Below are 56,642 nucleotides of genomic sequence, written 5' to 3' on the forward strand. Positions count from 1 at the left end.
TGCTATATGGTGTGGAACCCGATCTATAACTTCCTCACCCGCCCGATCTGCGCCGCGCTGGAAACGCGCGGTCAGGGATGCGGGCTGATCCTGCTGAAATTGCAGGAAGGCTTTATCGTCGCCATCCAGATCAGCTTTCTGGGCGGCTTCATCCTGGCCTTTCCGGTCATCGCCTATCAGCTCTGGCGCTTTGTCGCGCCGGGCCTGTATCGCAGCGAAAAACAGGCGTTTCTGCCGTTCCTGATCGCCTCGCCCGCGATGTTCTTTCTGGGCGCGGCCTTCGCCTATTACATCATCCTGCCCATGGCCTACAGCTTCTTTCTGGGCTTCCAGCAAGGCCCGATAGCCCTGCCGGACGAGGTGACAGGCACCCCCAACCCGATGGCGGGCATCGTGTTTCAAGGCTCGGTCAGCGAATATCTGGCCCTGACGACGAAGTTCATTCTGGCCTTCGGCCTGTCATTCCAACTGCCCGTGGCCCTGACCCTGATGGGCAAGGCCGGACTGGTTGAATCCGCCGGTCTGGCCAGCGTGCGCCGCTATGCCATCCTTGGCATCATGATGCTGTCAGCCATCGTCACCCCCCCCGATGTGGTGTCGCAGATCGTGCTGTTTACCGTGGTTTACGGGCTTTACGAAATCTCGATCCAGCTGGTCAAACGCATCGAAAAACGGCGCGAAAATGACCTGCGCGCACAGGGCCTGTGGGTAGAGGACGACGAAAAGGCATGACCACCGGTCCCGACCCGCTGACCCGTATTGCCGATGCGCTGGACCGTCTGGCCCCCGCGCCCGTTCCCGCGCCGGATTTCACCGGCGCACCCGCCTATGTCTGGCACCCCGACCCCGACCGGCTGGACCCGGTGGAAACCATCGCCCGCGTCGATCTGGTGCAACTGATCGGCATCGACCGCGCCCGCGACACGCTGCTGGCCAATACGCTGCAATTCGCGCGCGGCCACGGCGCCAACAATGCCCTGCTGTGGGGCGCGCGGGGCATGGGCAAATCCTCGCTGGTCAAGGCGGTCCACGCAGCGGCGCGCGAACAGGGCCTGCCGCTGGTGCTGGTGGAAATCAGCCGCGAGGATCTGGCCTCGGTCAGCCGCCTGCTGGCCATGCTGGGCCGGGCACAGGACCACCGCTTTCTGCTGTTCGCCGATGACCTGTCCTTCAGCCATGACGACGCGACCTATAAATCGCTCAAGGCGGTGCTGGACGGCGGCATCGCCGGACGCCCGGAAAACGTCGTGCTTTACGCAACCTCGAACCGCCGCCACCTGATGCCGCGCGACATGATCGACAACGAACGCGCCACCGCCATCCACCCCGGCGAAGCGGTCGAGGAAAAAGTCTCGCTCTCTGACCGCTTTGGCCTGTGGCTGGGCTTCCACCCCTGTTCGCAGGATGAATACCTGACCATGATCGAGGGCTACTGCCGCGCCGCCGGCCTGACCATCGCCCCCGAAACCCTGCGCGCCGAGGCGATCGAATGGCAAGCCACCCGAGGCGCCCGCTCGGGCCGCGTCGCATGGCAATTCTTCACCGATCTCGCCGGCCGCCACGGAATCGCGACCTAGCCCCCGCACCACAGCGACGCAGCCCAATCGACCCGCACAAACCGCTTGCGCATGGGGCCGCCCGACCCTGCTCATCTTTGGTCCAGAAATATCCCGGGGGTCCGGGGGCTGGCCCCCGGCCATCGCGGGACGCAAACTATCCAAACCGCCGGTCCCCCTCAGGGCAAACCACGCAGAAAACCGACCATCCCGGCCATGACCTGCGCGGTATTCTCGCGGTGCGGCAGATGGCCTGCGCCGGGGATCAGCATCAGTTGCGCGCCGGTTGCCGCTGCGATGCGGCGGGGATGTTCGGCTGTGCCATATTCATCGGCCTCGCCATGGATGACCAGCGCCGGGCAGCGCACCTGTGGCAAGGCGGCGTTCAGCGACCAATCGGCAAAGCCGGGGTGCAGCCAGGTTTCTGTCCATGCGTCCACCACCCAACGCGCCTGATCGCCGTGATAGCGGGCGATGCGGGCAAGGTTTTCGGGCGCGGCGAACATGGCCTTGGCGGCGCGGATACCCGCTGCCGTCAGATCCTCAAGAAAAGCCTGCGCCGAAATCGTTATCAGCCCCGCCACGCGGTCGGGATATTGCGCCGCCGTTTCCACCGCCATGCCGCCGCCGACGCTGTGGCCTGCAATGATAAAGCGGTCCAGCCCCAGCGCATCGGCCAGTTGCACGATCCGCGCGGCCTCGGCCGCGATGAAATCCAGCGGCGGCAGGGCCTGCTGCGGCGATGACTGCCCGTATCCGGCGCGGTCATAGGCGGCGACCATGCGCCCCGATTGCTGCGCCAGCACCTCGGGCAGATCGCGCCACAGCGCCACCGACCCCAGCGAATCGTGCAGCATCAGCACCGGCAGGCCCGCCGCCGCATCCGGGTGCCAGACCCGCGCCGCAATCGTGGCATCGCCCATATCCAGCCGATGATCCGTGATCTGCATCAATCCCCCTTGCCGTGCCGCCTGTCGGGCCTAAGCTGACCTGTCAGCTAAAGGAGAACCAGATGCGACTGCAAGGCAAGACCGTGATCGTCACCGGGGGCGCTTCGGGCTTTGGGGCCGGGATCGTGCGCAAATTCGTGGCCGAGGGCGCGCGGGTGATGATCGCCGATCTGAACGCCGAGGCCGCCGCCCGCATCGCCGCCGAAACCGGCGGTATCGCGCAGCAGGTGGACGTGGCCGATGGCGCTTCGGTTGCGGCCATGGCGCAGGCGGCGGTCAAGGCGATGTCGCGCATCGACATTCTGGTGAACAACGCCGGGATCACGCATCTGCCCACCCCGCTGGAGGATGTGGCGGAGGACGAATTCGACCGGGTGTTCGCCGTGAACTGCAAATCCGTTTACCTGACGGCCCGCGCGCTGGTGCCGCAGATGAAGGCTGCCGGGGCGGGGGCGATCATCAACGTGGCCTCGACCGCGGGCCTGTCGCCGCGCCCGCGCCTGAACTGGTATAATGCGTCCAAGGGGTGGATGATTACCGCCACCCGCACCATGGCGGTGGAGCTGGCCCCGGCAGGCATCCGGGTGAACGCGCTGTGCCCGGTGGCGGGCGAAACGCCGCTGCTGGCCAGCTTTATGGGCGAGGACACGCCGGAAATGCGGGCGAAATTCCTGTCCACCATCCCGATTGGCCGCTTTTCCACGCCCGAGGATCTGGGCAACGCCGCCTGCTTCCTTGCCTCGGACGAGGCGGGGATGATTACCGGCGCGGCCCTGACCGTCGATGGCGGGCGCTGCATCTGACCTGGCGTAGCCCGCCGGGGGAACGGCGGGCTAACCGTTCCGCCACAGCGGCGCGTGGCGGTTGACGTCCTTATACAGCAGGTAACGGAACCGCCCCGGCCCGCCAGCATAGCAGGCTTGCGGGCAAAAGGCGCGCAGCCACATGAAATCGCCCGGCCCGACCTCGATCCAGTCGCGGTTCAGGCGATAGACGGCCTTGCCCTCTAACACGAACAGCCCGTGTTCCATGACATGGGTTTCGGCAAAGGGGATGGTGCCGCCGGGCAGAAAGGTGACGATGGTGATGTGCATGTCGTGGCGCAGATCGGCCGGGTCCATAAAGCGGGTGGTGGCCCAGGCACCATCGGTATCGGGCATGGGCGAGGGCGCAACGTCCTGTTCCTGCACCACGATCACGTCGGGCTTGCCGATGCCCGCCGCCGGTTGCCAGCGTTTGCGCCACCAGTGAAAGCCGCAGTTGCCGGGCGTGGCGTTGCGCACCGACCATGCCGCGCCGGGCGGGATATAGGCAAAGCCGCCGGGGTGCAGGTTATGGGTCTGGCCGTCGATGGTGACATCCAGATCGCCGCCGGTGACGAACAGGGCCGATTGCACCTCGGGGTCGTCCTCGGGCGTGTCGCAGCCGCCGCCCTCGGCCAGCTCGACGATATATTGGCTGAAGGTTTCCGCAAAGCCCGACAACGGGCGCGCGATCATCCACATGCGCATCCCGGTCCAGCCGGGCAGATAGCTGGTTACGATGTCGCGCATGACGGTGCGCGGGATCACGGCATAGGCGTTGGTAAAGACGGCGGTATCGGTGGTCAGCCCGCTTTGCGGCGGCAGTCCGGCCACCGGCCCGGCATAGGGACCGGGCGCGACAGGCTGGGTGATGCGGACCGGATCGCCGGTCGGCGCGCCCGCGGGCGGCTGATCGGCGGGGCCACCCGTGCCGGGGGCCGGGGCGCTGCCTGCGCCAATCCCGGTGTCGCGGCGGGCGTCGGTGTCGGGGGGGGTCATGTCAGCACCTCGCTCAGGCGCAGCGCGGCGATGCGCATGACCTGACGTTCGGCCTCGGCGCGTTCGGCTGCGGTGTCGTGATCGACGCGGCGCTGCATGGCGGCAAGGATGCCCGCCTTGTCATGGTCGCGCACGGCGATGATGAAGGGAAAGCCGTGTTTGGCGGTATAGGCGGCGTTCAGCCGGGTAAAGGCCGCGCGCTCATCGTCGGTCAGCGCGTCCAGCCCCGCGCTGGCCTGCTCGGCGGTGGATTCGGCGGTCAGCCGTTTCGCCTGCGCCAGCTTGCCCGCAAGATCGGGATGCGCGCGCAGCACGGCCAGCCTTTCGTCATCAGAGGCCTGCCGGAAGATCTGCGCCATCCGCGCGGCCAGACCGGCGGCGCTGTCGTGAACCGCGCCCATTTCGGCCTCGAACACCCGCTGCGCGATAAAGGGGGAATGTTCATAGATGCCGCCGAACATATCGACAAATGCGGCGCGATCCATCTGCGAGGGGCGCAGGCGCGGCTGATAGGGATGCGTCGCGGCCCAATGCCGGGCGATGTCCAGCCGGGTGGCGAACCACACGCCGTCATGGGCGCGGGCGTGATCCAGAAACCGCTGCACCGCCATTGCCCGCCCCGGACGCCCGGCCAGCCGGCAATGCAGGCCGATGCTGAACATCTTTGGCGCGCCCGCCCGGCCTTCGGCATACAGCATGTCAAAGCTGTCGCGCAGATAGTCAAGGAAATCGGTGCCGGTGCCGAACCCCTGACCCGAGGAAAACCGCATGTCATTGGCGTCCATCGTATAGGGCACCATCAGTTGCGGCCTGCCGTTGTGGACATGCCAATAGGGCAGGTCGTCGGCGATGCTGTCGGCCAGATATTCGAACCCGCCTTCCTCGCAGCCAAGCGCCACCGTGTTCATGCTGGTGCGCCCCTGATAGAACCCCAGCGGGCGGCTGCCGGTGACGGCGCGGTGCAGGGCGATCGCCTGTGCGATGTGATCGGCCTCGACCTCGCGCGGGGTATCGCGATAGTCGATCCACTTCAGCCCGTGCGTGGCGATTTCCCAGCCCGCCGCCTGCATCGCGGCCACCTGTTCGGGCGCGCGTTCCAGCGCGGTGGCGACGCCATAGACGGTGACGGGCACATCCGCCAGCAGCCGATACAGCCGCCAGAACCCCGCCCGCGCGCCGTAGTCATAGATGGATTCCATGTTCCAGTGCCGCTGCCCCGGCCAGGGCTGCGCGCCGATGATTTCCGACAGGAAGGCCTCGGATGCGGTATCGCCATGCTCGATGCTGTTTTCGCTGCCTTCTTCGTAATTCACGACGATCTGCACGGCGATTCTGGCCCCGCCCGGCCATTGCGGATCGGGTGGCCGGGGGCCATGGCCTCGCATGTCGCGGCTGTAGCGCATCGGGGTTCCTTTCGCATTGTTGCTGTCAGCAAAGCCGGTTGCGCGGCCAAGGGCAAGGGGGCGGCGCGGGCTGGCCAGACCGGGGGGCGGCGGGCGGTCAATTCTTGGGCATAGCCTGAACAAGGATGCTGCGATGCGCCTGCCTGCCGACATCTTTGCCGAATCCGATGCCGATCCCGATACCCTGCCAACCTTGGCCCGCTGCGCCCGCTGGCCGGAACATGGCGGGCGGACGCAGGGCAGGATTCCAGCCCCAAGGCCGACGGGCCACAGCGCAAGCCCTTTACCGAAACCATCACGATGGCGCCGATCGACCCGCAGACAAATGGGCCGCAGGTGTTCTATGGGCTGCGCTATCACATCCATATCACCACCCCGAACGAGGCCGCGATCTTTCACGATCAGGTTGGTTACTGGTTATGGGAACCGGCCACGGGGCTGAGCTTGCAGACGCTGGCGATTCTGCGCGGGCAATCGCTGCTGGCGGCGGGCAGGGCATCGGCGGATGCGCGCAGCTTTTCCGTCGAGGCGCGGCGGGGTGCGGCGACCTACGGCATCACCACGAATGAGTTTCTGGATCAGGCCTTCCGCACCGAACGCTATCGCATCGCCATCACCTGCCACGACGATGCAAGCTGGTCCTATCAGGCCGAAACCGACCTGATCGTGCGGGGGCCACCACGTCGCAACCGCTCGACCGCCCTGCAACCGCGTGATGAATGGGTTCAGCCCCAGCCGAGGCCGCTTAATCCGGCATCGCGGCACCCATGGCCTGTGACAACTGCCGCGCGGCCTCGGTCACGGCGGCGCCAAGGGTTTTCAGATGCTCGGGGCCGACGCGGTGGGTCGGCCCGCTGATCGAGATCGCCGCGATGGGGCTGCCCTGTGCATCGGTGACGACGGCGGCGACGCAGCGCATTCCCGGCTCGACCTCTTCGCGGTCGAGGGCAAAGCCGCGGGCGCGGGTCGCCACCAGTTCCATATCGTCCGCGTCCGTGTCCAGCGCCATGATCGCCCGCCCCAGCCCCGAGGTCGCCAGCGGCAGCCGGGTGCCGGGCGGGAACAGCGCGCGGATCGGGCGCGGCGTTTCGGTCTGCGCCACGATCAGCACGGCATCGCCATCGCGGATGCCCAGATTGGCCGTTTCCGAGGTCGCCTGCATCAGCCGCCGCAGGATCGGCGCAGCCCGTTCGGCCAGCCCGCCCCGGCGCAGAAAGGCCGCGCCCATCCGATAGGTTTCCGGCCCGATATACCAGACCTGTGTGGCCGGGTCGGTATCGACCATGCCCCGCGCCCCCAGCGAGGCCAGCAGCCGATGCACGGTCGAGGCGGCTTGCCCGGTCTGGGCCGCGATTTCAGTCAGGGTCAGCCCGGCGGCCCCGGATCGGGCGATGCGGTCCAGCAGGTCCAGCGCCCGGTCCAGCACCTGAACGGTGGCGGGGGCGGCGGGCTTGGCTTTGGGCGGGCGACCCCGGCGGCGCGGTTGTTCGGGCATCTTTCTGCTCCTGTCGTCAGGGCGGGCAGGATAGGGGAATGTCCGGGGATGCCAAGGGGTTGAACCGACGCAGGGCGGCGTTCTGCCCGCAGGCCGGGCGCAGCGCCGCCGGATCTGCCCGATTTCTGCACAGCGGCGGAATGCGGCGGCCGGCCGGGCGGAATTTCATTTATCAGCCCCCGCACAGGGCGTTTTCTGATACGGTTCACGGCATATCCGCGTGGGCGACCTCTGCCACGGGGTGGCCCGCACCCACATGCCGACCCGGAAAAAGGAGCCGAAATGGCCGACACGATTCGCCATCCCGTCGATCATGTTCTTGCCGCGCCGCGTCTGTTCACGCTGGGGATGCAGCATGTGCTGGTGATGTATGCGGGGGCCATCGCCGTGCCGCTGATCGTGGGCCGGGCGCTGAACCTGCCCCCGCATGAGGTGGCCTTTCTGATCTCGGCCGATCTGTTCGTGTGCGGCATCGCCTCGATCATCCAGAGCTTTGGCGCGACGCAATATTTCGGCATCCGCCTGCCGGTGATGATGGGTGTCACCTTTGCCGCCGTGGGGCCGATGGTGGCGATTGCCGGGCAGACCGGCGGCACCGAGGGTGCGCGGGCGCTGTTCGGGGCGGTGATCGCGGCGGGGCTGATCGCGATTCTGCTGGCGCCGGTGGTCAGCCGGATGCTGCGCTTTTTTCCGCCGGTCGTCACCGGAACGGTGATCCTGTCCATCGGCATCAGCCTGATGCCCATCGGGATCAACTGGATCTTTGGTTTGCAGGCCGGGCCGACCGCGCCGATGCTGGTCGATCCGGCGCAGCAGGCGATGCTGGATCAGGCGATTGCCGCCGGGGCCATGCCACAAGGCGCGCGGCTGGCCGCGACAGTGCCGAACCCGGCCTATGCGACGCCCGGAAACCTGCTGATCGCCGCGCTGGTGTTGGGCACGATCCTGATCGTATCGCGCTTTGCCAAGGGGTTTTGGGCCAATATCGCCGTGCTGATCGGTATCGTGGTGGGCGGCGGCGTCGCCGCCATGCTGGGCATGATGGATTTCGCCAAGGTGGGTCAGGCGGCATGGTTCGGCCCGATTATCCCGTTCCATTTCGGCATGCCGACCTTTGACCCGGTGATGATCCTGACCATGGTTCTGGTGATGATCGTGGTCATGATCGAATCGACCGGCATGTTTCTGGCTTTGTCCGAGATGTGCGACCGCCCCATTGGTCGGCGCGAACTGGCTGCCGGGTTGCGCGTCGATGGGCTGGGCACGCTGCTGGGCGGGATTTTCAACACCTTTCCCTATACCTCGTTCAGCCAGAACGTGGGGCTGGTGGGCGTGACGGGCATCCGGTCGCGGTTCGTCTGCGTGGCGGGTGGGGCGATCATGATCGTGCTGGGGCTGATTCCAAAGATGGGCGCGCTGGTCGAATCGCTGCCGACCACGGTTCTGGGCGGGGCCGGGCTGGTGATGTTCGGCATGGTGGCCGCGACCGGCGTGCGCATCCTTGGCAAGGTCGATTTTCAGGGCAACCGGCACAATGCGCTGATCGTGGCCGTGTCGGTCGGGGTGGCGATGATTCCGCTGGTCGCGCCGCAGTTCAGGCAATGGCTGCCCGATGCCATCCATCCGCTGATCCATTCGGGCATCCTGCTGGCGGCGGTCAGCGCGGTGGTGCTGAACTGGCTCTTTAACGGCACCCCCGAACCGGACCGTGCCGCCGCCGGTGCTGCCGCCCGGATGGCAAGCCACTAGCCCCCGGCGCGCAGGCGCGGCACTATCCCCCAAAGGGAAGGAGGCAATATGCCCGGCTATCTGACGACTCATGTTCTGGACACCGCGCGCGGGCAGCCCGCCGCAGGGATGGAGGTGGTGCTGTTCCGTCTGACCGGCACCACCCGCACCGAACTGGCGCGGCTGCGCACCAATGCCGATGGCCGCACCGACCGGCCCATCCTGCCGCAGGATGACTTTGCCCCCGGTGTCTATGAGTTACAGTTCCACGCAGGCGCATGGATGGACGCGACCGGGATTGCGCCCGAAAGCCCGCGCTTTCTGGATGTGATCCCGATCCGTTTTGGCATGTCGCAGGACGACCACTATCATGTGCCGCTGCTGGTGTCGCCCTTTGGCTATTCGACCTATCGGGGCAGCTAGGATGATACCGGACAGCATCATCATCTGGGAATGGGCGCAGTTCGCGATCCGCTGGGTGCATGTCATCACCGCGATTGCATGGATCGGATCGTCCTTCTATTTCATCGCGCTGGATCTGGGGCTGCAAAAGGCCCCGCATCTGCCCAAGGGGGCGCATGGCGAGGAATGGCAGGTTCACGGCGGCGGGTTTTACCATATCCAGAAATATCTGGTCGCGCCGGACCGGATGCCGGAACATCTGACATGGTTCAAATGGGAAAGCTATTCGACCTGGCTGTCGGGCTTTGCGCTGCTGGCGGTGGTCTATTGGGCGGGGGCGCATCTGTATCTGATCGACCCGGCCAAGGCCGATCTGGCGATCTGGCAGGCGGTGCTGATTTCGGCCGGGTCGCTGGCGGTCGGCTGGCTGATCTATGACGCGCTGTGCAAATCGCCCCTGGGCGAGCGCCCGACGGTGTTGATGCTGCTGCTGTTCGCGGCGCTGGTGGTGATGGGCTGGGCCTACGATCAGGTCTTTACCGGCCGCGCCGCCCTGCTGCATCTGGGGGCGTTCACGGCGACGATCATGACTGCCAACGTGTTCCTGATTATCATGCCGAACCAGCGCATCGTGGTGGCCGATCTTCAGGCCGGGCGCGTGCCTGACCCCAAATACGGCAAGATCGCCAAGCTGCGGTCCACGCATAACAACTATCTGACGCTGCCGGTCATCTTTCTGATGCTGTCGAACCATTACCCGCTGGCCTTTGCCAGCCGGTATAACTGGCTGATCGCGGCGCTGGTGTTTCTGATGGGGGTGACGATCCGGCATTTCTTCAACACCATGCACGCCCGCAAGGGGATGCGGTGGTGGACATGGGCCGTTACCGCCATGCTGTTCGTGGCGATCATGGCGCTGTCCTCGGCCGGGTTGCGGCAGGAAAGCCATGACGCCTCGGCCAACCGCGCGCTGACGGCGACCGAGGCGCGCTTTGCCGCGGCAGAGGGGTTTGATGATGCAGCCGCGGCGGTGATGGGGCGTTGTTCGATGTGCCATGCGCGCGAAACCGGCTGGCCGGGCCTTTACCATGCGCCCAAGGGGGTGTTTCTGGAAACCCCCGCCGATGTGGCCCGCCATGCCCGCGCGATCTATCTGCAATCGGGCGTGACCGGAGCCATGCCGCCGGCCAATGTCTCGTTCATGGAACCGGATGAGCGGGATGCGATCATCCGCTGGTATCGTGCCGCCATGCGGGGATGAGCCGCCCAAAGCCGGGGGTTTCGCACCCCCGGACCCCTGCGGGATATTTCTGGACCAAAGATATGTCAGGTTGTGTTCGGGGGGCGATGCGGCAAAGCTGGGCAAGTGATGGAAAGTAGCAAGCCATGAGCGCGCTGAGATTTGTTCTGAATGATGATGACGTGGTGCTGGATCGGATTGGCGCGCGGGATACTCTGCTGGATTTTCTGCGGCTGGACCGGGGGTTGACCGGCACCAAGGAAGGTTGCGCCGAGGGTGATTGCGGTGCCTGCACGGTGCTGGTGGGCCGGATGACGGATGCGGGGCTGGTTTACGAGCCGGTGAACGCCTGTATCCGGCTGCTGGCCTCGTGCCATGGCTGTCATGTCGTCACGGTCGAGCATCTGCGCGCTGCGGATGGCGGGCTGCATCCGGTGCAGCAGGCGATGGTCGATCATCACGGCAGCCAGTGCGGATTTTGCACGCCGGGCTTTGTCATGGCGCTTTGTGCCTGGTGGCATAGCGGGGCCGGGGGTGGTGAAGCGGGCGTCGAGACCGCCTTGCAGGGCAATCTGTGCCGTTGCACCGGCTATGCCCCGATCATCCGTGCGGCGCTGGCTGCGGCGGCGGTGCGCGGGCAGGAGGCGGATGCGCTGGCCCTGGGTCGTGCGGCGATGGCGGCGCGGCTGGCGGCGATCCCGCGCGGGCGGGTGGATGTGGCGCGGGGTGCGGACCGGGCGATCATTCCGGCGGATACCGATGATCTGGCCGCGTTGCTGCTGGAACATCCGCAGGCGACCATCGTGGCCGGGGCCACGGATGTCGGGCTGTGGGTGACGAAGCATTTGCGCGACATTTCCCCCGCGATCCTGACCGGCCATCTGATGAAGGGGGTCGAGGCCAGCCCCGGCAGCCCTGACATCCGGCTGGGCGCGGGCGTGACCTATGCCGAGGCGTTGCCGCTGATTGCGCGCGACTTTCCGGCGCTGCGCGATTACTGGCTGCGGATCGGCGGGGGGCAGGTGCGCGCCATGGGCACCATCGGCGGCAATATCGCCAATGGCTCGCCCATTGGGGATACGCCGCCGGTGCTGATCGCGCTGGGGGCGCAGATCGTGCTGCGGCGGGGCGATGTGCGGCGGCGGCTGGCGGTGGCGGATTTCTTTATCGACTATGGCCGGCAGGACCGCGCGCCGGGCGAGTTCGTGGAGCAGATCATCATTCCGCGCCCCGGCCCTGACGCTCGGCTGGCGGCCTATAAGGTCAGCAAGCGGGCGCATTCGGACATTACCGCAGTTGCGGCGGGGATGCGGGTCGAGGTGCGGGGCGGCACCATCACCGATGCCGTGCTGGCCTTTGGCGGCATGGCGGGTGTGCCGAAACGCGCCGCCGGGGCCGAGGCGGCCTTGCGCGGCCAGCCCTTTGCCGAGGCGGCGTTTCAGGCTGCTGCCGATGCGGTGGCGGGCGATTTCACCCCGATGAGCGATATGCGCGCCAGTGCCGCCTATCGCGCGCAGGTCGCGGCCAATCTGATCCGGCGGTTCTGGCTGGAACAGTCGGGGCAGGGCGCGCCCGTGCGGCTGGAGGAGGTGCAGCCATGACCGGACGCAGCATTCCGCATGAATCTGCCGCGCTGCATGTGACCGGGCAGGCGGGATATGCCGACGATCTGCCTTTGCCCGCCGATGCGCTGCACGCCTGTCTGGGGCTGTCGGAATGCGCGCATGGGCGGATCGCGCGGCTGGATCTGGATGCGGTGCGGGCCGCGCCGGGCGTGGTTGATGTGCTGACGGCGGCGGATCTGCCGGGGGTGAATGACGTGTCGCCGAACGGGCTTGGCGACGACCCGATCCTTGCCGATGGCGTGGTGCGGTTCTGGGGCCAGCCGCTGTTTGCCGTCATCGCCCGGACCCGCGATCAGGCCCGCCGGGCGGCGCGTCTGGCCGGGGTCGATTACGATCCGCTGCCCCATGTGCTGACCCCGCAGGACGCGCAGGCGGCGGGCACCGGCTATGTCACTGATCCGCTGACCCTGCGGCGTGGTGATGCCGAGGCCGACATGGCCCGCGCCCCGCATCGCATTTCCGGGCGCATCGCCATCGGCGGGCAGGACCACTTTTACCTTGAGGGCCAGATCGCCCTTGCCCTGCCCGGCGAGGGGGACGAGGTGTCGCTGTTCGTTTCCACCCAGCACCCCAGCGAGGTCCAGCATATGGTGGCCCATGCGCTGAACGTGGCCAGCCATGCGGTGACGGTTTCGGTGCGGCGCATGGGCGGCGGCTTTGGCGGCAAGGAAACGCAGATGAACCTGTTCGCCTGCGTGGCCGCCATCGCCGCGAAACGGCTGGGCCGGGCGGTGAAAATCCGCCCCGACCGCGACGATGACATGATCGCCACCGGCAAGCGGCATGATTTCGTGGTGGATTATCAGGTAGGTTTCGACGATCAGGGCCGCATTGCTGCCGTTCAGGCCGATCTGGCGGCGCGCTGCGGCTTTTCGGCGGATTTGTCGGGTCCGGTGACGGATCGGGCGCTGTTTCATGCCGACAATGCCTATTTCTACCCCTCGGTCCGGCTGTCCAGCCATCCGATGCGGACGAATACGGTCAGCAACACCGCCTTTCGCGGCTTTGGCGGCCCGCAAGGCGTGCTGACCGCCGAACGCATGATCGAGGAAATCGCCTATGCCACGGGCCGTGACACGCTGGCGGTGCGGCGCGCCAACCTGTATCGCCCCGGCGACCTGACCCCCTATCACCAGCAGATCGAGGATGACCTGCTGCCCGGCCTGTTCGATCAGCTGGAACAGGGCTGCGATTACGCCGCCCGGCGGCAGGCGGTGCTGGACTGGAATTCACGGGGCGGAGTGATCCGGCGCGGTATCGCGCTGACTCCGGTCAAGTTCGGGATCAGCTTTACCGCGACGCATTTCAATCAGGCCGGGGCCTTGGTGCATGTCTATGCCGACGGGTCCATCGCGCTGAACCACGGTGGCACGGAAATGGGGCAGGGGCTGCACACCAAGGTGGCGCAGGTGGTGGCCGATGCGTTCCAATGCCCGCTGGACCGGGTGCGGATCACCGCCACATCCACCGGCAAGGTGCCCAATACCTCGGCCACGGCGGCGTCCAGTGGCACCGACCTGAACGGCATGGCGGCGTTGGATGCCGCTGACCAGATCAAGGCGCGGCTGGTGGCCTTTGTCGCCGAGCGCTGGCAGTGCCCGCCGGATCAGGTGCGCTTTGCGCCGGGGCAGATCATGGCGGGCGATACGGCGATTCCGTGGGAACAGGCGATCCGCGCCGCCTATATGGCGCGGGTGCATCTGTCGGCGGCGGGGTTTTACAAGACGCCGAAAATCCACTGGGACCGCGCCACCGGCAAGGGGCGGCCGTTCTATTACTTTGCCTGCGGGGCTGCCTGTTCCGAAGTGGCGGTGGATACGCTGACCGGCGAATATCGCATCCTGCGCAGCGACATCCTGCATGACGTGGGCCGCAGCCTGAACCCGGCGCTGGACATCGGCCAGATCGAGGGCGCTTTCGTGCAGGGCGCGGGCTGGCTGACCAGCGAAGAACTGTGGTGGTCCGATGACGGGCGGCTGCGCACGCATGCGCCCTCGACCTACAAGATCCCGCTGGCATCTGACCGTCCGCGCATCTTCAACGTGGCGCTGGCCGATAGTGTGAATGCCGAACCGACGGTGGGCCGGTCCAAGGCGGTGGGCGAGCCGCCCTTCATGCTGGGCATCTCCGTGTTCGAGGCGATCGGCCATGCCGTGGCCTCGGTCGCGGATTACGCTCGTGCGCCGCGTCTGGATGCGCCCGCCACGCCGGAACGGGTGCTGACCGCCATCGAACGGCTGCGCCCATGATCCGGGTGCGGATCGAGGCGGCGCAAGGCTCGACCCCGCGCGAGGCTGGCGCGGCGATGACCGTCACCGCGGATGCCACGCAGGGCAGTATCGGCGGCGGTGCGCTGGAATATATGGCCATCGACCGCGCCCGGCAGATGCTGGTGCATGGCGAAGCCCGCGCCCGCATGGATGTGCCGCTGGGGCCAGAGATCGGCCAGTGCTGCGGGGGCCGCGTTACCCTGTCGCTGGCCGCAGTTCAGGCGATGCCCCCCGAACCGCCACGCCCTGATGTGCTGATCTTTGGTGCCGGGCATGTGGGCCGCGCTTTGGCCCGCGCGCTGGCCTTGCTGCCGCTGGCCCCGCTGCTGATCGACAGCCGCGCCGGCGAACTGGCGCGCGCGCCCGGCCTGTCCGCCCGGCTGACCCCCTTGCCCGAGGCCGAAATCCGCGCCGCCCGCCCCGGCAGCGCCGTGGTGATCGTCACCCACGATCACGCGCTGGATTTCCTGCTGGCGGCCGAGGCGCTGGCCCGCGACGACCTGCCCTATATCGGCATGATCGGCAGCGCCACGAAACGGGCGCAGTTCACCCGCTTTGCCCGCGCGCGGGGCCTTGATCCGGCCCGGCTGATCTGCCCCATCGGCGCAGGCGGGCCGCCCGACAAACGGCCCGAGGTCATCGCCGCGATGACCGCCGCCGAAATCATCGCCACCCTTACCATCTCTTGCCCGAAGGCATATCCATGCGACATCTGATCCGGGGCCGCGTCCTTGGCTTTCACGCCGACCCTGCCGAGACGGCGGACAACCACCGCTATCACCCCGACGGGGCGATCATCATTGCCGAGGGCCGGATTCAGGCGGTGGGCGATTATGCCGATCTGCGCGCCGATGGCCTGCCCGAAACCGATCACAGGCCGCATCTGATCCTGCCGGGCTTTATCGACCCGCATATCCATTTCCCGCAGATTCAGGTGATCGCCAGTTGGGCGCGGCAATTGCTGGACTGGCTGAACGATTACACCTTTCCGGCGGAATCGGATTATGCCGACCCGGCCCATGCGGCGCGGATGGCGGGGCTGTTTCTGGATCAGCTGATCGCCCATGGCACCACCAGCGCCGCCGCTTTTTGTTCCGTCCACAAGACCAGCGCCGAGGCGCTGTTCACCGCCGCCCAAGCGCGCAATATGGCGATTGTCGCGGGCAAGGTGATGATGGACCGCAACGCCATCCCCGCCGTGCAGGATACTGCGCAGGCCAGCTATGACGACAGCGCCGCGCTGATCCGCGACTGGCACGGGCGCGGGCGGCTGCGCTATGCGATCACGCCGCGCTTTGCGATTACCTCGACCCCGGAACAGCTTGCGGCGGCGGGGGCCTTGGCGCGGGAAAACCCCGATTGCCACATCCAGACGCATCTGTCGGAAAACCACGACGAGATCGCCTATACCCTGTCGCTGTATCCGCAGGCGCGCGACTATCTGGACATCTACGACCAGCACGGCCTGCTGGGGCCGCGCAGCCTGATGGGGCATTGCCTGCATCTGACCCCGCGCGAAATCGCGCGCATGGCCGAAACCGGCTGCCGGGCGATTTTCTGCCCGACCTCGAACCTGTTTCTGGGCTCGGGCCTGTTCGATCAGGCGGGGCTGCGCGCGGCGGGGATCGTGACCGGCATCGCCACCGATGTCGGCGGCGGCACCAGCTTTTCCATGCTGCAAACCATGGCCGAGGGCTACAAGGTGCAGCAGATGCACCGGCACCGGATGCACCCCTTTGCCAGCTTTCACTGGGCCACGCGCGGCAATGCCATCGCCCTGGGGATGCAGGACCGCATCGGCACCCTTGCCCCCGGCAGCGATGCCGATCTGGTGGTGCTGAACGCCCGCGCCACCCCCGCCATGGCGCTGCGCATGGAACGCGCCGAAACGCTGGCCGAGGAATTGTTCATTCTGCAAACCATGGGCGATGATCGCGCGGTGGCGGAAACTTATATTTCCGGGCAGGCGATAAAATAATAGCCGAATCGCCTGAATTGATATATTCATATTGAATGTATCATGGAGGGTGGTTCAATGAGGATGGCTGTTGTTGCAGTTTGCTTTTCTTGTGCATTGCCGGGGGTGTCTTTGGCGTGCAGTCTGAATGACATGCAGGTCGTCGTGGATGTTTGCGCCGGGGCTGCGAAAAATACCGGCGTTGGCAGAACGGCACGGGCCAATTGTGATGGTGGAAACATTTCTCATGGGGTCGAGGTGGTGGCGCCGGATGGATATGTTTTCTTTACCGATTTCGATGGCTGGTCGTATAAAAAGATCAAGGGGCGCGACAATTCGGGCGATGTTGCCCTGTTGCGCCCCACGCGCGAGGCGGAAAACAACCCCGTCATCCGCCAGTTCCCGGTGAAAATGTCGCGAACCGGCCATTGCCGGACACGCAGCGGCCTTGGCGAAAACTGCGAGATACAGATGGCTCTGGTCGGGCTGGCCGTCAGTAAATCATGCGTCGCGCAATCCGTGTCGCGCTGATTGCCATTATCGCGGGCGGGGCCTTTGTTCTTTGGGGCAAGGTTTCGCCCGTTCGCGATCAAGGGGAATTTCTGCTGAAAGATATTTCGGTTGTCAGTGGCATGTGCCATGAAACATCTGAATATTTTACCGGCGGATATGCGGAATGCCGGGTGGTGCTGATGCAATCGCCCGATCATGTTTTTGTTTTGAATGGCCTTGTCACCAGGCCGGACGCCCTTTTGCGGCGCAAGGTATCGCTGCAAAAGGGCGGTAAAACCCTTGGGCCATGGGCGCGCCTTCGCGGAATGGATTTTGACCGGATCGAGGTGACATTCCGCTGCATCAGTTTTCTGCAACCCTGTGATGCGGCGGGGATTGCGGCGGTTCCTTTGGTCAGGAAACACCCTGCGCCCCGCTGACCGCCGCAGCCCCTTGGCCTGAGCGGCGTTTTCCGTTATCGCCAACGGCGGACAATCAAGGGCTGAATTTGTTCTATCCGCTGGCCACCACCACCTGGGACGAGGCCGAGACGGGCGCGTTGCAAGACGTGATCCGCTCGGGCCGGTTCACCATGGGCGAACGGGTCGCCGCGTTCGAGACGGCGTTTGCCGCGCATTTCGGGGCGCGCTTTGCCGTCATGGCCTCCAGCGGGTCGGCGGCCAATCTGCTGGGGCTGGCGGCGGCGTTTCATCACCCCGACCTTGGCTGGCAGCCGGGGGACGAGGTGATCGTGCCCGCCGTCAGCTGGTCCACCACCTATTTTCCGGTCAGCCAGATGGGGCTGCGGCTGCGCTTTGTCGATGTGCGGCCCGACACGCTGAACATCGACCCCGATCAGGTCGCCGCTGCCATCACCCCGCGCACCCGCGCCGTGCTGGCGGTGAACCTGCTGGGCAACCCTGCCGAACTGACCCGGCTGCGCGACATCTGCGACGCTGCGGGCATCCTGCTGATCGAGGATAACTGCGAATCCATGGGCGCGCGGATGGACGGGCGCGCGGCGGGGGCCTTTGGCCTGTTCGGCACGTTCTCGACCTTTTTCTCGCACCATATGTGCACGATGGAGGGCGGCGTCGTCATCACCGACGACCGCCGCCTTTATGACAACATGCTGTCCCTGCGTGCGCATGGCTGGACGCGCGGCCTGCCCGATGACACGCATCTGCCCCTCGATCCCGACCCGTTTGCGCGGCAGTTCCGCTTTGTGCTGCCGGGCTGGAACCTGCGCCCGCTGGAAATGTCGGGCGCGGTCGGGCTGACGCAACTGGCGAAGCTGGATGGCTTTGTCGCCGCGCGCCGCGCCAATGCCGCGCAGTTTCAGCGCCTGTTCGCGGGGCATCCGCATGTGGATATTCAGGCGGAGACCGGCGAATCGTCGTGGTTCGGCTTTGCGCTGCTGCTGAAAGGCGCGCTGGCCGGGCGGCGGGCGGACGTGGTGGCGGCGCTGACGGCGGCGGGGATCGAATCGCGGCCCGTCGTGGCGGGGAATTTCCTGCGCAACCCGGTGATCGCGCGGCTGGATCACAGCGTCGCCGGGCCGACGCCCGTGGCCGACCGGATCGACAGCGAGGGGCTGTTCACCGGCAACCACCATTACCCGATCGCCGCCCAGCTTGACCGGCTGGCGCAGGTGATGGATGCCGTGGCAAAGGGCAGGGCATGACGAAACGCGCGCTGATAACCGGCATCACCGGGCAGGACGGCAGCTATCTGGCCGAACTGCTGCTGGCCAAGGGATACGAGGTTCACGGGATCAAGCGCCGGTCCTCCAGCTTTAACACCGGGCGGATCGACCATCTGTCGATTGATCCGCATTCCGGCAGCCGCCTGCATCTGCATTACGGCGATATGGTTGACGCCACGACGCTGACCCGCATCATCGCCGACACCCGCCCGGACGAGATCTATAACCTTGCCGCGCAAAGCCATGTCCGCGTCAGCTTTGACCAGCCCGAATACACCGCCGAGGTGGACGCCATCGGCCCCCTGCGTATGCTTGAGGCAGTGCGCCTGCTGGGCCTGACCGACAGGCTGCGGTTCTATCAGGCATCCACGTCTGAACTGTATGGCGGGCAATATGACACCGCGCTGGACGAGGACACGCCGTTCAACCCGCGCTCGCCCTATGCGGCGGCCAAGCTGTATGCCTTCTGGACGGTGCGCAACTATCGCGAGGCCTATGGGATGCACGCCAGCAACGGCATCCTGTTCAACCATGAAAGCCCGCGCCGCGGCGAAACCTTTGTCACCCGCAAGATCAGCCGCGCCGTGGCCGCGATCTCGCTGGGGCTGCAAGAGACGCTGTATCTGGGCAATCTGGATGCGCTGCGCGACTGGGGCCATGCGCGCGATTACGCGATGGGCATGTGGCTGATGCTGCAACAGGATGCGCCGGGCGATTACGTTCTGGCCACCGGCACCTGCCATTCGGTGCGCGATTTCTGCCGCCTCGCCTTTGCGCAGGTCGGCATCACGCTGGACTGGCGCGGGCAGGGGCTGGACGAAACCGGCCATGACGCGGCCAGCGGGCGCGCCCTGATCCGTATCGACCCGGTGTATTTCCGCCCGACCGAGGTGCCACGCCTTTTAGGCGATCCCTCGCGCGCGCGCGAACGTCTGGGGTGGACGCACCGCACCGATTTTGCGAATTTGGTCGCCGAAATGGTGGCCGAGGACCGGCGCCTGCTGGAAACAGAGCGGCTTGCACGCCGCGCATTCGGAGTTCTGGAATGAGTAACGATATTATCCCCGTATTGCTGGCGGGCGGATCGGGCACCCGGTTGTGGCCCGTGTCGCGCAAAAGCTTTCCCAAACAATTCGCGCATCTGACCGGCGATTTCTCGCTGTTTCAGGATTCGGCCCGGCGGCTGTCGGGTGCGGGCTATGCCGCGCCGGTGGTGATGACCGGGGCGGATTTCCGCTTTATCGTGGCGGAACAACTGGATCAGATCAGCATGGTGCCTGACGCCATCGTGATCGAACCCTCGCCCCGCAATACCGCGCCTGCGGTGCTGGCGGCGGCGCTGATGGCGGCACGGCGCGACCCCAAGGCGCTGCTGCTGGTCGCGCCCTCGGATCATGTGATCCCCGATGCGGATGCGTTCCGTGCGGCGGTGGAAACCGGCGCGGTTGCGGCGCGCGACGGCAAGATCGTCACCTTTGGCATCACGCCGACGCGGCCTGAAACGGGTTATGGCTATCTTGAGGTCGCAGGCACCGGCGAGGGCGCGCTGCCGCTGCGCCGCTTTGTCGAAAAGCCTGACGCCGCCCGCGCCGCTGAAATGCTGGCCGAGGGCAATTACCTGTGGAACGCGGGGATTTTCCTGTTCGCCGCCGATACGATGATTCAGGCCTTCCGCGACCACGCGCCCGCCTATCTTGACCCGGTGCAGGCCGCTGTCGATCAGGCGCAGACCGATCTGGGCTTTTTGCGGCTGGCGGCGGACCCGTGGAACGGGCTGGGCGACGAATCCATCGACTATGCGGTGATGGAAAAGGCCGGCAATCTGGCCGTGGTCGCCTATTCCGCGCATTGGTCCGATCTGGGCGGCTGGGATGCCGTCTGGCGCGAGGCGCAGGGCGATACCCCCGCCGAACGGGGCGTGGTGACGGATGCGCAATCCACTGCGATTGACTGCGATAACGTGCTGCTGCGCTGTGAACATGACGATTTCGAAATCGTCGGCATCGGGCTGAAGGATGTGATGGTCGTCGCCACCAGCGATGCGGTTCTGGTCGGCGATATGAACCGCGCGCAGGACGTGCGGCAGGCGGTTTCCGCGCTGAAGGCCAAGGGTGCCAAACAGGCCGAGGCATTCCGCCGCGATCATCGCCCGTGGGGCTGGTTCGAAACGCTGGCCTTGGCCGACCGCTTTCAGGTAAAGCGGATCGTGGTGAAACCGGGCGCGGCGCTGTCGCTGCAAAGCCATGTCCACCGCGCCGAACATTGGGTTGTGGTCAGCGGCACCGCGCGGGTGACGGTCGATGACAAGGTGACGCTGGTGACGGAAAACCAGTCGATTTATGTGCCGCTTGGCTCGGTCCACCGGATGGAAAACCCCGGCAAGGTGCCGATGGTGCTGATCGAGGTGCAGACCGGCGCCTATCTGGGCGAGGATGACATCATCCGCTATGAAGACGTTTACGCGCGGAACTGATGCGCGTCTGGCTGACCGGCGGGAACGGGCTGCTGGGTCGGGCGATCCGGCGGCAGGCGGGCGGCGGCATCACGCTGATCGCCCCCGCCCGTGCCGAACTGGACCTGACCGACCGGGCGGCGGTGGCCGCCTGGCTGGTCGCGAACCCGGTCGATGCCGTGATCCACGCCGCCGCCCGCGTGGGCGGGATCGCCGCGAATATCGCCGATCCGGCGGGGTTTCTGACCGATAACCTGCGCATGAACGATGCCGTCATCACCGGCGCTGCTGCGGCGGGGGTGGGGCGGCTGCTGTTCATCGGCTCAAGCTGCGTCTATCCGCGCGACTATCGCCAGCCGCTGGTCGAAGCCGATCTGATGGCCGCGCCGCTGGAACCCACGAACGAAGGCTATGCGCTGGCCAAGCTGGCCGGGATACGGCTGTGCGATTACCTGTCGGGATCGGGGAGGGCCTATCGCACGCTTATCCCCTGCAACCTGTTCGGCGTTGACGATCACTTTGGCCAGCCCGGCGCGCATCTGCTGGCGGCGGCAATCCACAAGGTGCTGACCGCGCAGGCCAGCGGGGCCGACACGGTTCAGATCTGGGGCAGCGGGCAGGCCCGGCGCGAGTTTCTGGACGCCGATCATCTGGCCCGCTTTGTGCTGGATGCCTTGCCCCGTCTGGCCGACCTGCCGCCGGTGCTGAACACCGGCGCGGGCGGGGATCGCAGCGTGAGCGAATGGTATGCGCTGGTTGCCGAACTGGCCGGCTGGGGCGGGCGCTTTACCCATGATCTGACCCGGCCCGAGGGGATGCGGGCCAAGCTGATCTCCAGCGCGCTGGCCGCCGGGCACGGCTATGCCCCGCCCGCCGACATCCGCCCGGCGCTGTCGCGCGCCATCTCTGCCTGCCGTGAAAGGATGACATGAGCAGCGTTCTGATACTTGGCGCCGGGATGGTCGGCGTGTCCTCTGCCTTGGCCTTGCAGGAACGCGGCCATGATGTGGTGCTGATCGACCGGCGCGGGCCGGGGCAGGAAACCAGCCACGGCAATGCCGGGTTCATCCAGACCGAGGCGGTCGAACCCTATGCCATGCCGCTGGCCCCGCGCGATCTGGCCCGCATCGCCATGGGCCGCAGCGGCGAGGTGCGCTGGACGCCCGCTGGCGTGCTGGGGCAGGCGCGGGCGCTGTTGTCTTATGCGGGGCATTCGCGGGCGGGGCGCTTTGCCCGCGCGGTGGCGACCTATCGCCGCCTGATCCCCGGATCGGCGGCGGCTCATGCGGCATGGGTTGCGGCGGCGGGGGCCGATGCGCTGATCCGGCGCAACGGCTATCTGGAAATTCACCGCACCGCTGCCGGGATGGCGCAGGCGGCGGCGCTGGCCGAACGCTTTCTGCGCGATTACGACGTGCCGGCGCAGGTGCTGGACGCCGATGCGCTGGCCATGGCCGAGCCGGGGCTGCGCCAGCGGCTGGCCGGGGCGGTGCTGTGGGGCGGCACATGGACCTGCGCCGATCCGGCTGGGCTGGTTGCGGCCTATGCGGCGCTGTTTGCGGCGCGCGGCGGGCAGATCGTGCAGGGCGATGCGGCCGATCTGGCGCGTGACGGTGCGGGATGGCGCGCGGCGGGGCAGGGCGCGGAACATGCGGTGATCGCGCTTGGCCCATGGTCGCCGGGCCTTTGCGCACGGTTCGGGTTGCGGGTGCCGATGATCCTGAAACGCGGCTATCACCAGCATTTCAGCGATGCCGCACCGCTCAGCCGCCCGCTGATGGATGCCGATCATGGTGTGGTGATGACGCCGATGCGCGCCGGGCTGCGTATCTGCACCGCCGCCGATCTGCGCCGCAGCCCGCACCCCGCGCCGCCGCAACTGGCGCGTGGCCGGGCGGCGGCGCGCGGGCTGTTGGGGGCGGGCGATCCCGCCGGGCCGGTCTGGTCGGGGCAGCGCCCCTGTATGCCAGACATGCTGCCGGTGGTCGGCGCGGTGCCCGGCCAGCCGGGGCTGTGGGCGCATTTCGGGCACGGGCATCAGGGCTTTACCCTTGGTCCGGTGACAGCCGCGATTCTGGCCGAGGCAATGGACGGCGGCGGCTGGCCCGAACTTGCGCCCGCGCGGCTGGGCTGATAACCGGCGCGCATCTTGTGACGCGGGCGCGGCCCGCGACAGCCAATCGAGGACATCATGGCCACCGAACGCACCCTTTCGATCATCAAACCCGACGCCACCAAGCGCAACCTGACCGGCAAGATCGTTGCCAAGTTCGAGGATGCCGGCCTGCGCGTCGTCGCCTCCAAGCGCATCCACCTGTCGCCGGCGCAGGCTGGCCAGTTCTATGCCGAACACAAAGAGCGCCCCTTCTATGGCGAGCTGTGCGAATTCATGGCCTCGGAACCCGTGGTCGTGCAGGTGCTGGAAGGCGAAGGCGCCATTGCCAAAAACCGTGAAGTGATGGGCGCGACCGACCCGTCCGAGGCCGCCGAAGGCACCATCCGCAAGGATTTCGCGCTGTCCAAGGGCGAAAACTCGGTCCACGGTTCCGACAGCCCGGAATCGGCCGCGCGCGAGATCGCGTTCTTTTTCTCGGGGCTGGAACTGGTCGGCTGATCCGGCCTTGATTCTGGACTGCAAAGGGCGGGGCGATTGCCTCGCCCTTCTTGTTTCGGGGCGGTGGTCAGGCTAGACCGGGCTGGTAATAATCAGGGGAAAATCATGCGGGCATTCGTTTTTCCGGGCCAAGGCGCGCAGACCATCGGCATGGGGCGCGATCTGGCCGCCGCATATCCGGCGGCAAAGGCCGTATTCGACGAAGTGGACGAAGCTTTGGGCGAAAGCCTGTCGGCGCTGATCTGGGAAGGTGATGCCGAAACGCTGACCCTGACCCGCAACGCGCAGCCCGCGCTGATGGCCACATCCATTGCCGCGATGCGCGCGCTGGAGGCCGAGGGCTTTGCCGTCACCGATGCCGCCTTTGTGGCCGGGCATTCGCTGGGCGAATATTCGGCGCTGTGCGCGGCGGGCGCGCTGACGCTGGCGGATACGGCACGGCTGCTGCGCCTGCGCGGTCAGGCCATGCAAGAGGCGGTGCCGGTCGGGCAGGGCGCGATGGCCGCCATTCTGGGGCTGGATTTCGAGGCTGTCGATCAACTGGCCCGCGATGCGGCGGGTGACGAGGTCTGTCAGGCCGCCAATGACAATGACCCGGCGCAGGTAGTGATTTCCGGCCATAAGGATGCGGTGGAACGCGCCGCCGCACTGGCCAGGGAACGCGGCGCCAAGCGGGCGCTGATGCTGCCGGTGTCGGCACCGTTTCATTGTTCGCTGATGCAGCCTGCCGCCGCCGTGATGGCCGATGCGCTGGCCGCGGTCGAGATTGCCGCGCCTGCGGTGCCTTTGGTCGCCAATGTGCGGGCGGAAGGTGTGGTGGAACCCGGCGCGATCCGCCGCCTGCTGGTCGAGCAGGTGACGGGCGTGGTCCGCTGGCGCGAGTCGGTGGCCAATATGGCCGAGGGCGGCGTGACCGAGTTTTGGGAAATCGGCGCGGGCAAGGCTCTGTCCGGGATGATCCGGCGGATTGCCCCGGATGTGGCCGTGCGGAACTTTGGTGTGCCGGGTGATCTGGCGGCGCTGAAGGGCTAAGGTGGGACCGGGGGCCAGCCCCCGGACCCCCGGGATATTTAGAGACCAAAGATGAGGCAGGGATGTTCGATCTGACGGGTAAGGCGGCGCTGGTGACGGGCGCTTCGGGTGGGATCGGTGGTGCGATTGCCGAGGCGCTGCATGGGGCCGGGGCGACGGTGGGTCTGTCGGGCACGCGAGAGGCGCCGTTGCGGGAATTGGCGGACCGGCTGGGTGAGCGGGCCTTTGTGCTGCCGTGCGATCTGTCCGATGCGGCGGCGGTGGATGCGCTGCCCAAGGCGGCGGCGGATGTGATGGGGGCTGTCGATATTCTGGTGAACAACGCCGGAATCACCCGTGACAATCTGTTCATGCGCATGTCGGATGAGGAATGGCAGCAGGTTCTGGATGTGAACCTGACCAGCTCGTTCCGGCTGTGCCGCGCCGTTCTGAAGGGGATGATGCGTGCCCGTTGGGGGCGGATCGTGAATATCACCTCGATCGTGGGGGCGCGTGGCAATCCGGGGCAGGCGAACTATGCCGCTGCCAAGGCGGCGCTGGTTGGCATGTCGAAGTCGCTGGCGGGCGAGGTGGCCAGCCGCAACATCACCGTGAACTGTGTCGCGCCCGGTTTCATCGGCACCGCCATGACCGACAAGCTGACCGACGATCAGAAAAGCAAGATTCTGGTGCAGATCCCGTCGGGCCGCATGGGCACGCCCGAGGAAATCGCCGCCGCCGTTCTGTTCCTGTCCAGTGTCGAGGCCGGTTACGTGACCGGGACCACGCTGCATGTGAATGGCGGCATGGCGATGATCTGAGCCGGGACCGGCATTCTGCCCAAAGGGTGAACTGCCTGTCTGAATTGCTTTGTTTAAGGTTGCATGGGGGGCTTGGCTTGCTATATCCCCGGCGTAAGGCCGAAGGGAAACCGCCCTCGGCTGTCGTTGCTCCGCCGGAGTCCCGTGATGGGCAAAGGGGCGGCGCTGTTGGGCGGATGCCCGCGAACATGAGGAAGTGACATGAGCGATATCGCTGATCGCGTGAAGAAGATCGTGGTGGAACACCTGGGCGTTGACGAAGACAAGGTGGTTGAAACCGCCTCGTTCATCGATGATCTGGGTGCGGACAGCCTCGACACGGTTGAGCTGGTCATGGCTTTTGAAGAAGAATTCGGCATCGAGATCCCGGACGATGCAGCCGAGACCATCCAGACCTTTGGTGATGCGGTGAACTTTATCAAAGGCGCGGTCTGATTTCAGACCCGGCCTTTGGGCAAGATCGCGGCGCTTCCGGTAACGGGGGCGCCGTTTTCGTTTCGGGCATATCGGGATGCGTTGGGCCGGGCAGGCCCGCCGGAATCAGCGGCCCAGCTTTGCGTGAACCTCGTCCAGATCGACTTCGCCCTTGGGCATTTTGTTGTCGGGGTTGTCGAAGTCATAGCGGAACAACTGGAAATCCTTTTTGTAGATTTCCCAGACAAGATGCCGCGACAGATCGTCGAAATAGTCGCTGACCTTATGCGCCCGCTTTGGCCCGTGCCCTTCGGATTCGTTGAATTTGGGCACCTGTTCCACGTCCATGGTTACGGGCGTGTCGGCGGCATCCAGCACGCGCTGCATCCCTTCGTTGAACTTTTCGGTGAAGAAAATCTGGTCGTAGCGCCCGCCGTTCACGATGAACGTCGAGATGTGGCCCGACATGGCCGACCAGTGGATGTCGGGTTCCATCGGGCGGCGCCAGCGGATGGTGTCGCGCGCGAACAGCAGAAAGCGGCGGAAGGATTTGATCTGATCAAAGTCAAAGCCGTCATCCGGGCTGCCCACCTCGACCCCGTAGCGCTGGATCAGTTGCGGCACCAGATTGCCGCGATAGCGGCGGCCGTTGCGCTGAATCCCGGCGATCTTGTCGAAAAAGGACGACAGGATGCGGCTGTAGGGGTTGCGCACGCAGGTGAACACCACCGCGTCATGTGCGCGCACGGCACGTTCGATCGCATCCTCGCTTTCGCGGCGCGCCCATTTGTGCAGCCCGTCTTTCGCGTCGTGGATGTCACCGTCGAAATAGCGCCCATGATCGGAGTGGAACATGATCTGACCGATGGACGAGCAGGCGCATTTCGGCACCACCCGATAGATCATGCTTTCGCTTTCGGTCATCCAGACGCCCGGAAACCCCATGTTACTCTGCCTTTTCTGGCTGTTGTGCCTGCCGGTGCTTGCCGAGACGGCTAAAATCATTCACAGACACAAAGCAAATCAGACCGGAACTTTCAACGGGTTCGGTCAAAAGCTGCACATATTCTTGCGGATGGAGCCATATGGCGCGGATCGCCTTTATTCTGCTGTGCCACAAGGACCCCGAAGGTATCATCGCGCAGGCCCGCCGACTGACCGAGACGGGCGACTTCGTCGCGATTCATTTCGATGCACATGCCAAATCAGACGATTACGCCCGCATCCGCGCCGAACTGGCCGACAATCCGGGCGTGACATTTGCGCGCAAGCGGGTGCGCTGTGGCTGGGGTGAATGGTCGCTGGTCGCGGCCACCTTGCAGGCGGTGCGCGCGGCGGCGGCGGATTTTCCGCAGGCCACGCATTTCTATATGCTGTCGGGCGATTGCATGCCGGTGAAATCGGCTGGCTTTGCCCGCGATCTGCTGGACCGCGAGGATTGCGACTATATTGAATCCTTTGACTTTTTCGAAAGCGACTGGATCAAGACCGGGATCAAGGAAGAACGGCTGATCTATCGCCACTGGTTCAACGAACGCCGCCAGAAAACCTGGTTCTATCGCAGTATGGAATGGCAACAGCGCATGGGCTGGTCGCGGCCCATTCCTGACGGCTTGCGGATAATGATCGGCAGCCAGTGGTGGTGCCTGCGCCGCGAAACGATCGAGAAAATCCTGACCTTCTGCGACGCCCGGCGCGACATCCTGCGGTTTTTTGCCACCACCTGGATTCCCGACGAGACGTTTTTCCAGACGCTGGTGCCACATCTGGTGCCGCGCGATCAGATTCGCACCCGGACGCTGACCTTTCTGATGTTCACCGATTACGGGATGCCGGTGACGTTTTACAACGATCACTATGACCTGTTGCTGGGGCAGGATTACCTGTTCGCGCGCAAGATCAGCCCCGAGGCGCTGGACCTGAAGGAACGGCTGGGCCAGTTGTGGCAATCGGCGCGGCGCGACTTTGCCATTTCCGGCGAGGGGCGCGAGCTGCACGGCTTTCTGACCCGGCAGGGGCGTATCGGGCTGCGCTTTGGGCGGCGCGCATGGGAAGCCTCGGCGCAGGTCGGGCGCGGGCATGTGCTGCATGTGATCCTGTGCAAGAAATGGCACTTTGCCAAGCGGCTGACGCAGGCGATCCGCGACCGGGCCGGGATTCCGGCGGTGGACTATCTGTTCAACGAATCCGAGGCGAACCTGCCCGATCTGGGCGGGCTGGAACAGGGCTGGGACAAGCGGCACCACCATCGCCGCGCCATGATCGCGATGCTGATGCAGCACTTTGACGCCGGTCGGCTGGTGATCTGTCTGGACCCGGCGAATGCCGAGGTTCTGGCCGATCTGGCGGCGGATCGCGCCGATCTGCGGGTGCTGCATATCGACTGCGATTTCAGCGACGATTACCTGCGCGGCCATGTGGCCCGCATTGGTCTGGTCGGGGCGGATACCTCGGCCGGGCGGATCGAATCGCTGATCCCGGTCATGCGCCGCGATCTGGCGCATGAGGTCGAGACCCTGCGCGACATGAACCTGCGCCGCTTCGAGATGATTCGCGCCGATGCGGACAGTCAGGCCAATGCCGCCGCGCTGGCCCGGTTTCTGGATGTTTCCGGCGATCTGGCGCATGATCTGGCCGAAACGCCGCATCTGTTTGCCGACTGAAAGGACAGCCCATGACCCCGGCTTATGACGATCAGAACATCTTTGCCCGTATCCTGCGCGGCGAGATTCCCTGCGACAAGGTGGCCGAAAATGACCACGCACTGGCCTTTCGCGACATCAGCCCCGCCGCGCCGGTGCATGTGCTGGTGATCCCCAAGGGGGCCTATGTCAGCTTTGACGATTTCTGCGCCCGCGCCAGCGAGGCCGAACTGGCCGGTTTCCTGCGGCTGAGCGGTCAGGTCGCGCAGGCCGAAGGCGTGGCGCTGGACCGTGGTCAGGGCTTTCGCGCGATCACCAACGCCGGGGAACATGGCGTTCAAGAGGTGCCGCATTTCCATCTGCACATTCTGGGCGGGCGCGGTATGGGGCCGATGCTGACGCGCCGCGACTGATTGCCGCGATTGATTGCGTCCCGCGACGCCGGGGGCATTCTGCCCCCGGACCCCCTGACGGCCGATCTGCCCTGCACAGCCGGCGGCGGTTGTGCGGGGTCAGCGCCGCCGCAGCATTTTACCCACAGCCCGCACCGGCGCCGTCAGCCGCCACGAGGTGCTGGCCAGCACCTCGGCCTTGTAGGCGGACAGGGCGCGTTCCTGATCGGCCAGCCGCTTTTTCAGCGCCGCGATCTCGGATGTCAGGGTGGCGATGGTGCTGCTGCTGGCCTTGCTGTCGCGCTGATGCGCGCTTTGCGCCTCGGCCAGTTGCTTGCGCGTCTGGGCCTGTGCTTGGGTCAGTTGCTTATGGGCCTGAGCCTGCGCCTCGGCTGCGGCGCTGTCGGCCTGCGCCCGGATGCGTTCCAGTTCCGCCGTCAGCGCGGAGGTTTCGAAAAAGCGGGTCTGCCGTTCCTGCGCCACCTGCGCCGCGACGTGATCCTGTTCGGCGCGCGCGGCATCCAGTTCGGCGGCCAGTTCGGCCAGCCGGGGATGCGGGTTTTCGGCGGCATAAAGCGCCGCCTGCGCCCGCGCCAGTTCCAGCCCGCGCGCGTCCCATGACTGGCGCAGTTGAGCCAGTTCCTTACCCGCCGCCCGCGCCTTGTCGGCCAGCGTGCCTGCCCGCCGTTCTTGTATGGCGGCGTGACGGGCGGTTTCGGCCACCGCGCCGAATTGCCGGAACATCCAGCGGATCGCGTCGGCGGCGTGACCATCCTGCGCATCCGCCGCCAGATCGGCCACGGCCGCAGGCAGATCATCGCCCGCCCCAAACAGAGCCAGCCCGGCCCCAACATCCAGCCACAGCCCGGCGCGCATCTGTGCCGTCAGCCCGCCCGGAGCGCCGATCAGCACCAGCAGCCCGCCATCAGCCAAGCCCGCACGCCAATCGCCGATCTGCGCGGCAAGCGTGTCGGCATCCGCCCCGGCTTCGGCATCCAGCGTGATCAGCATCAGATCCGGGCGATCAGAGGCGGGGCCGGGGGCAGGGGCATCGCCGATCTCAAGCCGCAGCAGCGTAGGATACAACTGTTCGGCATGGCGCAGCAGCCGGTCGGGCACGGCGGTCAGCGCGCGGCCCGTGGCCTGATCGCTCCAGCGGCCCCAGCCGGTTACGCGCGCCCCTGATGTGGCGTCGGCGGCCTTGTCCAGCGCCTGACAGACCGCAAACAGCGCCGCGCCATCGCCGGTATTCAGCGCCAGCACCCGCCGGGGCCGCAGCCGCTCTGTCAGCCAGAACAGCGCCGGAATCAGCGGCGTGGTTGCGCCGTCGCCCATAAACCGGGGATGCCACAGCAAGGCCGGGGTCCAAAGCGCGGCAAGGTTGCGCGATGCGTCGTGGCGGGCGGGTTCGGATGTGATCGTCATGGGACGCGGGCCTTTTGCGGGTCAGAATGGACAGGCAGGGACATATCGGCGCAGCCGTGGTGTTCCAGCAGGATCAGCCGCCCGATCATGCGCGGGCGATAGCCGGGGGGCAGCGCCCCGGCTGGCTCGGCCGGCGTGGCGCGGGTCAGCAGGATACGGGCGGGCGACAGCGCGGCAATCAGCGCCGCAAAGGCCGCTTCGCCCGCCGCCTGCGCGGGTGCGGTCAGCAGCAAGGGGCCAAGCGGTCGCATCTGATCCCACAGCGCCGCATCGGGCTGATCCTGCGCCAGAACCGTGACGGACGAGGCCGTGGCCATTTCATCATGGGTCAGCGCCTGTTCGATCAGCGTGGCGTCATCGGCCAGCAGCAACAGCGACCAGCGCCCCGCCGCACAGGCGAACAGCCGCGCCAGCCCCGGATCGCGCAGATGCACCGAAACGCCGCTGGTCTGCCACCAGGGCATCAGCGCGTCCAGCTCGGCCTCGGTCAGCGACAGGGCGGTATTGGCGAAACGCGCCGCGTCCCCGGTGCGGGCGGCGACGCCAGCGGCCTGCCGCAGCGCGGTGGTGAACAGCGCCTGCACCGCCGGTTCGAGCAGGTCGGCCACGTCATCCGCCGGTTCGGCCCCCGCATCCCCCAAGGGCAGCGGCGCATCCAGAACCCCCGCCTGCACCAGCGCCGCATTGCCCTGCGCCATCGCCTGAACCTGCCATTGCGGCATCGCAACCGCAGGCAGGGCGGCGGCCAAAGCCTTGGGCGGCAGGGCTTTGGCGGTCTGGCGCAGGTGGTGTTCGACCTCTAACCGCTCGGGCGGGGTCATGTCGCGCATCAAGGCGTTCAGGCGGCGCTTGGTTTCAATCAGGACCAGCGATTTTTCGCGCTGGTTGGCGTGGATGGCATCGGCCAGTGCCGGGTCGGTGACAGGCGCGCCGATCTCATCCAGAAAGCGCCGGACCAGCGGCGCGGCAGGGTCGTGAAACGGTATCGCCCGAACCGAGCGCGCCCCCATGATCCGCCCCAGATGCGCCAGCCGCGCGTCATAGCAGACGGCGCCGCGATCGAACTCGGTTGCCAGAAAATCGCTGAAGGGCTGAACGATGGCGCGATAGCCGCTTAACACATTTTCAATATAGCGCGATTTCAGCCAGTCGAACTGGGGCCGCAGCACAGCCACAATATCCACCTGCCACCCGGCGAAATGATCGTGCAGTCGTTGCAGCGCAGCGTCGTGGACATCGGCAATCAGGTTTTCCGCGCTAAAAATCACCGCCGTGTCCGGGTGCGCCGCCAGTTCGGCGTCGAATTCTGTCGTTTGTCCCTCGCTGGTCAGGCCAAGCAGGGACAGATGCCCCGGTGTCCGTTCCTGATCCCACCTGCTCTGGCGCGACAGCACCGAACGCGGAAACAGAAAACCATGGCCGATCAGGGTATCGGCCTGCGTTTCCAGATAGTTCTGAATCGAGGTGCTGCCGGCCTTGGTCTGGCCCACATGCAAAATCAGCCGACGCGGTGCGGGGGTATTGGTCATTTGGCCTCGGTCGTGGTTGATTCAAGCCCGGTCATCGCAGCCAAATTGTGGCGCACGACATCATCGGGCACCGCGCCGCCTTGTGGGGCGGCGAACGGGCGGGGCGTGCCGGGCTGGGGCGGGAAATGCAGCCGGGCCGCCTCGGGCTGATCGGGCGACAGGGTGGCGTGCCATTGCCGCCAGCCCGCTGCGTAATCCTTTCGCGTTTGCGACAGGCCGGTTTCCGGGTTGATGCCCGATTCGGGATGGTTGGTCAGGCTGCCCTCCATCTCGATGGCGAACATCGCGATCAGGGACAGGCGCGTGAATTCGTCCCCGATCAGGGTTTCTGTCCGGGACATCAGCTCGCTGTCGGCACCAAAGCGGGCGCAATCCCACCCGCCCAGAGTGTCGCGCAGGAAATCGGTGCGGAAGGTCGTGGCGATGGGGCACATCCGGGTCACGCCATCGGTGCTGTAGCTGGATTCGACGGCAAACCGCACCACCACCCCATCCGGGTTCAGCCGCGCCATTTTCGGCACCGAGGCGCGCGGCGGGGTGGGGGCCGACAGGATCGCGCCGATATGCTGCTCGATACGCTGCGGATGCGCCCAGTCGTCGGCGTCATGGCCGGTGATCCAGTCGCCACGCGCCATGGTCAGCGCGATGTTCTTGGCCACATACGGCCCCGCATTCACCCGCCCGCGCAAAATGCGCACGCGGCTGTCGCTGGCCGCGATCTGCTGCATCTCGCCCCAGGTGCCGTCGGTGCTGGCATCATCGACGATCAGCAGTTCCAGATTGCGCCATGTCTGGTTCAGCACCGACCGCGCGGCGGCGGCGATGGTGGCTTGGGCATTCCACGCCGGCATGATGACCGACACCAGCGGCCCGCCCGTCACAGGGACCAGCCCGTCGGCGCTGAAACGGTCGATCAGATGCGTGCCCGCGCCCTCGGCCCCCGCGTCCTTGGCCCATGTGATCGGGGCGGCACCGAAATGGCCGATATAGCGGTTCAGATGCGTCAGCCAGCCCGCCCGATCGCCCGCCGCCAGCGCGCGATTGGCGCGCAGGGTGTCGATCGTATAGGCGGTTTCCTGCGGCACATGCGCCCTAGCATAGCGCACGGCCACGTCATAGCCGTATTCCTCGGCCATGCGCGCCGCCATGCGCAGCGATTGCCGCGCGCGTGGCGGTGGCAGATAGTCGGCCAGCCGGGCCGGGTTTTCGGCCAGCCCCGGCCCCGCCGCACGCCGCATCAGCACGCCATAGCGGCGATAATGCTGCGCCGGGTCCAGCCCCGACATATCGACATCGGGATAGCGGCGGCGGTAAAATTCGGGGTCGAAGGCTTTGCTTTTCAGGATGGCGTCGGCCAGCTTGGTGCGGGTTTCAGGCATCGGCAGGCTCCGGTTGGTCTGGGCGGCAGGCGACTGGTATCAGCGAGGCAGGCACGATCATCGCAGGCGGCGCCGGAAAGCGGCGCGTGTTCTGGGGAAAGTCCAGCCGCTTGTCATCGGTCCCGGCGCGGCTGTGCCAGTCGCGCCAGCTTTCGTTATAGATCTGGCGCGGCCCCTTGGCCCCGTCGCTCTGGTGCAGGGTGCTGGCCGGGGCGTTGGTCAGGTTGTCAGCCGCATCGAGGCACAGCATGGCAAAAACATCCAGATTGCGCCATGCGGGGCCAAGCAGGCTTTGGGCGCGGGCGATCATCTCGCCATCGGCACCAAAGCGCACGCTGTCGAAATAGCCCAGCCGGTCGCGCAGCGTATCGGCATGAAACAGCGCCGAAACAAAGGCCCGCCGCCGGAACCCGTCGGGCGCATGATGCAGGCTGGCCGGGATCACATTGCCGAAATGCCCCGCCGCGCCCATGCGCAGCATCATCGCCGTGCTGGCCAGAATCGCGCCCTCGCTGCGCAGCACGGCAGAGAGATGCCGCTCGATCCACTGCGGATGCGCCCAATCGTCGGCATCATGCCCGGTGATCCAGTCGCCGCGCGCGATCTGACAGATGGCGATGTTCTTGGACACGAACGGGCCAAGATTGCGGGCGTTGCGGATCACCCGCACACGACTGTCGGATGCCGCAATCTGCCGCAGCGCCTCGGCAGTGGCATCGGTGCTGGCATCATCGACGATCAGCAGCTCCAGATTGCGCCATGTCTGGTTCAGGATCGAGCGCGCGGCGGCGGCGATCGTATCGGCGGCATTCCACGCCGCCATCACGACGCTGACCAGCGGCCCGCCGGTGCAGGGCGGCAGCGGATCGGTTGTCAGCCGGTCCAGCAGGCGCGCGCGCTGCGGGTCAAGCCGCAGCGGTGCAATGCCCCACGGTGCCAGATAGGCGTTCAGATGACCCAGCCACGCCTGCCGCCCGTCAGCCTTGTCGCGCAAGGCCAGATCGGCGGCGATCAGGTGCAGCGGGCGCAGCGCCTTGTCGCCCAGATGCGTGCGGGCCATCTGCGCGGCCTGATCCAGCCCTTCGCTGGCGGCGATCCCGCGCGCGGCCACCATCACCCGCCGCCACAGATCATCGGGCGGCCCGTCGCGCAGCCAGAGGTCCAGCCCGGCACGCCGCCCCGCCATGTCCTCGGCCAGCAACGCCCCGCGCAGCCCCGGCCCCGGATCGCGCCCCATCAGATGGCCCAGACGGGTGTAATGATCCAGCGGCGACAGCCCCGAACACGCAACATCGGGATAGCGTGCCGCATACCAGCCGGCGTCGAACAGGCCCAGACCGTCCAGATGCCGCCAAGGCTGATCGCCGCCCGCCATGATCCGGCCTTACAGCCGCAGATCCGACTGATCGGTCGGAAAGGCCGCCTTCATGTCAAAGAAAACCCCGCCGGGGCGCAGGTAATCGCGCAGCGGCTCTGGCCCGTCAGACACAAAGTCATCATGCGCAACCGCCAGAATGATGGCATCGTAAACGCCCCGCTGCGGCTGGGTCAGGGTGACGCCATATTCATGCGCCAGCTCGTCCGGGTCGGCCTCGGGGTCGGTCAGATCGACCTCCAGCCCCCAGTCGCGCAGCGCGGCGGTCAGATCGACAACCTTGGTGTTGCGAATGTCGGGGCAGTTTTCCTTGAAGGTCGCGCCCAGAACCAGCACGCGCGCGCCGCGGATCTGCATGTCCTTGCCGATCATCGCCTGCACCAGCCGCCGCGCCACCTCGCGCGGCATACCGTTGTTGATCTCGCGCGCGATGCGGATGATGTCGGGAATATGGCCGGCCTTTTCGGCCCGGTGCAGCAGGTAATACGGGTCAACCCCGATGCAATGCCCGCCGACCAGACCGGGCTTGAGCCGCATGAAGTTCCACTTGGTCGCCGCCGCGTCGATCACCTCGGACGTGTCGATGCCAAGGCGGGCAAAGACCATCGCCAGTTCGTTAATCAAGGCGATGTTCACGTCACGCTGAGTATTCTCGATCACCTTGGCCGCCTCGGCCACGCGGATCGAACTGGCCTTGAAGGTGCCCGCGGTGATGATCGTGCGATACAAACCATCGACGAAATCTGCCACCGCCGGGGTAGACCCGGACGTGACCTTGACGATCATCGGCAAAGGCCGCGCCTTGTCACCGGGGTTGATCCGCTCGGGGCTGTAACCGACGTGGAAGTCCTCGTTAAAGCGCAGCCCTGAAACCCGCTCCAGCACCGGAACGCAATCTTCTTCGGTGGCGCCGGGATAGACGGTGGATTCAAAGATCACCACATCGCCCTTGCCCAACACCTGCCCCACCGTTTCCGAGGCGCGGATCAGCGGCGTCAGATCGGGGCGGTGATTGCCGTCAATCGGGGTCGGCACGGCGATGATATACACCGAACAACCGCGAATGTCATCAATTGCACTGGCAAAACGCAGATGCGGCGACTGGCTTAAATCATCCACCTCGCCGGTGCGGTCGCTGCCGGCCCGCAACTCGGCCACCCGCGTTTCCGAGATGTCAAAGCCGATGGTGTCGAAATGTTTCCCGAATTCCACAGCCAGCGGCAACCCCACATAGCCCAATCCGATAACGGCAATGCGCGGCGCATCATTCATCTTGATTACCCTCGTTTGATGGCGATGCGATACAGTTAAACCCTTGGTGGTGCAAGCCGCCCGCGCCCCTCCTCTGCGCGATGTGCAAAAGCCACGCGCCTCATCTTTGGTCCCCAAATATCCCGGGGGTGCGGGGGCTGGCCCCCGCTTGCCGGGCGCAGGCGTCAGTCGAACAAACCCAGTTGCCCGTCCGGCGCTGCCGCCTCTGGCTGGTCAAAGCCCGACAGTGTGACCCCCAGCAGCCGCAGCCCCTGTTGCCCCGGCAAGGCGGCGTGGATCAGCTCGCCGGTGATCTGCTGCATCTCGTCGGCGCTGGCGATCGGGCGGGGCAGGCTGCGGGCGCGGGTGATCTGGTGGAAATCGGCGAACCTGATCTTGACCGTCAGGGTGCGGGCGTTCAGCCCGGCGCGGGCGGCCTGACCCCAGACCTTTTGCACGATGGGCGACAGCGCGGCCAACGCCGCCTCGCTGCCGTGAATATCCTCGGCAAAGGTGGTTTCCGACCCCAGCGATTTGCGGATGCGGTCGGGGCGCACCTGCCGGTGATCCACCCCGCGCGCGATGTCGTGGTAATAGCGGCCCGCCTTGCCGAAATGTGCGGTCAGAAAGGCGGCATCCTGCGCGCGCAGATCGGCGCCGGTGCGGATGCCCAGCCGTTCCATTTTCGCGACCGTCGCCGGGCCGATGCCGTGGAACCGCCCGACCGGCAGGCCCAGAACGAACTCTGGCCCCTCGGCGGGGGTGATGACGCACAGCCCGTCGGGCTTGTTGCGGTCTGACGCCAGCTTGGCCAGAAACTTGTTATAGCTGACCCCGGCACTGGCGGTCAGGCTGGTTTCGGCGCGGATCAGGGCGCGGATCTCGCGCGCGATTGCGGTGGCGCTGCCGCCGGGGGGCAGGTGATCGGTCACGTCCAGATAGGCTTCGTCCAGCGACAGCGGCTCGATCAGCGGGGTAAAGCGGGCAAAGATCGCGCGGATCTGCTGGCTGACGGCGCGGTAAACCTCGAACCGGGGGCGCACAAAGATCAGTTGCGGGCAGCGCCGCCGCGCCGTGACCGAGGGCATGGCCGAACGCACGCCAAAGGTCCGCGCCTCATAGCTGGCGGCGGCCACCACCCCGCGCCGGGCAGAACCGCCCACCGCGACCGGCTGCCCGCGCAGGTCGGGGTTGTCGCGCTGTTCGACCGAGGCATAGAACGCATCCATGTCGATATGGATGATCTTGCGGATGCGATCCGCAGGGGCGGCCGGATTGTCCGGCCCCGCGCTCATGCGGCGGCGTAGATGCGCGCGTTGCCCGCCGACATCGAGGTGCCCATCTTGTCCAGCCGCATCAGGGCCATGGCGCGGGTGCCGCTTTGGGTGAACAGGGTGCCGATCTCGCGCCCGTCGCGCATCACCGGGGTGCCGACCGGGGCCGCGCCGTCGATGCGCACCGGCACCAGACCCCGGCGCAGTTCGGTCTTGTGCTTCATCCGGGCCGTGACCTCTTGCCCGACGTAACAGCCCTTGCGGAAATCGACGCCGTGCAGCCGCTCGAACCCGACTTCCAGGATATAGGTTTCGTTCGGGATCAGTTCGACCAGCGTTTCGGGGATGCAATGCGCCACGCGCAGCGCGTCCCAATTGGTGCCGTCGCTGCCGCTGCTGCCATATTTGCGCCAGCCCATGGCATAGTGCCGCGGGTCCGGGATCGCACCTTCAGGAGTATGGCCGCTGCCGATGCCAACGGTCATGTCGGTCATGGCGATCTCGACGTTGCTGCGCAGCCGATACATGGTCAGCCGCCGCACCAGATCACTGGCCAGCCGTGCATCAATGTCGATCAGCAGGCTGTCGTCACCATCGGGGATAATCAGGAAATCGGCCAGATATTTGCCCTGCGGCGACAGCAGCGCGGCCCAGCAGGGCGTATGGCGCACATCGTTCGTGACCAGACCTTGCAAGAACGTCTCGCGGTCGGGGCCTGATACCCGGATGATCTTGCGTGACATGTTACTCTTCTCCAAACTGAAGGGCGACCAAACGGGCATAGGCCCCGCCCTGTGCCATCAATTCGTCATGGTTGCCCTGTTCTGCAACCTGACCATTGGCAATAACGATGATTTTGTCGGCTTTTCGGATCGTGGACAAGCGGTGTGCGATCACCAGAGTGGTGCGACCTTGCGCCAATTCGTCCAGCGCCTGCTGCACCAACCGCTCGCTGGCGGTGTCCAGCGCGCTGGTCGCCTCGTCCAGCAGCAAAATGGGGGCGTTGCGCAGCACGGCGCGGGCGATGGCGATGCGCTGACGCTGCCCCCCCGACAGGTTCGAGCCGCGCGGCCCCGCCGGGCTGTCCAGCCCCTGCGGCAAAAGATCGGTGAATTCCGCCACATGCGCGGCCCGCACTGCCTGATCCAGTTCCGCCGGGCCGGCATCGGGGCGGCCCATCAGGATATTTTCACGCAAGGATTCGTCGAACAGCGCCGGTTCCTGTGCCACGGTGGAAAACTGATCGCGCAGCGTGCCCAGATCGAGATCGCGCACCGGCACGCCCCCCAGCGTCACCTGCCCGCGTTCGGGGTCGATCATCCGCGTGACCAGATTGAACACGGTGGATTTGCCCGCCCCCGAGGGGCCGACCAGCGCGGTGGTCTGCCCGGCCTCGGCGGTGAATGTCAGCCCGCGCAGCACCGGGTTGCCCTCATAGGACAGCCAGACGTCATCCAGCCGCAGCGTGGTATCGGCGGGCGCTTCGCGGCGCGGGCCGGAATGGACGGTCGGTTTGGTGTCGAACACCTGATAGATCCGTTCCAGCGAGGCGGCGGCGATCTGCCAGCTGCCCGCCAGCATCCCCAGCCGCCGCAGCGGCTGAAAGGCCAGCGACAGGGCGGTGAAAAAGGCCATGAACTCGCCCACGGTGCGTTCGCCGCGCGTCACCTCGGCCCCGCCAAGCGCCAGCACGCCGACAAAGCCAAGCCCGGTCACGATGTCGATCATCGCCGGGATGGTGGCGCCGGTGGCGGACATCTTGATTTCATAGCGGCGGATACGATTGACGATGGCGGCATAGCGGCTGGTCTGTTCGGCCTCCATCCGGTTCAGGCGGATGGTGCGGATGCCGTGCATCACCTCGTCCAGACGGGTGGCGCGGGCGCTGGCCTGCGCGCGGCTGTCGCGCATCTTGCGGCGGATATAACGCTGCACCAGAACGGTGGGCAGGATCAGCAGCGGTGCGCCCACCAGCGCCGCCAGCGTCCACCACGGGTCAATGGCGATGGCCACCCCGAACAGCGACAGCAGCGCCACCACATCGCGCCCGGCCCCGGTTATCAGCGTGGACCAGATGCCCTGCACCGCGATGGTGTCGCCCTGCACCCGTTCGATCACCGCGCCGGGCGGGTTTTCCTGAAAGAAGCGTTGGTCCAGCGTCAGGATATGGCGCAGAAGGTCGGTCTGCATCCGTGTGGACACCATCATCGACACCCGCGTTATCAGCGATTTGTTGATGACAAGGGTCACGGCGCGGATCACGAACAGGCTGAAGATGATGCCGCCGACCCACCAGATCGCCGCGGTATCGCCGCCCACGAACACCCGGTCGAACAGCGGTTGCAGCATCCATGACAGGACGGCCAGCGTTGATCCTTCGATCGTCATGAAGATGAATGCCACCGCCATGATCGGCCAGTGGCTGTGCAGGTAATCGCGCCACATGCGGCGGAACAGGTTCTGGCGCGGGGTCTGGTTCTGGCTCATGCTGCTGTCCTTGCCCGAAAAATTGCCAGCCTTGCAAGGGGTGGCAAGGGCAGGAGCCTCCGGCGGGGATATTTATCGGACCAAAGATGCCCGCGTCTTGACCTTGGATTGCGGCAGCGGGATGACGGGGCGTATTGTCAGGAGACCGCCATGACCCTTGCCGGAAGCCGCCCCGTTGTTGCCATCCCCGGACCCTCGCCCGTGCCGGATCGGGTGTTGCGCGCGATGCACCGGGTCTCGCCCGATATTTACGGCGAGGATCTGGCGGCGGCGAATGCGGCGCTGATGGACGGGCTGCGCTGGCTGGCAGGGACCAGCGGCGCGGTGGCGGCCTTTATCGGCAATGGTCATGCCGCGTGGGAGGCGGCCTCGGCCAATTTGTTGTCGCCCGGCGATGCGGTTCTGGTGCTGGTGTCGGGCCGCTTTGGCGAGGGTTGGGCCGGGTTGCTGCGCGCGCAGGGGATTGCGGTCGAGGTGATGGATTTTGGTGCCGATGCGCCCGAGCCGTCGCGTCTGGCGGCGCGTTTGGCGGCTGACCGGGCGCGTGCGATCCGGGCGGTTTGCGTCTGTCAGATCGACACCGCCAGTTCGGTGCAGGCCGATATTGCGGCGCTGCGGCAGGCCATGGGCGATCATCCGGCGCTGTTGATGGTGGATGCCATTGCGTCTTTGGGCTGTGCGCCGATGCGGATGGATGACTGGGGTGTGGATGTGTTGCTGGCCGCCAGTCAAAAGGGGCTGATGTGCCCGCCCGGCTGTTGTTTCCTGTGGTTGTCGGGCCGTGCGGCGGCGATGCCTGCGACGGCGCTGACCTCGCCCTGGTGGGATATGCGCCCGCGTCTGGGGGCCGATCAGCTGTGGCAGTTCTGGGGCGGCACTCCGCCGGTGCAGCATATCTTTGGCCTGACCGAAGCCCTTGCGATCATGCGCGAGGAAGGGCTGGAGCAGGTCTGGGCGCGGCACCGGGCCTTGGCCGATTGCGTGGCGGCGGCCTTTGACTGCTGGTCGGCGGGCGGCGATATGGCGCTGAGCGTGGCCCGGCCCGAGGCGCGGGCGGCCTCGGTTACGGCGGTGCGGCTGGCGGGGGCGGATGCGCTGCGTGGCTGGCTGGAGGCGCGGGCCGGGCTGACGCTGGGCATCGGTCTGGGCGCGGCTGATCCGGCGCATGCGCTGCGGGTGGCGCATATGGGCGATGCCGGGGCGGTGCAGATGCTGGGCGTTCTGGGCGCGATGCAGGCCGGGATGGCCGCGCTGGGGATCGCGCATGGGCCGGGGGCACTGGATGCGGCGGCGGCGGTGGTTGCGCGCCGTGCGTGAGGTGGAGTGGCTGTCTAGGGGTCGGTTCCCGGCATCGTCAGCAGCGTGACCAGCGTATCGCCATAGCGGCGCTGGTCCAGTTGCCGCAGCGGCGCGGGCGGGGCAGGGGGGCGGCTTTCTTCCCAGACCACGGTTGCGCCGGGGGCGATCCAGCCGCCGTCCAGTGCCGATTGCAGCGCGGCTTCGCCCAGGGATTTGCCATAGGGCGGGTCGAGGAAGATCAGGTCATAGGCTGCGCCCCGGTTCGGGCCAAGCCGGGTGGCGTCGCGCCGCCACAGGTCGGTGCTGCCCATGGCGCGGGCGCGTTCGATATTGGCGCGGATCAGGGCGCGGCCCGTGGCGCCGTCCTCGACAAAGGCTATGCGGGCGGCGCCGCGCGACAGCGCCTCTAGCCCCAGGGCACCGGTGCCTGCGAACAGGTCCAGCACGCACGCGCCCGGCACCGGGTCGGGGCGGGGGCTGTTGGTCAGCAGGTTGAAGATCGCCTCGCGCACGCGGTCGGTGGTGGGGCGCAGATGTGCGCCCGCATCGCCCGCGCCGACCTCGGCCAGTTTCAGGCCGCGCAGATTGCCGCCGACGATTCTCATGCTGAGGGTTGCGCCCAAAGGGGCGTATTTGGGCAAACAGGAAGCATCACAGCAGCGCCTTGAGATCGGGGGTGGTGGCGATCGCATCCGGGTCGGCGGTGCGGCCCGCGTCGATCAGCCGCTTGCCGATCATATAGGCGCGCGCATCGTTCAGGGCATCGACGGCGATCAGTTGCGGGCCGCGGAAATACCAGACCGAGCCGTTCCCCGGCTGGTCGCCCGCGCGGGTCACGATGCGGTCGGCCCCGGTGCCCAGGCCGGCGATTTGCAGCTTGGCGTCGTATTGGTCGGACCAGAACCACGGTTTGGGGATATAGGGTTTGTCCGCGCCCATGATGTTCGCTGCCACCGTCTCGGCCATGTCGATGGCATTGCCGACGCTTTCCAACCGCATCCAGCCGATGTCTGTCAGCATGCTGGCGCAATCGCCTGCCGCCCAGATGGCCGAGTCGCTGCTGCGGCCAAAGCTGTCGGTGGCGATGCCGTTTTCCGTCGCCAGACCGGCGGTTTCGGCAAGGTCGGTGACGGGGGTAACGCCGATGCCGGTGACGATCACATCGGCGGGGATCTGTTCGCCGCTGGCCAGTTCCACGCCGGTGGCGCGGTCGGGGCCGGTGATGCGGGTGATCGCCTCGCCCTCGCGGATCTGGGTGCCGTGGCGGCTGTGCAGGTTGCGGATCAGGTCGGCGGTTTCCGCCGCTGCCACGCGGCCAAGGATGCGCGGGGCGGATTCGATCAGCGTGACCTCTAGCCCCAGTTTGCGGGCGACGGCGGCTGCCTCTAGCCCGATATAGCCGCCGCCGATCACCACCAGCCGCGCGCCGGGGGTCAGATCGGGGCGCAGCTGGTCCACATCGGACAGGTCGCGGATGGTATGCACGCCGGGCAGGTGGCCGCCGATGGCATCGGGCAGGCGGCGCGGGCGCGCGCCAAGGCACAGCGCCAGCGCGTCATAGGGAACCGGCCCGGCATCGGTTTCCACGCGGCGCGCGGCGGTGTCGATGGCGGTGGCGCGGGTGCCGGTGCGCAGTTCGATCCCGTTTTCCTCCCACCATTCCGGGGCGCGCAGGGTCAGCCGGTCGATCCCCATCTGCCCCAGCAGATAGGCCTTGGACAGCGGCGGACGCTGATAGGGCGGCACGGCTTCGTCGCCGATCACCGTCAGCGGCCCTTCGTGCCCAAGCGCCCGCAGCTTTGCCGCCAGCGACGCCGCCGCCTGTCCTGCCCCCGCAATCACGATGCGCATCTGTGCCCCACTGGTCTGATCCTGCCCGGCAACCTATATTCGCCTTCAAGCCGTTTCAATCGCAGGAGGATGCGCAATGACGATCAAGGCGAATGACAAGCTGCCGCAGGGCAAGGTTCTGGTGCCGGGCGAGGATGGCCCCAAAGAGGTCGCGCTGGCCGATCTGACCAAAGGCCGCGTGGCGATCTTTGGCCTGCCGGGCGCCTTTACCGGCACCTGCACCAATGCACATATGCCCAGCTTTGTCCGCACCGCCGATGCCTTCCGCGCCAAGGGGATCGACGCGATCCTGTGCATCACCGTCAACGACCCGTTCGTGGTGGGGGCCTGGGCCAGGGAAACCGGCGCGGACAAGGCGGGCATTCAGGTGCTGGCCGATGCCGATGGCAGCGTGACCAAGGCCATGGGTCTGGAATTCGACGCCCCGCCCGCGGGCCTCTATGGCCGCTGCAAACGCTTTGCCGCACTGGCCAGCGACGGCGTGTTCAAAGTGGTGCAGATCGAAGACAGCCCCGGCACCTGCTCGGTCTCGGCGGGCGAGGCGCTGCTGGAAAAGGTCTGACCTAACCCCCCCGTGGCTTGGCCCGCGTTGTCGGGTCGGCCACGGTCGGGTCTTCGGGCCAGGGGTGGCGCGGGTAACGCCCGCGCATATCCTTGCGCACATCGGCGTAAGACGTGGCCCAAAAGCCCGGCAGATCCATCGTGACCTGCACGGGCCGCCCCGCCGGTGACAGCAGGCTGATCCGCAGGGGCCGCCCGCCCACCACCGGATGCCGGGTGACGCCGAACAATTCCTGCAAACGCACCTCGATCGAGGGATCGGCGTGGTCGTAATCAATCGGCACCTGCCGCCCCAGCGGAGTGGTAAAGCTGGCCGGAACCTCGGATTTCAGACGCTGCTGCCCGTCCCAGCCGATGCGCGCCATCAAGGCGTCGCTCAGGTCCAGCGCACGCAGATCGGCCCGCGTACGCGCCTTGCCCAACCATGGCAACAGCCAGTCCGCATCGGCCAACAGGCTGTCGTCATCGCAAGGCGGCAACCCGCCGGCCAAGGCAATCCGTGCCCGCAGACGCGCGGCACGCGGCAGCCATGGCAGGCCCTCGGCCCGCAGCCCGTCAAAGGCAGCGCGCGCTACCGCATCCTCGGGCGCATCCCAGATGCGATCCGACAGAACCAAAGCCCCCAGCCGTTCCTGCACGCGGGCCAACACCCGCCCCTCGCGCCGGGACCATTCGCAGACCTCGACCGTCTTGACCTGATCCGCAAACAGGGCGCGCAGATCCGCTTCGGCCAAAGGTGCCGCCATCCGCACCCGCGCGTCGCGGGCATCACCGTCCAGATCGACCGCCACGATCAGCCGCTGCCCGGCCAAAGGATCGCCGCCATCCAGAACCGCCCCCTTGCCACCCGACAGCACAAAGCGCGGCTCATCCCCCTTGCGCCGCATCCCGACCCGATCAGGATAGGCAAGCGCCGCCATCGCGCCTGCATCTTTGGTCTGTAAATATCCCGGGGGTGCGGGGGCTGGCCCCCGCCCGTCGCGGGACGCAATCAACCGGCGCAACCGCCGCGCCTCGTCCCGCGCCTGCACCAATGCGCCATGATCGACGGCCCAAGGGTGACGGTCCGCAAATGCCCGCGCATCACGCAGCGCCATCAGCCGCAACCCCAGATCGGCAGGTGCCCCGCGCAAAGGATCGCGCCCCGCCAGCAGCGCCGCCAGATCAGCCGCACCCTCGCCCGCCAGCATCAGCATATGCGCCAGACGCGGATGCAGCGGCAGCCGCGCCATCGCCTGCCCATGCGCGGTGATCCGCCCGGAACCATCCAGCGCCCCCAGCCCGGCCAGCAGGGCGCGCGCCTCGGCCAAGGCCCCCTCGGGCGGCGGCGTCAACAGCGCCAGATCAGCCGGCTCCGCCCCCCACAGCGCCAGCTCCAGCGCCAGCCCGGCCAGATTGGCCACGGCAATCTCGGGCGGCGCAAAGGCGGGCAGGGCGCCCTCCTCGGCCCGCGCCCACATGCGGTAACAGATGCCATCGGCCACACGACCCGCCCGGCCCCGGCGCTGATCGGCCTCGGCACGGCTGACACGTTCAGTCACCAGCCGCGACATGCCAGAGCCGGGGTCGAAACGCGCCCGCCGCGCCCGGCCCGCATCCACCACCACCCGAACGCCCGGAATGGTCAGCGAGGTTTCCGCAATCGCCGTCGCCAGCACGATGCGCCGCTGCGCCCCCGGCACCGCAAGAGCGGCCCGCTGCGCGCGCCCGTCCAGCGCCCCATACAGCGGCAAGACCTCGCAGCCGGTGCCACCCAGCATCGCCCCCACCCGGCGGATTTCCCCCTCGCCCGGCAGAAACACCAGCACGGTCCCGCCCATCCCGCGCGTTTCCAACTCGGCTGCGATGACCAGCCGCGCTGCCTCGTCCAGAAAGCGCGCGCCAGCGGGCAGAGGGCGCGCCAGCCAGCGGGTTTCCACCGGAAAGGCCCGCCCCTCGGATCGCACCACCGGCGCATCATCCAGCAGCGCGGCGACGGGGGCGGCATCCAGCGTGGCCGACATCACCAGAACCGCCAGATCGGGCCGTAACAGCGCCCGCGCCTGCCACACCAGCGCCAGTCCCAGATCGGCATTCAGGCTGCGTTCGTGAAACTCGTCGAAAATGACGCAGCCCACCCCTTCCAGCGCCGGGTCAGACTGGATCATCCGCGTCAGGATGCCTTCGGTGACCACCTCGATCCGTGACCCCGCCACCGTCTCGCCGCGCATCCGATAGCCGACACGACCGCCCACCGCTTCGCCCAGACTCTCGGCCAGACGCTCGGCTGCGGCCCGCGCGGCCAGACGGCGCGGCTCTAGCATGATGATCCGCCCCGGCACCTGATCCAGCAAGGCCAGAGGCACCCGCGTCGTTTTCCCCGCGCCCGGCGGGGCCACCAGCACGGCACGCCCTGCCGCCGCCACGGCATTGCGCAGCGCGGGCAGAATGTCGTCGATGGGCAGGCGATCCGTCATCGCCCGCTTATCCCCGATCCGCGCGGCCCCGAAAAGCCCCGGCCCATGCTTCCTGTTTGCCTAAATACGCATCTTGGGGCAGCCCCCTACACATCGGGGCTGCGCCTGCCTATCTTGCCCTTGCCGTAACGAAGGAAAAAAGATGAGCATTGGCAGCGATCTGATGCAGGGTCTGGGTCTGGCCGATCCGGTGATCCGGCTGGGTGTCACCGGGCTTTCGCGCGCGGGCAAGACGGTGTTCATCACCTCGCTGGTGGCCAATCTGCTGGACCGGGGGCGGATGCACGCGCTGCGCGCCGCCGCCGATGGCTCGATCAAGGCGGCGTGGCTGCAACCGCAGCCCGACGACACCGTGCCTCGGTTCGATTACGAACGCCATCTGGCCGCGATGACCGGCCCCGACCCGCACTGGCCCGAGGGCACGCGCCATGTCAGCCAGTTGCGCCTGTCGCTGCGGGTGCAGTCGCGCGGGCTTTTGTCGGGGTTGCGGGGGATGCAGACGGTGCATCTGGATATTGTCGATTATCCCGGCGAATGGCTGCTGGATCTGCGGTTGATGGACCGCGACTTTGCGGCCTGGTCTGCCGAAACGCTGGAGCGGATGCAGGGCCGCCCCGGCGCGGATGCCTTTCTGGCGGCAGTGGCGGCGCTGTCGGGCAGCACGCCCTTTGACGAAGCGGCGGCGCAATCGCTGGCTGCCAGCTATACCGACCACCTGCGCGCCGCGCGCCATGCGGGCTGGTCGGATTGCACACCGGGCCGGTTCCTGCTGCCCGGCGAGATGGCCGGATCGCCCGCGCTGACCTTTGCGCCTTTGCCCGACAGCCTGTCCTCTGCGCCGCTGTATCGCGAATTCCGCCGCCGCTTCGATGCCTATAAATCCCGCGTCGTGCGGCCGTTCTTTCGCGACCATTTCGCCCGGATCGACCGGCAGGTGGTGCTGGCCGATGTGCTGGGCGCGATCCATTCCGGTCCGCAGGCGGTCGAGGACATGCGCCGCGCCATGGCCGACATCCTGACCGCGTTCCGCCCCGGTCGTGCCGGTTGGCTGGCGCAATTGCTGGGCACGCGGCGGGTGGATCGCATCCTGTTCGCCGCGACCAAGGCCGATCACCTGAACCATGTCCAGCACCCGCGCCTTGCCGCGATCCTGTCGGCCATGCTGCGCGAAGCCCGCGACCGGGCCGATTTTTCCGGCGCCCGGACCGAGGCCATGGCCATCGCCGCCCTGCGCACCACGACCGAGGACGTGATCCAGCAGGATGGCGTCGATCTGCCCGCCGTGCGCGGCACCCTGATGGACGGGCGGCAGGCGGCGTTCTATCCCGGCGATCTGCCCGCCGACCCTTCGGTTCTGCTGTCGCCCGCGCGGCAGGGGGCGGATCGCTGGCTGGATGGCGATTACGGGGTGATGAACTTTGCCCCCGCCGCAGGCACGCTGCGCCCCGGCGACGGGCCGCCGCATATCCGGCTGGACCGGGCGGCGGAATTTCTGATCGGCGATCGGCTATGAGCGGCGCGGCCCCGCCCGAAGGTGCGTATTTGGGCAAACAGGAAGCATCGGAGGTTCTGCAATGACCCAGGAAACGCGGCGCGGGCCGGTGTTGATCGAGTTGGGGTCTGACGGGCGCGCCCCGCGCCCCGATCCGCGCCCTTTTGCGGGCGAGGAGCCGCCGCAGGCCGCTGTCCCGCATGTGCAGCCATCGCAGGGCGCGTCGGGTGCGGCGCAGGCGGATCGTGCCGGACCCACGCCGAATCCTGCCGATGCGCCTCTGATTGGCGATGACCCCGGCCCCTTGCCGCAGCCGCGCACGATGGAGATGATGATGCGGCTGACCTCGGGCGGGCCGTCGCGGCTGACGCGGTTCTTTTTGCAGGCGGGCGGTGCGTTGCTGACCTTTCTGCTGTCGGTGGCGGCGCTGCAATATATCAGCAACCTGCTGACCCGGTATCCCTTGCTGGGCTGGGTGGGGGTGGCACTGTTCGCGGCCTTTACGCTGGCGGCTTTGGGGATGGCGCTGCGGGAATGGCTGGCGTGGCGGCGCTTTGCCCGCATCGACGGCATTCAGCGCGATGCTGGCGCGGCCCTGGCGGCGGCGGATCTGGGGGCGGCGCGCCGTGTGGCGGACCGGCTGCAATCGCTGTTTGCCGGGCGTGACGGGATGGAATGGGGCCGCACCCGTCTGCGCGAACGTCAGGACGAGGCGCTGGACGCCGAAACCCTGCTGGCGCTGGCGGAAACCGAATTGCTGGCTCCGCTGGATCAGGCCGCCCGGCGCGAGATCGAGGCGGCGGCGCGCACCGTGGCTGCCACCACCGCGCTGGTGCCTTTGGCCTTTGCCGATGTCGCCGCCGCGCTGGCCGCCAATCTGCGGATGATTCGCCGCATTGCCGAGATTTACGGCGGTCGCGCGGGCACGGTTGGCGGCTGGCGGCTGGCGCGGATGGTGATGACGCATCTGGTGGCCACCGGCGCGGTGGCGGCGGGCGACGATCTGATCCACACCGTCGCCGGTGGCGGCATTCTGGCGCGGCTGTCGAAACGCTTTGGCGAAGGGGTGGTGAACGGGGCGTTGACCGCGCGCGTTGGCATTGCCGCGATGGAGGTGTGCCGCCCGCTGCCCTTCATGCACCAGCCCCGGCCCAAGGTCGGCAATCTGCTGACGCGCGGGCTGAAGGGCCTGTTCGGCGAGGATGATTCGCCGCGCTAGGGTGTGGCAGCGGGGCGATTGCCGCCAAAAGCAGCAAAGATATTCCGTCTGTGGCCGGGAAGAGCAGAAGATTTTCCCGGCTTTTTCGTGAATCCAAAAACCCCATCGGGTCAGTCGAGATTTTTCTCGACAAACACGATTTTGTCTGTCGTCATTATCGGGAAAGTTTCGCCTGAGGGAGAATGACGATGACGATAACCCAGGATTTTGCCGTCGCGCTGATGCGTCGCCAGTCGGTCAGGGCGGGGGCCGCGGTTGTGGTGCTGTTGGTGGGGATGGGTGGCGCGCTGCCCGCCGCTGCGCAGGAACTGTTGAATGTCAGCTATGATCCGACGCGCGAATTTTATCGTGATTACAACGCACTGTTTGCGCAGCACTGGCAGGAACAGGGGCATCCGGCCCCGGCCATCGACACCTCGCACGGTGGGTCGGGCGCGCAGGCGCGGGCGGTGATCGACGGGCTGAACGCGCAGGTCGTCACGCTGGCGCTGGCATCCGACATCGACCAGATCGCCGCCACCGGCAAGCTGCCCGAGGATTGGCAGGCGCGGCTGCCGCATAACAGCTCGCCCTATACCTCGACCATCGTGTTCCTTGTGCGCGAGGGCAACCCCAAGGGCATCACCGACTGGGGCGATCTGACCAAGGACGGGGTGCAGGTCATCACGCCGAACCCGAAAACTTCGGGCGGGGCGCGGTGGAACTATCTGGCGGCATGGGCCTGGGCCGAGCGTAACGGGCAGAATCCGCAGGAATTCGTCGGCGCGATCTATCGCAACGTGCCGGTGCTGGATACCGGGGCGCGCGGATCGACCACCACCTTCACCCAGCGGGGCATCGGCGACGTGCTGCTGGCCTGGGAAAACGAGGCGCATCTGGCGCTGAAGGAACTGGGCGAGGGGACGTTCGACATCGTGGTGCCCTCGGTCTCGATTCTGGCCGAGCCGCCGGTGGCGCTGGTCGATGCGGGGCAGTCGGGCGACGATCAGCAGGCGCTGTCGCAGGAATACCTGAATTTCCTGTATTCGCCGCAGGCGCAGGCGCTGGCCTATAAACATTTCTACCGCGCGTGGGACGATTCGGCGGCTGATCCGGCGGATGTGGCGCGCTTTCCCGAGGTAGAGCTGGTCACGATCGCCGATTTCGGCGGCTGGCCCAAAGTGCAGCCCGAGCATTTCGGCGAGGGCGGCATCTTTGACCAGATCTACACGCGGCGCTGACCATGGCGCGCGCGGCAATCTTTCAACCCTCGCCCATGCCGGGCCGGGGGTTGAGCATGGGGATCACGCTGAGCATGCTGTCGCTGATCGTGCTGCTGCCGATCTTTGCGCTGCTGGCGCATGGGGCGGCGGCGGGACCGGCGGCGGTGTGGGATGCGATCAACCGTGAACGGGTCTGGGCGGCGCTGTTCTTGTCGTTCCGGTTGTCGGCGCTGGCGGCGCTGGTCAATCTGGTGATCGGGCTGTTGCTGGCCTGGGTGCTGGTGCGCTATCGCTTTCCGGGGCGGCGGCTGCTGGATGCCGCCGTTGACCTGCCCTTTGCGCTGCCGACCGCCGTGGCGGGGATCGCGCTGACGGCGCTTTATGCGCCCAACGGGTTCCTTGGCCGGATCGCGGCGGATTTTGCGGTCAGCATTGGCTATTCGCCGTTCCGCATCGCCTATACGCAATGGGGCATCCTGATCGCGCTGATCTTTGTCGGCCTGCCCTTTGTCACCCGCACGGTGCAGCCCGTGGTCGAGGAAATCGACCGCGAGGTCGAAGAGGCATCGGCCACGCTGGGGGCCTCGCGCCTGCGGACGGTTACGCATGTGATCCTGCCGATGCTGATGCCCGCCGCGCTGACCGGCTTTGCGCTGTCGCTGGCGCGGGCGGTGGGGGAATATGGCTCGGTCATCTTTATCGCCGGCAATATCCCGATGCAGACGGAAATCGCCCCGCTGCTGATCGTGATCCGGCTAGAGGAATACGATTACGACGGCGCGGCCGCCATCGGCATCGCCATGCTGACCATCTCGTTCATCATGCTGCTGGTCATCAACCTGATTCAAGTCTGGAGCCAGAGGAGGATCGGCCTTGTCTGACACATCCCTGCATGTTCCGGTGCGCCCGTTCCGCGCCCCCACCACCGAAAGCGCATGGCTGCGCTGGACCCTGACCGGGCTGGCCTTTGCCGCCATGACGCTGCTGGTCTTTGCGCCGCTGGCGGTGATCTTTGCTCAGGCACTGGCGCGCGGCTTTGCCGCCGCCGTGGCCAGCCTTGGCAACCGCGATGCGCAGCAGGCGATCCGGCTGACGCTGACCGTCGCCGCGATCTCGGTGCCGCTGAACGTGGTCTTCGGTCTGGCCGCCGCGTGGTTCATCACCAAGTTCGATTTCCGCGGCAAGGCGGTGCTGATTACCCTGATCGACCTGCCGTTTTCGGTGTCGCCGGTGGTGGCGGGCCTGTGCCTTGTGCTGCTGTTCGGCGCCAATACGACGCTGGGGGCGTGGCTGGTGGCATCGGGCTATCCCATCGTCTTTGCACTGCCGGGGATCGCGCTGGCGACGATGTTCGTCACCTTTCCCTTTGTCGCGCGCGAACTGATCCCGGTGATGGTCGAACAGGGCCGCGCCGAGGAAGAGGCCGCGCTGACCCTTGGCGCATCGGGCTGGCGCACGTTTCTGACCGTGACCCTGCCGAATATCCGCTGGGCGCTGCTGTATGGAGTGCTGCTGGCCAATGCCCGTGCGATGGGCGAATTCGGCGCGGTGGCGGTGGTGTCGGGCAAGATCCGGGGCAAGACCGCGACCATGCCGATCACCATCGAGATGCTGTATAACGAATATCTGTCGGTCGCGGCCTTTTCGATGGCCGCCGTCCTTGCCGGGCTGGCGCTGCTGACGCTTGCCCTGAAAACCGCGCTGGAAATCCGCCATGCGGATCAGCTTGCCGCAACCCGCCGTCACTAAGGGGAAACCGATGCAGATCGAGATCGACGAAATCGCCAAGGAATTCGGGTCCACCACCGCGCTGCACCCGGTGTCGCTGTCCATCCCCTCGGGGGCGCTGGTGGCGCTGCTGGGGCCGTCGGGGTCGGGCAAAACGACCCTGCTGCGCATTCTGGGCGGGTTGGAGTTTCCCACCTCGGGCCGGGTGCTGTTCAACGGCACCGATGCCACCGGGCTCAGCGTGCAGGAACGCCGCGCGGGCTTTGTGTTTCAGTCCTACGCGCTGTTCCGGCACATGACCGTGTTCGACAACATCGCCTATGGCCTGCGCGCCCGCCCGCGCAAATCGCGCCCGCCCGAGGCCGAAATCGCCCGCCGCGTCGCGCGCCTGCTGAACCTGATCCAACTGCCCGAGATCGGCGGACGTTACCCCAGCCAACTGTCGGGCGGTCAGCGCCAGCGGGTCGCACTGGCCCGCGCGCTGGCGATCGAGCCGCAGATGCTGCTGCTGGACGAACCCTTCGGCGCGCTGGACGCCCGCGTGCGCAAGGAACTGCGGCAGGGCCTGCGCGACATCCACGACCAGACCGGCCTGTCCACCGTCTTTGTCACCCACGATCAGGACGAGGCGATGGAACTGGCCGATCTGGTGGTGGTCATGTCGATGGGCCGGATCGAACAGATCGGCCAGCCGCATGAGATAAAATCACGCCCGGCCACACCCTTCGTGCGCGAATTCGTCAGCGGCTAGGCAGGCGGCGGCAGGGTTGAACCGCTGCAATGCCGCCCTATATGCAACAACGGCCATACCGGCGACGGCATGGCCCGCCAGCGTTGTCAAGGCGGCGAATCAGCCATGGGGTCCAGATCACCCCCTTTGATAACCTTGCGAAACCCGGCTGCGATTGCCATGCATTTTTTGCATGACAGCCCTGCATTCGGGCACATACCGAATCGCCGCATGCAGCGGTATCCCGTCTGCACTGTCGGACAGACAAAAAATACCTGATCGGGGATCGGCGTCTCGCATTCCCGGCCCGCCCCCCGACTCTCGGGCAAAGACAAGAACAGGACATAACAGATGCGCGATTTCGTTGATGGTTCCGCATTCAACTTTGAACAGGGGCAACGCGCCCGCAAACTGTTTGCAGCCGTGGTTCTGGCTGCGCTGGATGATGCCATCGCTGATGACAAGAAATACGGCAACGGCCCCGAACAGATCGCCCGCTGGGCGCGGTCCCGCGACGGGCGCGAGGTGTTGTCCTGCGCCGGGATCGACCCGAACGAACGGGTGGTCAAAGGGCTGATGGAATTCGTGTCCAAGGGCGTGCGCACCTCGGTCGCCCTGTCGCGCGAAGAAAGCGAACGCCGCATGGCCGCGGAAGAGGCCGAAGCAGCCTGATCCGCCCCCACCCCGGATAATCCGTGGCCGTCCCTCGGGGCGGCCATTTTCATACCACCCCGGCCCCATCTTTGGTCTGATAAATATCCTCAGGGGTCCGGGGGCAGAATGCCCCCGGCGATCACCGGCCAACACAGGCAACCCGGCCAAACCACAGGCCGGCCCGGCCACCTGAGCCGCGCCCTACAGCCGCGTCACCACCCGTTCCGCATACAGGCGCTGCACATCATCGGCCTTGCACAGCTCGGTCGCCGGCGTCATCACCGCAGCCGAGGCCGCCGCCGCGCCCAGTGCCAGTGCCTCGGGCACGGTCCAGCCGCGCGCGGTGGCCAGCGTGAAACCGGCAACGAAACTGTCGCCCGCGCCGACCTTGCTGCGCACCGGCACGGCGGCGGCTTCGGCGTGCCACGCGCCATCCGGCCCGGCAATGACCGAGCCATCCTTGCCCCGCGCCACGATCACCGATTTCGCCGCGCCGTCGCGCACCAGACCGGCGGCAAAGGCGGCGCTGTCGGTCCGCAGCGGCAATTCGCGACCGGCCAGCGTTTCGGCCTCGAAACTGTCCATGCGCAGAACGTCAACCGGGGTTGACGAACCTGCAACGGTCCGCAGCGCCTCGCCCGAGGTGTCGACGATCAGCCGGGCCGAACTGTCTTTCAGCCGCACCGCCAGCATCTGCGCGAAACCGGCGGGAACGCCCGGCGGGTTAGACCCCGACAGCACGACCCAGCCGCCCGCGCGCGCGGCCTCGGCGATGGCGGACATGGCGTCCGCGACCTGGGTCTTGTGCCATTCCGGCCCCGGCATCACGAAACGGTATTGCGTGCCGCTGCTGCGGTCGGTCACGGCCAGCGATTGCCGGGTTTCGCCCGGCGCGGTCAGTCGCAGCACATTCAGCCCGCCCGCGCGCAGCAGATCGGCGATTCGGGTGCCCGTGGCCCCGCCCAATGCGACCAGAGCGGTGGATTTGCCGCCCATCACCTTGATCGCGCGGCTGACATTGATGCCGCCGCCGCCGGGATCGACCACCGGCTTGTCACAGCGCAGCTTCAGTTCCGGTTCCACCGTATCGGCGGCGCTGGACAGATCCAGCGCGGGGTTCAGGGTGATCGTCAGGATCGGCGCCTGTTGGGTCATGGATTATTCCCACCACTTGTCGATGCGGGCGATGTCATCATCGGACCAGCCGAAGTGATGCGCCAGTTCATGGGTGACGACATGGCGGACCAGATCGCCAAGGCTGACATCGCCGCGGCTGGCCCATTCGTCCAGAATCGGCCGGCGGAACAGCCAGATCGTATCCGGCCCGACCGGCTGATCGCTGACCGATTTTTCCGTCATCGGGATGCCGTCATAAAGCCCGGTCAGTTCGAACGCATCGTCGATTTCCAGCTCGTCCAGCATTTCTTCGGATGCAAATTCATCGACATGCAGCGCCACCTCGGCCGCATGGGGCGCGAATTCTGCGGGCAGGGCGGCCATCGCCGCGCGGGCCATCGCCTCGATCCCGGCGGCAGAGGGGGCTTGGCGGTCGTCCCAGTCGCTCATCTCGGTCCCTTTCGTATCCGGCCCCTCATATGGACAAAATCGCCAGCGTATGAAAGAGCGAAGCGGACAGGAGACGCCCATGACCACCACCCGTTTCGCCCCATCGCCCACCGGATACCTGCATATCGGCAACCTTCGGACGGCGCTGTTCAACCACCTGATCGCCCGCAAGACCGGCGGCACCTTTATTCTGCGGCTGGATGACACCGACCGCGAACGGTCCAAACAGGAATATGCCGACGGGATCATGCGTGATCTGGAATGGCTGGGCCTGACCTGGGACCGGGTCGAGCGTCAGTCCGACCGGCTGGATCGTTACGCCGCCGTGGCCGACGAGCTGCGCGGCTCGGGCCGGTTGTATGAAGTGTTCGAAACCCCGACCGAACTGGACCTGAAGCGTAAAAAGCTGCTGAACATGGGCCGCCCGCCGGTTTACGACCGCGCCGGGCTGAATCTGTCGGATGATGACAAGGCCCGGATGCGCGCCGAAGGCCGCGACGGTTACTGGCGGTTCCTGCTGGATTTGCAGCGGATCGAATGGGCCGACGGTATTCTGGGCGATATTTCGATCGACGCCGCCTCGGTCAGCGACCCGGTGCTGATCCGCGCCGACGGGCAGGTGCTTTATACCTTTGCAAGTTCGGTCGATGACGTGGATATGGGTGTGACCGACATCGTGCGCGGCGCCGACCATGTGACCAACACCGCCACGCAGATCCAGATCATTCAGGCCATCGGCGGCGCGGTGCCGAATTTTGCCCACCACTCCCTGCTGACCGGCGCGCAGGGCGAGGAATTGTCCAAGCGCCTTGGCACCCTGTCGCTGCGCGACCTGCGCGCCAATGGTGTCGCACCCGAGGCATTGCTGTCGCTGATGGCCCGGCTGGGGTCCAGCCAGCCGGTCGAGTTGCGCATGACGCTGGACGAGATCGCCGAGGGCTTTGACCTGTCGCAATTCGGCGCTTCGCCGACGAAATTCGATGCCGAAGACCTGTGGCCGCTGACCCGCGAACGCAATCAGGCGCTGTCCTTTGATGCGGTGCGGGGCCGGGTGGCGGAACTGGGCGTGCCGGATGATCTGGCCGAACGGTTCTGGCGCGTGGCCAGCCAGAACATCACCCGGCTGGACGATCTGGCCGGCTGGTGGGAGATTTTCGCCAAGGGTGCCGATCCGGTCATCGACCCCGAGGATGCCGATTTCATCGCGCAGGCGATGGCGTTGCTGCCTGCCGGTCCGTTCACCGACGCAACATGGGGCGAGTGGACCGCCGCCGTGAAAGAGGCCACCGGCCGCAAGGGCAAGGGCCTGTTCATGCCGCTGCGCAAGGCACTGACCGGGCAGGCGCATGGGCCGGAAATGGCCGATGTCATGCCGCTGTTACAGGTGGTGCGGGCGCGCGGCTGACCGCGCCCCTGGTGCCGGATTGCCCTGCCGGAGCCTCCGGCGGGGATATTTAAGGACCAAAGATGCCCGCTGGCGGGTCGCCTGGCTGTCGGTGATGCCGAAGGCGGGTTCCATCGTTTCCCATGTCGTGTCCATAGGGCGTGCGCGGCGGCACCGCTTTTGCCGTGGATCGGCAGCGGTTTCGGGGCGTCGCGTATCAGGGGCAGCAGGCGCTGCGCCTTATCCGGGGTCAGTTCGCGGGCGGCGGGTGTGGGGAATCGTCATGCGTGATCTCCGGATCGGCGCGGGAGTGGGTTTGGCGCAAAGTCACGATTGCGTTGCCGGAATGGTCAGAAAGGCCCTTGACGCCCCCTTTGCCGCGCCTTACATCCGCCGTCACCCGTGGCGGAGTAGCTCAGTTGGTTAGAGCAGAGGAATCATAATCCTTGTGTCGGGGGTTCAAATCCCTCCTCCGCTACCACTTTCCTTTCAGGTTGAACTGGTGCCCCCCTTGGGCGACTGTGGCAGCGTGGCGCGGTGCCGTGTTCGCCAGTTATGACGCTGCGTAACGCATTGAAGGGACGGGATTCGCTGCCTGTTCCGGTGGCGGGTGACATGGCCTCTTTACTGAAACGTCATGTTTTTGCGACACAATCCAGACTGAACAGCTTGAGGGGCCTTCCATGACCATGCAGGACAGCCAGCAAACCCCGGACCCGCAGCAATTGTTCGACGATCTGGACCGGCTGGCCATGGCGGCGCTGGGGCGGTTGACGGGCGGCCTGTCGGCCCCGGCGTTTCAGGCGGCG

52 protein-coding genes and 1 tRNA gene (2 of these 53 only partly in view) are annotated in these 56,642 nt (G+C 66.6%); 35 read left to right on the forward strand and 18 right to left on the reverse strand.

The genetic code is table 11. From position 1 onward, the window contains the following. Together tatC and Q4G14_RS00590 are read left to right on the forward strand one after the other, a co-directional pair. Positions 1-732, forward strand: partial view of a twin-arginine translocase subunit TatC gene (gene tatC, locus Q4G14_RS00585; RefSeq protein ID WP_303359773.1) — the 3' portion only. The gene continues 126 nt to the left of window position 1, outside the view; 732 of the gene's 858 nt are visible here — the last part of the coding sequence; its start codon lies off the left edge, out of view; the stop codon is at positions 730-732. Further along, positions 729-1,577 (forward strand): ATP-binding protein, encoded by an 849-nt coding sequence (locus tag Q4G14_RS00590; protein ID WP_303359774.1) that lies wholly within the window; start codon positions 729-731, stop codon positions 1,575-1,577. Before tatC ends, Q4G14_RS00590 begins: the two co-directional genes overlap by 4 nt. Before the next feature lie 158 nt (positions 1,578-1,735). On the opposite strand, the gene Q4G14_RS00595 is transcribed toward Q4G14_RS00590, so the two are convergent. Next, positions 1,736-2,506, reverse strand: a complete 771-nt coding sequence (locus Q4G14_RS00595; protein ID WP_303359775.1) for an alpha/beta fold hydrolase — start codon at positions 2,504-2,506, stop codon at positions 1,736-1,738. A 62-nt stretch (positions 2,507-2,568) separates the two neighbouring features. Between Q4G14_RS00595 and Q4G14_RS00600 the strand changes: the two genes are divergently transcribed. After that, positions 2,569-3,309, forward strand: coding sequence for a glucose 1-dehydrogenase (locus tag Q4G14_RS00600; RefSeq protein ID WP_303359776.1), 741 nt, complete (start codon positions 2,569-2,571; stop codon positions 3,307-3,309). Positions 3,310-3,339: 30 nt separating this feature from the next. Here the strand turns inward: Q4G14_RS00600 and Q4G14_RS00605 are convergent, their stop codons facing one another. Continuing rightward, complete coding sequence (locus Q4G14_RS00605) at positions 3,340-4,308, reverse strand: bifunctional allantoicase/(S)-ureidoglycine aminohydrolase (protein ID WP_303359777.1); 969 nt, start codon at positions 4,306-4,308, stop codon at positions 3,340-3,342. Then, positions 4,305-5,711 carry an allantoinase PuuE gene (gene puuE, locus Q4G14_RS00610; RefSeq protein ID WP_303359778.1) on the reverse strand — a complete coding sequence of 469 codons (1,407 nt, stop codon included), beginning with the start codon at positions 5,709-5,711 and terminating at the stop codon, positions 4,305-4,307. Before puuE ends, Q4G14_RS00605 begins: the two co-directional genes overlap by 4 nt. 201 nt (positions 5,712-5,912) lie before the next feature. On the opposite strand from puuE, the gene Q4G14_RS00615 reads away from it, so the two are divergent. After that, the gene (locus Q4G14_RS00615) at positions 5,913-6,569 is read left to right on the forward strand and encodes a heme-binding beta-barrel domain-containing protein (protein WP_303359900.1); all 657 of its coding nucleotides are present in this window, start codon (positions 5,913-5,915) and stop codon (positions 6,567-6,569) included. Here the strand turns inward: Q4G14_RS00615 and Q4G14_RS00620 are convergent. Then, the gene (locus Q4G14_RS00620; protein ID WP_303359779.1) at positions 6,457-7,206 is read right to left on the reverse strand and encodes an IclR family transcriptional regulator; all 750 of its coding nucleotides are present in this window, start codon (positions 7,204-7,206) and stop codon (positions 6,457-6,459) included. The two genes, Q4G14_RS00615 and Q4G14_RS00620, sit on opposite strands and share 113 nt — an antisense overlap. 282 nt (positions 7,207-7,488) lie before the next feature. On the opposite strand from Q4G14_RS00620, the gene Q4G14_RS00625 reads away from it, so the two are divergent. From Q4G14_RS00625 to Q4G14_RS00705, 17 genes are all read left to right on the forward strand, one after another. Continuing rightward, complete coding sequence (locus tag Q4G14_RS00625) at positions 7,489-8,955, forward strand: nucleobase:cation symporter-2 family protein (RefSeq protein ID WP_303359780.1); 1,467 nt, start codon at positions 7,489-7,491, stop codon at positions 8,953-8,955. Between the two features lie 48 nt (positions 8,956-9,003). Then, positions 9,004-9,357: a hydroxyisourate hydrolase gene (gene uraH / locus Q4G14_RS00630; protein WP_303359781.1), complete on the forward strand. Its 354-nt coding sequence runs from the start codon at positions 9,004-9,006 to the stop codon at positions 9,355-9,357. Positions 9,358-9,361: 4 nt separating this feature from the next. Continuing rightward, on the forward strand, positions 9,362-10,597 hold the full coding sequence (locus tag Q4G14_RS00635; RefSeq protein ID WP_303359901.1) for a urate hydroxylase PuuD: 1,236 nt from the start codon (positions 9,362-9,364) through the stop codon (positions 10,595-10,597). Between the two features lie 125 nt (positions 10,598-10,722). Next, the gene (xdhA, locus tag Q4G14_RS00640; protein ID WP_303359782.1) at positions 10,723-12,177 is read left to right on the forward strand and encodes a xanthine dehydrogenase small subunit; all 1,455 of its coding nucleotides are present in this window, start codon (positions 10,723-10,725) and stop codon (positions 12,175-12,177) included. Beyond that, on the forward strand, positions 12,174-14,450 hold the full coding sequence (gene xdhB, locus Q4G14_RS00645) for a xanthine dehydrogenase molybdopterin binding subunit (protein ID WP_303359783.1): 2,277 nt from the start codon (positions 12,174-12,176) through the stop codon (positions 14,448-14,450). The genes xdhA and xdhB overlap by 4 nt, the downstream gene beginning before the upstream one ends. Beyond that, positions 14,447-15,187 (forward strand): xanthine dehydrogenase accessory protein XdhC, encoded by a 741-nt coding sequence (gene xdhC, locus Q4G14_RS00650; RefSeq protein WP_303359784.1) that lies wholly within the window; start codon positions 14,447-14,449, stop codon positions 15,185-15,187. Before xdhB ends, xdhC begins: the two co-directional genes overlap by 4 nt. Then, entirely contained in the window at positions 15,175-16,449 is a 1,275-nt protein-coding gene (guaD, locus tag Q4G14_RS00655; protein ID WP_303359785.1) for a guanine deaminase, read from the forward strand. The genes xdhC and guaD overlap by 13 nt, the downstream gene beginning before the upstream one ends. 42 nt (positions 16,450-16,491) lie before the next feature. Further along, positions 16,492-16,959: a hypothetical protein gene (locus Q4G14_RS00660; RefSeq protein ID WP_303359786.1), complete on the forward strand. Its 468-nt coding sequence runs from the start codon at positions 16,492-16,494 to the stop codon at positions 16,957-16,959. Between the two features lie 469 nt (positions 16,960-17,428). Next, positions 17,429-18,604 (forward strand): DegT/DnrJ/EryC1/StrS aminotransferase family protein, encoded by a 1,176-nt coding sequence (locus Q4G14_RS00665; RefSeq protein ID WP_303359787.1) that lies wholly within the window; start codon positions 17,429-17,431, stop codon positions 18,602-18,604. Next, positions 18,601-19,674 (forward strand): GDP-mannose 4,6-dehydratase, encoded by a 1,074-nt coding sequence (gene gmd / locus Q4G14_RS00670; RefSeq protein WP_303359788.1) that lies wholly within the window; start codon positions 18,601-18,603, stop codon positions 19,672-19,674. Before Q4G14_RS00665 ends, gmd begins: the two co-directional genes overlap by 4 nt. After that, positions 19,671-21,098 (forward strand): mannose-1-phosphate guanylyltransferase/mannose-6-phosphate isomerase, encoded by a 1,428-nt coding sequence (locus Q4G14_RS00675; RefSeq protein WP_303359789.1) that lies wholly within the window; start codon positions 19,671-19,673, stop codon positions 21,096-21,098. Before gmd ends, Q4G14_RS00675 begins: the two co-directional genes overlap by 4 nt. Beyond that, entirely contained in the window at positions 21,098-22,009 is a 912-nt protein-coding gene (locus Q4G14_RS00680; protein ID WP_303359790.1) for an NAD-dependent epimerase/dehydratase family protein, read from the forward strand. Before Q4G14_RS00675 ends, Q4G14_RS00680 begins: the two co-directional genes overlap by 1 nt. Beyond that, entirely contained in the window at positions 22,006-23,211 is a 1,206-nt protein-coding gene (locus Q4G14_RS00685; protein WP_303359791.1) for an FAD-binding oxidoreductase, read from the forward strand. Before Q4G14_RS00680 ends, Q4G14_RS00685 begins: the two co-directional genes overlap by 4 nt. 57 nt (positions 23,212-23,268) lie before the next feature. Further along, a complete protein-coding gene (gene ndk, locus Q4G14_RS00690; protein WP_303359792.1) occupies positions 23,269-23,691 on the forward strand; it encodes a nucleoside-diphosphate kinase in 423 nt (140 codons plus the stop codon). Positions 23,692-23,796: 105 nt separating this feature from the next. Then, a complete protein-coding gene (gene fabD, locus Q4G14_RS00695; RefSeq protein ID WP_303359793.1) occupies positions 23,797-24,723 on the forward strand; it encodes an ACP S-malonyltransferase in 927 nt (308 codons plus the stop codon). 62 nt (positions 24,724-24,785) lie between these two features. Beyond that, the gene (gene fabG / locus Q4G14_RS00700; protein ID WP_303359794.1) at positions 24,786-25,523 is read left to right on the forward strand and encodes a 3-oxoacyl-ACP reductase FabG; all 738 of its coding nucleotides are present in this window, start codon (positions 24,786-24,788) and stop codon (positions 25,521-25,523) included. 201 nt (positions 25,524-25,724) lie between these two features. Further along, positions 25,725-25,958: an acyl carrier protein gene (locus Q4G14_RS00705; protein ID WP_101498706.1), complete on the forward strand. Its 234-nt coding sequence runs from the start codon at positions 25,725-25,727 to the stop codon at positions 25,956-25,958. A 105-nt stretch (positions 25,959-26,063) separates the two neighbouring features. Here Q4G14_RS00705 and Q4G14_RS00710 read toward each other — a convergent pair whose 3' ends face one another. Beyond that, positions 26,064-26,882, reverse strand: coding sequence for a sulfotransferase family protein (locus Q4G14_RS00710; protein ID WP_303359795.1), 819 nt, complete (start codon positions 26,880-26,882; stop codon positions 26,064-26,066). A 140-nt stretch (positions 26,883-27,022) separates the two neighbouring features. Here Q4G14_RS00710 and Q4G14_RS00715 point away from each other — a divergent pair, with 140 nt between their 5' ends. Both Q4G14_RS00715 and Q4G14_RS00720 read left to right on the forward strand, forming a co-directional pair. Continuing rightward, positions 27,023-28,600 (forward strand): DUF5928 domain-containing protein, encoded by a 1,578-nt coding sequence (locus Q4G14_RS00715; RefSeq protein ID WP_303359796.1) that lies wholly within the window; start codon positions 27,023-27,025, stop codon positions 28,598-28,600. Between the two features lie 11 nt (positions 28,601-28,611). Then, the gene (locus Q4G14_RS00720) at positions 28,612-28,992 is read left to right on the forward strand and encodes a histidine triad nucleotide-binding protein (RefSeq protein WP_303359797.1); all 381 of its coding nucleotides are present in this window, start codon (positions 28,612-28,614) and stop codon (positions 28,990-28,992) included. 99 nt (positions 28,993-29,091) lie between these two features. On the opposite strand, the gene Q4G14_RS00725 is transcribed toward Q4G14_RS00720, so the two are convergent. From Q4G14_RS00725 to Q4G14_RS00760, 8 genes are all read right to left on the reverse strand, one after another. After that, a complete protein-coding gene (locus Q4G14_RS00725) occupies positions 29,092-30,396 on the reverse strand; it encodes a hypothetical protein (protein WP_303359798.1) in 1,305 nt (434 codons plus the stop codon). Beyond that, positions 30,393-31,925, reverse strand: a complete 1,533-nt coding sequence (locus tag Q4G14_RS00730) for a hypothetical protein (protein WP_303359799.1) — start codon at positions 31,923-31,925, stop codon at positions 30,393-30,395. The genes Q4G14_RS00725 and Q4G14_RS00730 overlap by 4 nt, the downstream gene beginning before the upstream one ends. Then, positions 31,922-33,304, reverse strand: a complete 1,383-nt coding sequence (locus Q4G14_RS00735) for a glycosyltransferase family 2 protein (RefSeq protein ID WP_303359800.1) — start codon at positions 33,302-33,304, stop codon at positions 31,922-31,924. The genes Q4G14_RS00730 and Q4G14_RS00735 overlap by 4 nt, the downstream gene beginning before the upstream one ends. Next, positions 33,297-34,679, reverse strand: coding sequence for a glycosyltransferase family 2 protein (locus Q4G14_RS00740; protein ID WP_303359801.1), 1,383 nt, complete (start codon positions 34,677-34,679; stop codon positions 33,297-33,299). The genes Q4G14_RS00735 and Q4G14_RS00740 overlap by 8 nt, the downstream gene beginning before the upstream one ends. Before the next feature lie 9 nt (positions 34,680-34,688). After that, positions 34,689-35,951: a nucleotide sugar dehydrogenase gene (locus Q4G14_RS00745; RefSeq protein ID WP_303359802.1), complete on the reverse strand. Its 1,263-nt coding sequence runs from the start codon at positions 35,949-35,951 to the stop codon at positions 34,689-34,691. A 164-nt stretch (positions 35,952-36,115) separates the two neighbouring features. Next, positions 36,116-37,225: a DNA polymerase IV gene (gene dinB, locus Q4G14_RS00750; RefSeq protein ID WP_303359803.1), complete on the reverse strand. Its 1,110-nt coding sequence runs from the start codon at positions 37,223-37,225 to the stop codon at positions 36,116-36,118. Further along, entirely contained in the window at positions 37,222-37,947 is a 726-nt protein-coding gene (locus Q4G14_RS00755) for a folate-binding protein YgfZ (RefSeq protein ID WP_303359804.1), read from the reverse strand. The genes dinB and Q4G14_RS00755 overlap by 4 nt, the downstream gene beginning before the upstream one ends. A 1-nt stretch (position 37,948) precedes the next feature. Beyond that, positions 37,949-39,691 (reverse strand): ABC transporter ATP-binding protein, encoded by a 1,743-nt coding sequence (locus Q4G14_RS00760; RefSeq protein WP_303359805.1) that lies wholly within the window; start codon positions 39,689-39,691, stop codon positions 37,949-37,951. Positions 39,692-39,841: 150 nt separating this feature from the next. Between Q4G14_RS00760 and Q4G14_RS00765 the strand changes: the two genes are divergently transcribed. After that, positions 39,842-41,008, forward strand: coding sequence for an alanine--glyoxylate aminotransferase family protein (locus Q4G14_RS00765; RefSeq protein WP_303359806.1), 1,167 nt, complete (start codon positions 39,842-39,844; stop codon positions 41,006-41,008). Positions 41,009-41,022: 14 nt separating this feature from the next. On the opposite strand, the gene rsmD is transcribed toward Q4G14_RS00765, so the two are convergent. Both rsmD and Q4G14_RS00775 read right to left on the reverse strand, forming a co-directional pair. Beyond that, complete coding sequence (gene rsmD, locus Q4G14_RS00770) at positions 41,023-41,595, reverse strand: 16S rRNA (guanine(966)-N(2))-methyltransferase RsmD (protein ID WP_303359807.1); 573 nt, start codon at positions 41,593-41,595, stop codon at positions 41,023-41,025. Positions 41,596-41,641: 46 nt separating this feature from the next. Beyond that, on the reverse strand, positions 41,642-42,841 hold the full coding sequence (locus Q4G14_RS00775; protein WP_303359808.1) for an NAD(P)/FAD-dependent oxidoreductase: 1,200 nt from the start codon (positions 42,839-42,841) through the stop codon (positions 41,642-41,644). Positions 42,842-42,917: 76 nt separating this feature from the next. Here Q4G14_RS00775 and Q4G14_RS00780 point away from each other — a divergent pair, with 76 nt between their 5' ends. Beyond that, positions 42,918-43,403 (forward strand): peroxiredoxin, encoded by a 486-nt coding sequence (locus Q4G14_RS00780; protein ID WP_303359809.1) that lies wholly within the window; start codon positions 42,918-42,920, stop codon positions 43,401-43,403. 1 nt (position 43,404) lies between these two features. On the opposite strand, the gene hrpB is transcribed toward Q4G14_RS00780, so the two are convergent. Then, complete coding sequence (gene hrpB, locus Q4G14_RS00785; RefSeq protein WP_303359810.1) at positions 43,405-45,858, reverse strand: ATP-dependent helicase HrpB; 2,454 nt, start codon at positions 45,856-45,858, stop codon at positions 43,405-43,407. 142 nt (positions 45,859-46,000) lie between these two features. Between hrpB and Q4G14_RS00790 the strand changes: the two genes are divergently transcribed. The 7 genes from Q4G14_RS00790 (at position 46,001) to Q4G14_RS00820 (ending at position 52,901) form a co-directional block, all read left to right on the forward strand. Continuing rightward, positions 46,001-47,371: a YcjX family protein gene (locus Q4G14_RS00790; RefSeq protein WP_303359811.1), complete on the forward strand. Its 1,371-nt coding sequence runs from the start codon at positions 46,001-46,003 to the stop codon at positions 47,369-47,371. A gap of 61 nt (positions 47,372-47,432) precedes the next feature. Next, on the forward strand, positions 47,433-48,569 hold the full coding sequence (locus tag Q4G14_RS00795; protein ID WP_303359812.1) for a TIGR01620 family protein: 1,137 nt from the start codon (positions 47,433-47,435) through the stop codon (positions 48,567-48,569). 275 nt (positions 48,570-48,844) lie between these two features. Further along, entirely contained in the window at positions 48,845-49,789 is a 945-nt protein-coding gene (locus Q4G14_RS00800) for a sulfate ABC transporter substrate-binding protein (RefSeq protein ID WP_303359902.1), read from the forward strand. Positions 49,790-49,791: 2 nt separating this feature from the next. Then, the gene (gene cysT, locus Q4G14_RS00805) at positions 49,792-50,652 is read left to right on the forward strand and encodes a sulfate ABC transporter permease subunit CysT (RefSeq protein WP_303359813.1); all 861 of its coding nucleotides are present in this window, start codon (positions 49,792-49,794) and stop codon (positions 50,650-50,652) included. A gap of 58 nt (positions 50,653-50,710) precedes the next feature. Next, positions 50,711-51,520 carry a sulfate ABC transporter permease subunit CysW gene (gene cysW / locus Q4G14_RS00810; protein ID WP_303359903.1) on the forward strand — a complete coding sequence of 270 codons (810 nt, stop codon included), beginning with the start codon at positions 50,711-50,713 and terminating at the stop codon, positions 51,518-51,520. A gap of 10 nt (positions 51,521-51,530) precedes the next feature. Beyond that, positions 51,531-52,250 (forward strand): sulfate/molybdate ABC transporter ATP-binding protein, encoded by a 720-nt coding sequence (locus Q4G14_RS00815; RefSeq protein WP_303359814.1) that lies wholly within the window; start codon positions 51,531-51,533, stop codon positions 52,248-52,250. A 330-nt stretch (positions 52,251-52,580) separates the two neighbouring features. Then, entirely contained in the window at positions 52,581-52,901 is a 321-nt protein-coding gene (locus Q4G14_RS00820; protein ID WP_090735129.1) for a DUF6280 family protein, read from the forward strand. A gap of 183 nt (positions 52,902-53,084) precedes the next feature. Here the strand turns inward: Q4G14_RS00820 and Q4G14_RS00825 are convergent, their stop codons facing one another. Together Q4G14_RS00825 and Q4G14_RS00830 are read right to left on the reverse strand one after the other, a co-directional pair. Further along, positions 53,085-54,038 (reverse strand): 1-phosphofructokinase family hexose kinase, encoded by a 954-nt coding sequence (locus Q4G14_RS00825; protein WP_303359815.1) that lies wholly within the window; start codon positions 54,036-54,038, stop codon positions 53,085-53,087. Positions 54,039-54,041: 3 nt separating this feature from the next. Further along, on the reverse strand, positions 54,042-54,449 hold the full coding sequence (locus Q4G14_RS00830; protein WP_303359816.1) for a metallopeptidase family protein: 408 nt from the start codon (positions 54,447-54,449) through the stop codon (positions 54,042-54,044). A 79-nt stretch (positions 54,450-54,528) separates the two neighbouring features. Here Q4G14_RS00830 and gltX point away from each other — a divergent pair, with 79 nt between their 5' ends. From gltX to Q4G14_RS00845, 3 genes are all read left to right on the forward strand, one after another. Then, on the forward strand, positions 54,529-55,854 hold the full coding sequence (gltX, locus tag Q4G14_RS00835; RefSeq protein ID WP_303359817.1) for a glutamate--tRNA ligase: 1,326 nt from the start codon (positions 54,529-54,531) through the stop codon (positions 55,852-55,854). Positions 55,855-56,237: 383 nt separating this feature from the next. Further along, a tRNA-Met gene (locus Q4G14_RS00840) sits at positions 56,238-56,314 on the forward strand. Positions 56,315-56,516: 202 nt separating this feature from the next. Continuing rightward, positions 56,517-56,642 carry the beginning of an alpha/beta hydrolase gene (locus tag Q4G14_RS00845; RefSeq protein WP_303359818.1) on the forward strand. Its footprint extends 1,608 nt past the window's final position, so the window shows 126 of its 1,734 coding nt (coding positions 1-126); its start codon is at positions 56,517-56,519; the stop codon falls past the right edge of the window.

Source organism: Paracoccus sp. (in: a-proteobacteria) (genome assembly GCF_030538755.1).
In the GTDB taxonomy this organism is placed as follows: domain Bacteria; phylum Pseudomonadota; class Alphaproteobacteria; order Rhodobacterales; family Rhodobacteraceae; genus Paracoccus.

Bases quoted from the DNA above. Each gene is read 5' to 3' on its own strand.
- Q4G14_RS00720 (WP_303359797.1), top strand. From the start codon at position 28,612: ATGACCCCGGCTTATGACGATCAGAACATCTTTGCCCGTATCCTGCGC.
- Q4G14_RS00595 (WP_303359775.1), bottom strand. From the start codon at position 2,506: ATGCAGATCACGGATCATCGGCTGGATATGGGCGATGCCACGATTGCG.
- Q4G14_RS00830 (WP_303359816.1), bottom strand. From the start codon at position 54,449: ATGAGCGACTGGGACGACCGCCAAGCCCCCTCTGCCGCCGGGATCGAG.
- Q4G14_RS00705 (WP_101498706.1), top strand. From the start codon at position 25,725: ATGAGCGATATCGCTGATCGCGTGAAGAAGATCGTGGTGGAACACCTG.
- guaD (WP_303359785.1), top strand. From the start codon at position 15,175: ATGCGACATCTGATCCGGGGCCGCGTCCTTGGCTTTCACGCCGACCCT.
- cysT (WP_303359813.1), top strand. From the start codon at position 49,792: ATGGCGCGCGCGGCAATCTTTCAACCCTCGCCCATGCCGGGCCGGGGG.
- Q4G14_RS00600 (WP_303359776.1), top strand. From the start codon at position 2,569: ATGCGACTGCAAGGCAAGACCGTGATCGTCACCGGGGGCGCTTCGGGC.
- xdhC (WP_303359784.1), top strand. From the start codon at position 14,447: ATGATCCGGGTGCGGATCGAGGCGGCGCAAGGCTCGACCCCGCGCGAG.
- Q4G14_RS00725 (WP_303359798.1), bottom strand. From the start codon at position 30,396: ATGACGATCACATCCGAACCCGCCCGCCACGACGCATCGCGCAACCTT.
- hrpB (WP_303359810.1), bottom strand. From the start codon at position 45,858: ATGACGGATCGCCTGCCCATCGACGACATTCTGCCCGCGCTGCGCAAT.
- Q4G14_RS00620 (WP_303359779.1), bottom strand. From the start codon at position 7,206: ATGCCCGAACAACCGCGCCGCCGGGGTCGCCCGCCCAAAGCCAAGCCC.
- Q4G14_RS00800 (WP_303359902.1), top strand. From the start codon at position 48,845: ATGGGTGGCGCGCTGCCCGCCGCTGCGCAGGAACTGTTGAATGTCAGC.
- Q4G14_RS00825 (WP_303359815.1), bottom strand. From the start codon at position 54,038: ATGACCCAACAGGCGCCGATCCTGACGATCACCCTGAACCCCGCGCTG.
- Q4G14_RS00815 (WP_303359814.1), top strand. From the start codon at position 51,531: ATGCAGATCGAGATCGACGAAATCGCCAAGGAATTCGGGTCCACCACC.
- Q4G14_RS00820 (WP_090735129.1), top strand. From the start codon at position 52,581: ATGCGCGATTTCGTTGATGGTTCCGCATTCAACTTTGAACAGGGGCAA.
- Q4G14_RS00730 (WP_303359799.1), bottom strand. From the start codon at position 31,925: ATGACCAATACCCCCGCACCGCGTCGGCTGATTTTGCATGTGGGCCAG.
- Q4G14_RS00765 (WP_303359806.1), top strand. From the start codon at position 39,842: ATGACCCTTGCCGGAAGCCGCCCCGTTGTTGCCATCCCCGGACCCTCG.
- Q4G14_RS00760 (WP_303359805.1), bottom strand. From the start codon at position 39,691: ATGAGCCAGAACCAGACCCCGCGCCAGAACCTGTTCCGCCGCATGTGG.
- Q4G14_RS00605 (WP_303359777.1), bottom strand. From the start codon at position 4,308: ATGACCCCCCCCGACACCGACGCCCGCCGCGACACCGGGATTGGCGCA.
- Q4G14_RS00710 (WP_303359795.1), bottom strand. From the start codon at position 26,882: ATGGGGTTTCCGGGCGTCTGGATGACCGAAAGCGAAAGCATGATCTAT.
- xdhA (WP_303359782.1), top strand. From the start codon at position 10,723: ATGAGCGCGCTGAGATTTGTTCTGAATGATGATGACGTGGTGCTGGAT.
- Q4G14_RS00755 (WP_303359804.1), bottom strand. From the start codon at position 37,947: ATGTCACGCAAGATCATCCGGGTATCAGGCCCCGACCGCGAGACGTTC.
- ndk (WP_303359792.1), top strand. From the start codon at position 23,269: ATGGCCACCGAACGCACCCTTTCGATCATCAAACCCGACGCCACCAAG.
- gmd (WP_303359788.1), top strand. From the start codon at position 18,601: ATGACGAAACGCGCGCTGATAACCGGCATCACCGGGCAGGACGGCAGC.
- Q4G14_RS00685 (WP_303359791.1), top strand. From the start codon at position 22,006: ATGAGCAGCGTTCTGATACTTGGCGCCGGGATGGTCGGCGTGTCCTCT.
- uraH (WP_303359781.1), top strand. From the start codon at position 9,004: ATGCCCGGCTATCTGACGACTCATGTTCTGGACACCGCGCGCGGGCAG.
- Q4G14_RS00625 (WP_303359780.1), top strand. From the start codon at position 7,489: ATGGCCGACACGATTCGCCATCCCGTCGATCATGTTCTTGCCGCGCCG.
- puuE (WP_303359778.1), bottom strand. From the start codon at position 5,711: ATGCGCTACAGCCGCGACATGCGAGGCCATGGCCCCCGGCCACCCGAT.
- Q4G14_RS00795 (WP_303359812.1), top strand. From the start codon at position 47,433: ATGACCCAGGAAACGCGGCGCGGGCCGGTGTTGATCGAGTTGGGGTCT.
- rsmD (WP_303359807.1), bottom strand. From the start codon at position 41,595: ATGAGAATCGTCGGCGGCAATCTGCGCGGCCTGAAACTGGCCGAGGTC.
- gltX (WP_303359817.1), top strand. From the start codon at position 54,529: ATGACCACCACCCGTTTCGCCCCATCGCCCACCGGATACCTGCATATC.
- Q4G14_RS00735 (WP_303359800.1), bottom strand. From the start codon at position 33,304: ATGCCTGAAACCCGCACCAAGCTGGCCGACGCCATCCTGAAAAGCAAA.
- Q4G14_RS00590 (WP_303359774.1), top strand. From the start codon at position 729: ATGACCACCGGTCCCGACCCGCTGACCCGTATTGCCGATGCGCTGGAC.
- Q4G14_RS00675 (WP_303359789.1), top strand. From the start codon at position 19,671: ATGAGTAACGATATTATCCCCGTATTGCTGGCGGGCGGATCGGGCACC.
- fabG (WP_303359794.1), top strand. From the start codon at position 24,786: ATGTTCGATCTGACGGGTAAGGCGGCGCTGGTGACGGGCGCTTCGGGT.
- Q4G14_RS00660 (WP_303359786.1), top strand. From the start codon at position 16,492: ATGGAGGGTGGTTCAATGAGGATGGCTGTTGTTGCAGTTTGCTTTTCT.
- Q4G14_RS00740 (WP_303359801.1), bottom strand. From the start codon at position 34,679: ATGGCGGGCGGCGATCAGCCTTGGCGGCATCTGGACGGTCTGGGCCTG.
- dinB (WP_303359803.1), bottom strand. From the start codon at position 37,225: ATGAGCGCGGGGCCGGACAATCCGGCCGCCCCTGCGGATCGCATCCGC.
- Q4G14_RS00680 (WP_303359790.1), top strand. From the start codon at position 21,098: ATGCGCGTCTGGCTGACCGGCGGGAACGGGCTGCTGGGTCGGGCGATC.
- Q4G14_RS00745 (WP_303359802.1), bottom strand. From the start codon at position 35,951: ATGAATGATGCGCCGCGCATTGCCGTTATCGGATTGGGCTATGTGGGG.
- Q4G14_RS00780 (WP_303359809.1), top strand. From the start codon at position 42,918: ATGACGATCAAGGCGAATGACAAGCTGCCGCAGGGCAAGGTTCTGGTG.
- Q4G14_RS00715 (WP_303359796.1), top strand. From the start codon at position 27,023: ATGGCGCGGATCGCCTTTATTCTGCTGTGCCACAAGGACCCCGAAGGT.
- Q4G14_RS00775 (WP_303359808.1), bottom strand. From the start codon at position 42,841: ATGCGCATCGTGATTGCGGGGGCAGGACAGGCGGCGGCGTCGCTGGCG.
- fabD (WP_303359793.1), top strand. From the start codon at position 23,797: ATGCGGGCATTCGTTTTTCCGGGCCAAGGCGCGCAGACCATCGGCATG.
- Q4G14_RS00790 (WP_303359811.1), top strand. From the start codon at position 46,001: ATGAGCATTGGCAGCGATCTGATGCAGGGTCTGGGTCTGGCCGATCCG.
- xdhB (WP_303359783.1), top strand. From the start codon at position 12,174: ATGACCGGACGCAGCATTCCGCATGAATCTGCCGCGCTGCATGTGACC.